This is a genomic window from Pseudomonas sp. TH39(2020) (genome assembly GCF_016650715.1).
In the GTDB taxonomy this organism is placed as follows: domain Bacteria; phylum Pseudomonadota; class Gammaproteobacteria; order Pseudomonadales; family Pseudomonadaceae; genus Aquipseudomonas; species Aquipseudomonas mandelii_C.
In genome coordinates this window covers 1,297,871-1,355,541 of sequence record NZ_JAEKFF010000006.1, presented here as the reverse complement: position 1 = coordinate 1,355,541, position 57,671 = coordinate 1,297,871, and the positions used below count along the sequence as shown (strand labels likewise).

The following is a 57,671-nucleotide window of genomic DNA, read 5'->3' as shown; positions in this document are numbered from 1 at the left end:
GCTCGGTGCCGGCATGGCGCAAACCGCGATAAAACAGGCGGATCGACACTCCGAGCAAGACCAGGCAAACGAGGATGAGCAGCACCGGTTTGAGCATGCCGTGGCCTTCAGTACGCAGAGGGGGAGAGCGCCAACTCACGGCGCAGTTTGTCGCCGGCGGGGTTTACCGCCTCGCGCATGAATCCGAAACCGCTGCGTCGGTCGAGCCGGAACAACGTGTTGGTGACATACACGTCATCACGCAAGCCGATCACCTCCACCACTTCACTGACGCAGCGGCGACCGTCGGGCATGCGCGTCAGCTGGATCACTACATCCAGTGCAGCGCAGATCATTTGCCGCAAGGTCCGTTCGGCGATGGTGCGGCCCGTCAGGCCCACCAATGTCTCCAGGCGCAACAGCGCATCCTGGGCGTTGTTGGCGTGCACGGTACTCATGGAACCGTCGTGGCCGGTGTTCATTGCGGTGAGTACGTCCAGCACTTCGACGCCACGAATCTCGCCGAGGATGATTCGGTCCGGGCGCATCCGCAGGGCGTTGCGAATCAGGTCACTGGCCTTCACTTCGCCGTGGCCTTCGGCATTCGGAGGTCGGGTTTCCAGGCGCACCACGTGAGGGTGGCCCAGTTGCAGTTCGGCGACGTCTTCGATGGTGACGATTCGCTCGTGAGGGTTGATCAACTGGCTGAGAATGTTCAGCAGCGTGGTTTTGCCAGTGCCGGTGCCGCCGCTGATCAGGATGTTGCAACGCTTGCCCACGGCCTCCTGAATAAAGTCGAAGATCGCCTGATCGATGGTTTGCATCGCCATCAGGTCCGAGCTTTTGAGCATGTCCTTGCGAAATTTACGTATCGACAGGCAGGGGCCATCGAGCGCAATCGGTGGAATGATCGCGTTGACCCGGCTACCGTCGGGCAGTCGTGCGTCGACCATTGGCGACGATTCATCCAGCCGTCGACCGAGGGGAGCGAGGATCCGTTGCATGACCCGTTCGACGTGATGCGCATCGATGAAACGCAGGTCGCTTTGATGCAGTACGCCGTCGCGTTCAATGAACACCCGGTGCGGGCCGTTGACCAGAATTTCCGTCACCGCCGGGTCCCGCAGCAGCACTTCCAGGGGGCCGAAACCGGTGAGTTCGTCGACGATTTCTTCGGCCAGACGCTCCATTTCATAGCGGGAAATCGCCAGGTGCAGCCGGGCGATGTACTCGGCAACCTTGTCGATGACGAACTGTGAGAGCACCTGCCGTGAACCCTCCAGCAGGTTTTTGCCGGACTCCTCGATGGCGTCGATTATGTAGCGGTGCAGCACCAGTTTCAGACCTTCGTGATCGGTGTTGCCGCTGGTGGTGCGTACAGAGGCACCGAAGAGTTTTTCACCGCTCATTGCGCACCCCTCAACCGGTTGAACCAGCCAGACTTGGGCTTGGCCAGGCCCTCGGAACGCTTGGCCAACTGATCGCCGAGGGCGCGCAGGCTTTGAGTCAGGCCTTCGCGGGGGGCCAGTGCAAACAGCGTCATACCTTGATTCTTGGCGTTAAGCCGCACTTCCGGGCTGTAGACGAGGGTCGCGATGATCTCCATGCCGAAGCTTTTGCTCAGGGTCTCGGAGTCCGGTGCGACGTTGCGCAGGTAGCGATCCACCAGCAGCCTGGCGTGATCGAGCTTCATGCCTTTTTCACGCCACAGGTTGAGTACCGCCAGGTTTCGGCGGCAGTCGAGTACGTTCTGATCGGTGTACCACAGCAACTTGTCGCAATGGGTGACGAAGGTGCGTAGCGCTTCGCTGTCCGGCTGCCCAGTCAGGTTCACCACGATGTGCTGGAAGTGTTGGCGCAGGGCGCTGAGCAGCATGTACAACTCGGCGGTGCTGGTGTGTTCCAGCGGCTCATCGTGGCTGGCGTAGGCGAGGATCCGCAACCCGGCGGCGCAGTCGGTGAACGCGCTGTCGATCAGCGTCGCGTCGAGGCGCCGCAAGTGCCTGAGTGCATCGCCGAAGTGGAACGAACTCTCCAGCCCGAGCAAGGCCAGGCTGTCACCGCGTGGCAGGCCCAGGTCCAGCAGCAGCGTTTGCTGTCCGCTCTTGTGCACCACTTGCGCAAGGTGCGTGGCGAGCAGCGCGCCGTCGGCGTTGATCTGCACACCGTAGAGTACCGTCAGGCTACCCAGTTGGGTGTTCGGGGCCACGGGCGGCAGGCGTTTGCTCAGCCGTCGCACCAACCCCGCGACTTCACTGGAGCGCGAACCATAGGCCACGAAATCCCGTGCACCGGCGCGCATGGCATTGAGCACGAGTTGGTTGTCCATGCCATCGCCCAGCGCGACGATCGCCAGCATCGGTTTGGCCTCCAGGGCACCTTCGATCAGTGCGCTTTGGGCCACCACATGTTCACGGTCCAGGCCGACGAACACCAGGCTGGCGAAGGTCACGTCCACCAGCGCGAGCAATTCGTCAAGGCTGCCACCGCCGGCGCTGACCACTTGGCCCAACGGGGCGAGGGCGCCTTGCAGCCACTCAAGGTCGGTGCTGTTGCGCGTGATCGCGAGGAAGGTCTGGCTCAGGTTCTGGCTCTGGCTCATTGCGATAATCCGCTGCGTTTATCGAAGTCGCCGTTTTCGAGGAAGTACAGGCGATACCAGTTCGGGTCATAGTTGCGCAGCTTTTCACCCGGCAACGACGGCAGTTGTGCGTTGGCAGCCAACGGTTGGACCAGGTGCGGCGTGACGATCATCAGCAGTTCACGCTCTTCGCGGTTGACCGATGAGTTGCGAAAAAACGCACCGATAATCGGGATGTCGCCCAGGCCTGGAAACTTGCTGACTTGCGAGGTGTTGTGAGTGCTGATCAAACCGCTGATGACGAAACTCTCGCCATCGGCCAGCGAGATGCTGGTATCGGTGCGGCGAATGGTGAACGCCGGGACGGTGGTGCCGCCGATGGTCACGCCATTGGTGTAGTCGAGTTCGCTGACCTCCGGCGCCACTTTGAGGGCGATGCGGTCGTGGCTGACCACGGTCGGTGTGAGCGTCAGGCGGATACCGAATTCCTTGTATTCGATGGAGTAGCTGTTGCTGTTGGCGCTGGGCACCGGGATCGGGATTTCACCACCGGCCAGGAAGCTCGCGCTCTGCCCGCTGAGGGCAACCAGGCTTGGTCGTGCCAGGGTGTAGGCGAATCCGCTGCCTTCCAGGGCGTTGACGATGCCGAGGAATTTGCTGCTGCCGCCGCCCCAGACAATGTTGAAACTGTCGTTGAGCAGCGGAATGCTGGGCACCGCGATCCGCGGATCAATGTTGGGCAGCGGCACCACGCCCGGCGTCACGGCCGTGTTGGGCACCGTACCGGGTGCGCCGAAGAGGAAGTTGTTCGAGCCCTTGCCGAAAATCGACGTGCCGGCCTCTTTCAGTTTGGTCCGGCTGACTTCGACGAAACGAATGTCGGTCTGTACTTGCGACGGTAGCAGTGGGTCATCAGAAGGTAACCGAGTAGCGGTGGTCATCGCCGCGGTGGCCTTGCCCTGAACGAACACCATGCTTTGGCGCGGAGCACTGGCGCAGGCGGTCCAGACCATCAGGCTGGTAGCGCCGGGGGCCATCCCGGTTAGCAAAAACGCTTGATTACCGTTGACTCGCACGTCGGCGATTTTCGGGTCACCCACCGCCACCCGAGTGATTGCCACCGGCGATTGCACCTCCTGCTGCAGCCCTTCACTGACTTCCAGCACCGCAGGCATCGAACCCAATGCGGCGCAATTGCCGGCGGCTGCGAACGTTACGCCAAGCGGCACACCGCTCAGTAAAGAGACCCAGAGCAGGCCTTGAAACAGGGGCATGGAACGACTGCGCATTTATATGCGTCCTTGCTCGACTCAGGGATTTTGTTGGGTGATTTCGTTGCCGCGGATGACTTCCACGCTCGACTTGCGCGGTGCTGTGCCGCCGTGGGTGGCGACAGGTTTGGGTGGGGGCGTCATGGCCAGTTGGCTGAACTGCATCAACTCGCGGTTGGCACTGGCAAGGTTGGCCGATGAATCGCTTTCGCCAGCCCAGTAACGAGCCAGACGTTTTTCATCGGCGCTGCGTACGGCCAGGCGTAACACACCGGCCTGGGCTGCGAGCATCAACCGACTCAGTAGTTGTTCGGGGACGGCAAGCAAGACGCTGCGGGCGCTGGCGCGCAATTGTTCCTGCCTGAGTTTTTCTTCGATGCTGCGGACCGGGCTTGCGGGTTGGCCGTCGTTGGTCAACCCCATCTGTTCGCCTACTCCGAGAACCCGCAAGGCCGGCACCACCAGTTGCGCCGACGGCTGAAGGTTGTTGTTGTCCATGCGCAGAAACAGCAGCACATCGACGTAGTCCCCCGGTGTCAGTTGTCCGCCGGCATTGATCACTTCATCCACCGCGACGGCGAGGGCGCGTTCATCGGGGCGAATCATCCGCGCCAGTCTGCCGCCGGCTTCAAAGCTTTCATCATTGAGCCAGGTGCCGGCGCTGAGGGCGCGCCAGGGGGTTCGGCCAATGGCTTGATCGAGGCGGCTCAGGCTGCCGGCCGGGACGGTATGGAGTTTTTCCAGGGTCACGTCGGCGGCGCTGATCGGCAGGAACGGTGGCACATCATGCAGCAGCACCACCACCGGTTGGCGGGTGGGGTCGTCCACAGGGGCAGGTGCCTGGGCGATGGGCGCAGGCGTGACGATCCCGGGTTGCACGGCAGGCTCGGGAACGGGTTGACGGCTCAGCGTGAGGCCCCAATAACCGGCAATAATGGCGCCCACCAGAAACAAACCGGCCAGGCCCAGCGTGATACGACTGTTCATGACGGCTCTCCCTTTCCTGCTGCTTAAGACTCGTCGCATCCAACGAGACAATTTCGCAATCAGGCAGCTATGAACATGGAACTATTTCGCTATTTGACGGTAGCTCAGCTAGAGCAAAAAGCCATTACGGGCCTGAAAATAACTAGCGAAAGTAAGTAGCTAGCGTGAAAACGTGAGTTTTTTGGCGTCAACGAAGCGATTAATACTTTAGTGATAATTCGTTCTTACAGTTGTGGGTACGGGGAATGCCGACAATGCTGATGCTGGCATAGGGGAATCATGTTGCGACCGTGCAACACCCGTCGTATCCAGGAGAAACGTCATGTCCTTTTCCAAACTTGCTCAGAAGATCAAATCCCACATCGTTTTTTTCAAGGGACTGGCGAAAGATACCGAAGGTGCTTCGGGTATCGAATACGCCATTATTGCGGGCATGGTGGCAGTCGCTCTAGCGGCGTTTGTGACGCCGATCTCCAACGCTGTCACCGCCATGTTTACCACTATTCAGGGCGCACTATAACGGTGAGGCGAGTTCTTGCCGGCAACTTGCGAATGTGCCAAAGGGGTTCTAACGTCAGCGCTTAGTCCATTGCAGGTGTTGCCCATGAACGCTCCCTCACTTCCACGCCAACAGCTTCTTCTGGTCGATGATGAGGAGGATGCCTTACTGGAGTTGGCGGAATTGCTGGAGGGCGAGGGCTTCAATTGCTTTACCGCCACCTCAGTCAAACTCGCGTTGCACCATCTGACGCGCCACCCTGATATTGCGTTGGTGATCACTGATCTGCGGATGCCGGAGGAGAGCGGCATGTCGTTGATCAAGCGATTGCGCGAGCATACGTCCCGCCAGCATTTGCCGGTGATTGTGACGTCGGGGCATGCGGACATGGAGGATGTCAGTGACATGTTGCGGTTGCAGGTGCTCGACCTGTTTCGCAAGCCGATTTATCACGTGCGGTTGTTGGAGACTTTGAATAATTTATTCCCGCAGCCTCGCTTGGATTTAGTGAGTCAGTGATTGATCGTTCCCACGCTCTGCGTCCCAAGAGCCGAACGCAGAGTGTGGGAACGGTCGGGTCAGGCAACCGGCCGCCAATGCCCCGCCATATGCTCCAAATCCCCTGCGCCCACCAACCTTAAATCCCCACTGGACCCTGCCGCACTGGCCAGCAACGTCACCTCACTGGGCAACCGCACCGGTTTGCGGAATTGCACCGCAATCTCGACATTCGCCGCTGGCAGATGATCGGCAAGCGCCGCAAGGGTTCGGGCCTTGATCCACAACCCATGGGCGATGGCCGTCGGGAAACCGAAGAGTTTGGCGCTGACGGCACTCAGGTGAATCGGGTTGTAGTCGCCGGACACTTTGGCGTACTGCCGTCCTATGTCCGACGGCGCTTTCCAGCGGGCCACTTCTGACATTTCCAGCGTCGATGCCAACACTTCATCGACGGGCTCGCCTGCGAGTTTGACCCCGCGGCACAACATCTGGCTTTCAGCTTCCCACAACGTCCCCAACTGATCGTCGAGTGTCGTCACCAGGTCGAACGTCGCGCCTTTTTCATGGGGCTGAAGGTTTTGCACCTGAACGCTGACGCGCACGCGATTCACGCCGCCCATAGGGCGAAAGATGCGAATGCGGTTGCTCAGGTGAATCAACCCCAGCAGCGGGAACGGAAATTCCTTGGCCGTCAGCAATTGCATCTGCAATGCGAACGCGAGGATGTGTGGATAGGTTGGCGGCAACAAACCGTTTTCGGCAAAACCGCAGACCTTGCGATAGTCCGTCAGACGCTTGGGGTCGACATTGATCCAGCAGCGCAGACCCGAATCGGGCAGGGTGGTGCCGGTGATTTTGCGTCGCGTTGCGGCCCGCACGTACAGTCCCGACAGGCTTGGTTCGCGGTTGAGTGTGTGCCAATCGATGATCATGCCTAAGCCCCCAAAACACTTTGTCCGCACACTCGCAGCGCCTGCCCGGTAAACGCGCCGGTGCCCGGTTGAGCCAGCCACGCCACCGCCTCGGCGACGTCTTGCGGCAGGCCGCCCTGGCCCAGCGAACTCATGCGCCGCCCGGCCTCACGCACGCCGAACGGAAGATGCGCGGTCATCTGGGTTTCGATGAAACCGGGTGCTACCGCATTGATGCTGATGCCGCGTTCATTGAGCGTCGGCGCCCAGGCCTGGGCCAGGCCGATCAGCCCGGCCTTGCTCGCGGCGTAATTGGTTTGCCCGCGATTGCCGGCGATGCCGCTGATGGACGCCAGCAGGATCACCCGGCCATTGTCGTGCAGGGTGCCGCTGTCGAGCAGCGCCTTGGTCAGCACTTGCGGCGCATTGAGGTTGACCGCCAGCACCGCGTCCCAGAATTCCGGGGTCATGTTGGCCAGGGTTTTATCCCGGGTGATGCCCGCGTTGTGCACCACGATGTCGATGCCGTCGGGCAGTTGCTCGATCAACTGCGCAGCGGCATCTTCGGCGCAAATGTCCAGGGTGATGCTGCGCCCGCCGAGGCGTGCGGCGAGGGCTTCGAGATCAGTCTTGGCCGGTGCTACGTCGAGCAGGATCACGTCGGCCCCGTCACGGGCCAGGGTTTCGGCGATGGAGGCGCCAATGCCGCGTGCAGCCCCCGTGACCAGTGCCTTGCGGCCGGACAATGGACGAGTCCAGTCCGTCACTTGTGTGTCGCAAGCATTCAAGCGAATCACTTGCCCGGAAACGAACGCACTTTTGGGCGAGAGGAAAAACCTCAGCGGGCCTTCCAGTTGATCCTCCGCCCCTTCTCCAACATAAATCAGCTGCAAGGTGCCGCCGCTGCGCAATTCCTTGGCCAGCGAACGGCTGAAACCTTCCAGTGCTCGCTGGGCGCTGGCGGCGAACGGATCGCTCAAGGTCTCCGGCGCGCGACCCAGAATCACCAGGTGCGCGCTGCTGTCGAGGTTTTTAATCAACGGCTGGAAGAACTCGCGCAACTGTTTGAGTTGATCGGTTTGCACCAGGTCACTGGCGTCAAACACCACGGCTTTGAGTTTGGGGCCGTGACCGGGAATCCACGCGGTGGCCAGCGAAGGCTCGGTGCCGTAGCTGTAAATCGCGTCGGTCAGGCGGTTGGCGAAGGTGCCGATTTTTTCCGTCAAGGGGCCACCGCCTAACAACAGCGCCCCCTCGACAGGCCGCAGCCGGCCGGCTTGCCAGCGCTCCAGCCGAACCGGCGACGGCAGACCCAGGGCCCCGACCAAACGATGGCCGATGGACGAATTGGCGAAGTCGATATAGCGGTCAGACATGTAACGCACTCCAGCTGCTGGGGTTCAAAGTGTGGACCATGAATGGCAATCAGTCGTTCGATCCACGAGATAAGGCCTACGCTTGATCATTGCAGAGTAGTTTGTACCCGGGCTTTCAGGGGAATGCATAACCTGTGGGAGCGAGCCTGCTCGCGAAGGCGGAGTATCAGCCGAAATAGATGTTGAATGTGCTGACCTCTTCGCGAGCAGGTCGCTCCCACAGGGATTGGGTTTAACTTTCAGATATTTCATCAGGAGCTTTTCATGACTCAACTGCGCCGCGTTGCGATTATTGGTGGTAACCGTATCCCCTTTGCCCGGTCCAACGGGCCGTACGCCACTGCCAGTAACCAGGCGATGCTCACCGCCGCGCTCGAAGGCCTGATCGAACGCTACAACCTGCACGGTTTGCGCATGGGCGAGGTGGCGGCGGGGGCGGTGGCCAAGCACGCCCGGGATATGAGCCTGACCCGCGAATGTGTGCTCGGCTCGCGGCTGTCGCCAACCACCCCGGCCTACGACATCCAGCAAGCCTGCGGCACTGGGCTGGAGGCGACGTTGTTGGTGGCGAACAAAATCGCCCTGGGTCAGATCGAATGTGGCATTGCCGGTGGCGTCGACACAGCCTCGGACGTGCCGATCGGTGTCAACGAAAGCCTGCGCAAGATCCTCCTGCAGGCCAACCGCGCCCGAACCACCGCCGACAAACTGAAAACCTTCCTGCAACTGCGTCCCCGCCATTTGATACCCGACTTTCCAAGCATCAGCGAGTCGCGCACCGGTCTGTCGATGGGCGAGTACTGCGAGTTGATGGCCCAGGCCTGGAACATTCCGCGCGACGAACAGGACCAACTGGCGTTGGACAGTCACCAGAAAATGGCCGCGTCCTACACCGAAGGCTGGCACAACGATTTGATGACACCGTTCCTCGGCCTGACCCGCGACAACAACCTGCGCCCGGATCTGACCCTGGAGAAACTCGCCTCACTGAAACCGGCCTTCGAGAAAAGCGCCAAGGGCACCCTGACGGCGGGCAACTCGACGCCGCTCACCGATGGCGCGTCGTTGGTGCTGCTGGGCAGTGAAGAATGGGCCAAGGAACGTGGTCTGCCGATCCTTGCCTATTTGCGCGATGGCGAGGTGGCGGCGGTGGATTTCGTCAGCGGTGCGGAAGGATTGCTGATGGCGCCCGTGTATGCGGTGCCGCGTTTGCTGGCGCGCAATGGCCTGACCTTGCAGGACTTCGATTACTACGAAATCCACGAAGCCTTCGCCGCGCAGGTGCTCTGCACGCTGAAGGCCTGGGAGGATCCGGAATATTGCAAAACCCGCCTCGGTCTCGATGCGCCACTGGGCTCCATCGACCGCAGCCGCCTCAACGTCAAAGGCAGTTCACTGGCGGCGGGGCATCCGTTTGCCGCGACCGGCGCCCGTATCGTCGCCAACCTGGCGAAATTGCTGGATGCGGCGGGCAAGGGTCGAGGCTTGATCTCGATCTGCGCCGCCGGTGGTCAGGGCATTACAGTAATTATTGAGCGCTGAGGACTGGGGCGTTTTGCTGTTGCGCCAGCTGCCGGTTGCGGTTGGCGTAACTCTCGGCCATGACCGAGCAGACGATCAGCTGCAACGGGTGGTAGATCATGATCGGCAGCAGGATCAGCCCAAGCCCCGGGTTGGCGCCGAAGATCAGCGCCGCCATTGGCGCGCCGGCGGCCAGGGATTTCTTGCTGGCGCAAAATACCGCGGCGATTTCATCGGCCGGGCTGAATTTCAATGCGCGAGCGGTGCGGGTGGTCATCCACAGGATGATCGCCAGCAGGATCGCACTGCCGATCAGTGCCGTGAGGATCACGCTGTTGCCCTGCTTTTGCCACATCCCCGAGACCATCGAATTGCAGAACGCCGCGTAGACCAGCAACAGAATCACCAGCTTGTCGGCAATATTGGTGTAGCGCTTGTGGCGGGCGAAGAATTTGCCCAGGAATGGCCGCAACATTTGGCCGAGTACCAGTGGCAACAGCAACATGGCGCAGAGGTCGAGCAGGGTTGAGCCCAGATCGATGCCGCCCGCGCCGCTGCCGACCACGAAACTCACCAGCAACGGCGTCAGGAAAATCCCCAGCACGCTGGAGAGGCTCGCGTTGAGAATCGCCGCCGGTACGTTGCCGCCCGCGCTGCCGGTCAGGGCCACAGACGAGGAGATGGTCGAGGGCAGGGCACAGAGGTACAGGAACCCCAGCATCAGTAGCGACGGAATGTGCGAACCCAACAGCTTGTCACTGAGCAGCCAGATCAGCGGAAACACCGCGAAGGTGAAACCCTGAACCATCACGTGCAGCTTCCAGTTTTTCAGACCGTGAGTGATCTGCTCGCTGGACAGGTTGACGCCGTGCAGGAAGAACACCAGGAACACACCGATGTTGATTACATATTCAGCATGCATTCCGCCGCCGGTGGCACCAAAGGTCGGGAAGAAATACGCCAGCAGCGTGGCGATCAACATGCCGCACAAGAACCAGTCGGTGACCACGCGTTTGAGGTGTTTGAAGGCATGCATAACAGGCACCGAATACATTTGTAAGAATTGGTGACTTAGCCTAACGTCGGCTCCATCCGCCGTCTTGCGACATAAGGCCAATCAATGCCGACTAACGGACAACTTTCCCTCGAGCGGACGATTCCGACGCTGACGGCGCTGCCGCGTCCGCTGTATGCCCGTGCGGAAAGTCTCAACGCCGGTTCATGGACGCCGCCGCATCGGCACGATTGGGTGCAGTTTTCCTACGCGATCAGCGGCGTTCTCGGCGTGCACACCGCCGAAGGCAGTTTCTTTGCGCCGCCGCAGTGGGGAATCTGGATTCCGGCGGATCTCGAACACCAAGTGGTGACTTCGATGCGCGCCGAGATGCGCAGCCTCTATGTGCGCCGCGAGGATTGTGAATGGGCGGACGGGCGCTGCCGAGTGCTGGAAGTGACGCCGTTGGCCCGGGAGCTGATCAAGAGTTTTTGTTTGCTGCCGGTTGAATATCCACAGGGCGACAGTCAGGAGGCGCGGCTGGTGAGTGTGCTGCTGGATCAGTTGGCGCATCTGCCGGAAGTTAGCTTCTCGCTGCCGTTGCCGCGCCATGAACGGTTGCTGGGGTTGTGCAACGAGCTGATCGAAAGCCCTGAGCGCAATGTGACCTTGCAGGCGTGGGCCGAGCGGTTGGGGACGTCGGAGAAGACCTTGATGCGGTTGTTCCAGCGGGAAACCGGGTTGAGCTTTCGGGGGTGGCGCCAGCGGATGCGATTGCTGTCGTCGCTGAGTTTGCTGGAGGAGGGTGACAGCGTGACCAATGCCGCGCTGTCTTGTGGGTATGACTCGACGTCGGCGTTTATTGCGGCGTTCAAAAGCCTGTTCGGGTTTACCCCCGGTGAACTGTTCAAGCAGTGACGGCCTCATCGCGAGCCTGCTCGCGATTGGCCGCGCAGCGGCCATCAGGATTCTGGATCAGGTCCTGAAGCGGCGAACCAAACCATCCAGTTCATTCGACAACCCCGCCAGGCTCTGCGAATCCAGCCGCGCCGAGTTCGCCAGTTCCGCCACCAACTGCGCATCACCATGAATCTGGCTGATGTGCCGATTGATGTCTTCAGCCACCTGATGCTGTTCTTCCGCCGCGGTAGCGATCTGGGTGTTCATGTCGCGGATCACGTCCACCGACTCGCGAATCAGCCCGAAGCTGCTGCGTGCTTCACCGATCCGTGTCACCGATTGCTGGGACACTTCCAGGCTCGCATGCATTTGCTGAGTCACCTGGCTCGTACGTTTGGCGAGGTTGCCCAGCAAACCGTCGATTTCCGCCGTGGAATCGGCAGTCCGCTTGGCCAGCGCCCGAACTTCATCGGCCACCACCGCAAACCCACGACCCTGTTCACCGGCCCGCGCCGCTTCAATGGCCGCGTTCAGCGCCAGCAGGTTGGTCTGTTCGGCAATCGAGCGAATGGTCCCGAGGATTGACTGAATGTCGTTGCTGTCGCGCTCAAGCTGTTGCATCGACTGGGCCGACTGTTCGATTTCCTGGCTCAAGCGATCAACGCTGGTCACGGCCGCATCAATCTGCTGCTGACCTTCACGCGCCTGACGCTGGCCGCTGTCGGCCGATTCCGCTGCCTGGCTGCAAGAGCGCGCGACTTCGTTGGCGGTGGCGACCATTTCGTGGAACGCCGTGGAAACCATGTCCACCGCTTCGCGCTGACGCCCGGCGGCTTCGGCCATGTCGCTGGAGACCTGGGTCGAACTCTTGGAGGTGGCGAGGATCTTGGTCGCAGCGCCGCCAATGCTCTGGATCAGGTTGCGAATCGCCGCCAAAAACTGGTTGAACCAGTTGGCCAGTTGCGCGGTTTCGTCGCTGCCACGGATTTGCAGGTTCTTGGTCAGGTCGCCTTCGCCTTGGGCGATGCCTTCCAGACCGCTGGCCACGCTGCGGATCGGTCGCACGATGAGGCTGGCGAAACTGGCGCCAACGATGGCGAAGAACACGGCCAGCACGGCGGCGATGATCGCGATCAGCCAGGTCAACTGGGTGGCCGAACTCATCACGTCGGTCTGCTTGATCAGGCCGATAAAGGTCCAGCCCAGCTGCTCCGACGGCCAGACGTTGGCCATGTAGCGTTCGCCGTTCAGTTCGACTTCCACCAGCCCTTTGCCGGCCTTGGCCAGTTGCGCGTAGCCGTCGCCGAGGCTGCTCAATGCCTTGAAGTTATGTTCCGGTTGCTTCGGATCGACCAGCACAGTGCCGGTGTTTTCCAGCAGCATCAGGTAGCCGGTTTCACCGAGCTTGATCTGTTTGACGATTTCGGTGAGCTGTTTAAGCGTCACGTCGATGCTGACCACGCCGCCATTGGTGCCCAACTTGTTGTCGATGGTGCGCACGGTACTGACGTACGTCGCATCATCCTGGGCCCAGTAATAGGCCTCAGTGCGCAACGGTTTGCCCGGTTTGGCCTGGGCAGCCTTGTACCAGGGGCGCTGGCGCGGGTCGTAATTGCTCAGCTTGGCATCGTCCGGCCAGGACACATAACCGCCCGCCGCGGTGCCGAGGATGGCATAGGCGTAGGACGGATGACTGTTACCCAGGTCCTGAAGGAGGCCGAAGACCTTCTTGTCCATCTCGCCTTGAGGAATGCTCTCGGCGTTGGCGCTCATGTAGGTCTTGAGGCTGTCGTCGGAATTCTTGATCAGCGGTTGGGTCGCCAGGTAATCCACGTTCTGGCTGATGCCGTCAAAGAACAGTTGCATGGCGTTGCTGACCTGTCGAATCTCGCGGCCACTACCGTCGACGAAACTGTCCTTGGCATCACTGCGCAAGTTCAGCACAACCAGGGTAGCGACCAGCACCACCGGCAAGCAGGCGATGATTGCAAACGCCCAGGTCAACTTCTGTTTGATGTTCATCCGCGCTCCAGATTTTTCTTGTAGGCCCACGCAGTGCAGATGACTCGCGGATTATTGGCAGCCGTAAACGTTTTTGATCGACCCGGTTCCGTGAGTGCGCCATCGTTGTTGTAGTTGAAACGATTGTCGGACAAATCACTTTGTCTCTGATGACTTCGGCTGGCCGAGGCGGAAATTGAGGCCTTTTAAGAAAAATCCTACGAAGGGTATGAATCGAGATGTCAGCTTCTGTCGCAAATACCCGCTTAGCCCTTCAGCAACAAGTGACGCAGGGTCAGCTATGATCTGTGGCGGCCGATGACGACCGGCGGTTGTTGACCGATTAATCCGGCACATTGTGTGCTTGTTGACGGTCACTGAAACGTTCATAGGTCGGCAACCCCTCCCCCGAATGAGTGGATTGCCGTATAACGAATGACTTTCGCGTGTTTGGTAATAAAGGACCCCCAATAAAAGCTGATGAAGACTCCAAAACGCATTGAACCCCTGATCGAGGACGGTCTGGTCGACGAGGTGCTGCGCCCACTCATGAGTGGTAAAGAAGCAGCTGTTTATGTGGTGCGCTGCGGCAACGAGTTACGTTGCGCGAAGGTCTACAAGGAGGCGAATAAACGCAGTTTCCGTCAGGCGGCCGAGTATCAGGAAGGCCGCAAGGTGCGCAACAGCCGTCAGGCTCGAGCGATGGCCAAGGGCTCCAAGTTCGGCAAGAAAGAAACCGAAGACGCCTGGCAGAATGCCGAAGTGGCGGCATTGTTCCGTCTGGCCGGTGCTGGCGTCCGGGTTCCTCAGCCATACGACTTCCTTGAAGGCGTGCTGCTGATGGAACTGGTGGCCGATGAGTACGGTGATGCCGCGCCGCGTCTGAACGACGTGGTGCTGGAACCGGATCAGGCGCGCGAGTATCACGCGTTCCTGATTTCGCAGATCGTGCTGATGTTGTGTACCGGTCTGGTGCACGGTGACCTGTCGGAGTTCAACGTACTGCTGACCCCGACCGGCCCGGTGATCATCGACCTGCCGCAAGCGGTCGACGCGGCGGGCAACAACCACGCGTTCAGCATGCTGGAGCGGGATGTGGGCAACATGGCGTCCTACTTCGGGCGGTTTGCGCCGGAGTTGAAAAAGACCAAGTACGCCAAGGAAATGTGGGCCCTGTTCGAAGCCGGCACCTTGCACCCGGCCAGCATCTTGACCGGCGAGTTCGATGAGCCGGAAGAGTTGGCCGACGTTGGCGGGATCATGCGCGAGATCGAGGCGGCACGCCTTGATGAAGAGCGTAAACAAGCGGTGCGCGCGGCAGATGATGCGCCACCGGGCAAAACCGAAGAGCCGCCTCCGCCTTGGATGCAGTGATTGGTTAAAAAAAACCCGGCTTCGGCCGGGTTTTTTGTGTTTGCTGGACTTTGGTGGTGTGTCATGTGGATCGACCCCTCACCCCAGCCCTCCCGAAACGTCGGACCGCCCCAGAGGGGAGAGGGGGAAAGGGAGCAGATCTTCATGTTTTTCAAAGCCTGAGTTCGACTCGGAACCTCAGGTCGATGTAGCTCCAAGAGCACCTCGGTCAGTCCCCTCTACCCTCTGGGGAGAGGGTTAGGGTGAGGGGTGGCTTCCAGATCCACACAAAATCACGTCTACTGCCCACCGGCCGAACCCACACTCAAGGATTGAATGTGAACACCGCATCCCCCCGCAACGCCCAACTGATCATCACCGCCCGTCTTGTCTCGGACTTTGGCGCCTTCCTCAACATGGTCGCCCTGGCCACCTACGTCTACCTGCTCAGCAACAGCGCCATGAACGTCGGGGTCTTTCTCGCCAGCCGCGTGGCGGGTGGGATCTTCGCCAGCCTCATCGGCACGACGTTTTATCGTCGCTGGGCCGGGCGCCTGCCGCTGATTGCCTTTGATCTGTTACGCGCGGGGCTGCTGGGCCTGTTGCTGGTGCTGCCAGTCACCCAGCAGATGTTGTTGTTACCGGCGATCGCTTTCGGTCTGGGATTCGGCAATTCGATGTTCGCGATCGGCCTCAACAGTCAGTTACCGCACTTGATCGAAAGCGAACATCTGCTCAAGACCAACGCCTGGATCACCTCGGCGTCGTCGGCAGCCATGGTCGGCGGAAGTCTGGTGTCAGGGCTATTGGTGGCAGCATTCGGCTTTGAAACGGTGTTTGCATTGAATGTGGTCACTTATCTGCTGGCCGCGTTGTTCATCTTGCCGCTGCGTTTTTCACACCCTGCGCCCAGTGACGAACCCACTCACGAACGTGGTGAAGGGGCGGCCCTGCTGCAGGGGCTGCGCAGTACACCGGTGGTGGCGGCGATGCTCGCCGTGGCGATGGCTGACACCCTTGGCAGCGCCGCGCACAACGTGGGTTTTCCGATCATTTCCAGACTGCTGACGCCCGAGTCGGCCAGCACCACGCTTGGCCTGATGCTGGCCGTCTGGGCCAGCGGCAAACTGATCGGCGCGCGCATCGCCAGCCGGCTGAAAGGCTCGGACAACGTGAACCTGGAGCGGCGATTCTTCTTTGGTGTGTTGTTGATGTCCTGCGGCTTCATCCTGATGTTTCAGCAGCAAACGCTCTACGGTTTGCTGTTGTTCTCGTTGCCGGCTGGCCTCGGCGACGGTTTCTCGGAAGTCGGCCTGATGTCGCGGCTGCAACGTGAACCGGACAGCCTGCGCCTGCCGATTTTCAGCTTCCTGACACTGCTGCAAATGACCGGGTTCGGCGTCGGCATGCTGATCGCCGCGCCGTTCTATTCGTGGTGGACGCCGGGTGCCGTGGTGCTGTTGTTCCACGGGATTCCCCTCACCACTTTGTTGGTGGTGAAGGGGCTGGCAATCAGGGGCGAACGGGTTGTGCGCAACAGCCCGACTCCAGGTTCTTGAGGATCGGGCAGTCGGGACGGTGATCACCGTGGCAGTGTTCGACCAGGTCCTGCAGGGTGTCGCGCAGCTGGCCGAGTTCGCGGATTTTCTGGTTCAGTTCGTCGATGTGCTGACGGGCCAGGGCCTTCACGTCGGCGCTGGCTCTTTGGCGGTCCTGCCAGAGGGTCAGCAGCTTGCCGACCTCTTCCAGTGAGAACCCCAGGTCCCGGGAACGCTTGATGAATGCCAGGGTGTGCAGGTCGTCGGCGCCGTAAATCCGGTAACCGCTGTCGGTACGATGGGCGGCCTTGAGCAAACCGATGGATTCGTAATAACGGATCATCTTCGCGCTCAGGCCGCTTTGGCGGGCCGCTTGACCGATGTTCATCGGTTGTCCTCCAGATCCTTGGGTTTCCAGGTTTTCAACAGCAACGCATTGCTCACCACACTGACGCTCGACAACGCCATGGCCGCACCGGCCAGCACCGGGTTGAGGAAGCCGAACGCTGCCAGCGGAATACCAATCAAGTTGTAGACGAAGGCCCAGAACAGGTTCTGACGAATCTTCGCGTAGGTCTTGCGGCTGATCTCCAGCGCTGCCGGCACCAGCCGTGGGTCGCCGCGCATCAAGGTGATCCCGGCCGCGTGCATCGCAACGTCGGTGCCACCGCCCATGGCGATGCCGATGTCGGCGGCGGCCAAGGCAGGGGCGTCGTTGATGCCGTCGCCGACCATCGCTACCACGCCGGTTTTTTTCAGTTCGGCGACGGTGGCGGCTTTATCGGCCGGCAGTACTTCGGCGTGGACATCCTTGATGCCCAGCGCCTCGGCAACCACTTTGGCACTGCCGCGATTGTCGCCGGTCAGCAGGTGGCTGCTGATGTTGCGTGCACTGAGTTGTTGCACGGCTTGCAGCGCGCCGGGTTTGAGGGTGTCGCCGAAAGCGAAGAGGCCCAATACTCGCGGCTCGGGGCTTTGCTCGATCAGCCAGGACAGGGTCCGGCCTTCGGTCTCCCACGCGGTGGCGGAGGCCGCCCATTCACCTGCGCTCAAGCCGTTCTCTTCCAGGAGACGACGATTGCCCAACGCCAATCGACGACCTCCGAGAGAGCCCGCGATGCCACGGCCGGTCAGGGACTGGCTGTCGGTAACATCGGCCACGGTCAAACCGCGCTCGGCGCAAGCGTCCAGCACCGCTTTGGCCAGTGGGTGTTCGCTGCCGCGTTGCAGGGCGCCGGCCATTTGCAGCAGGGCTGCTTCGTCACTATTGATGGCGCTCAAATGGGCGATGCGCGGAGTCCCCGACGTCAGCGTGCCAGTCTTGTCGAATACCACCGCACTGACTTCATGGGCACGCTCCAAAGCCTCGGCGTCCTTGATCAGAATCCCGTGGCGCGCCGCCACGCCGGTGCCGGCCATGATCGCCGTTGGTGTGGCCAACCCGAGTGCACAAGGGCAGGCGATCACCAATACCGCCACGGCATTGATCAGCGCCGTTTCTATCGGAGCGCCGTACAACCACCACCCGATCAAGGTCGCCAACGCAATCAGCAGCACCGTTGGCACGAACACCTGGCTGACTTTATCCACCAACTTCTGGATCGGTGCCTTCGCCGCTTGAGCATCTTCGACCAGGCGGATGATGCGGGCGAGCACGGTTTCCGCGCCCAAGGCCAGGGTGCGAACGAGCAATCGGCCTTCGCCGTTGATTGCGCCACCGGTGACCTTGTCGCCGGGTTGTTTGGGCACCGGCAGGCTTTCGCCGCTGATCAGCGCTTCGTCGGCGTGGCTCTGGCCTTCGACCACTTCACCGTCCACCGGGAAGCGTTCACCGGGTTTGACCATGACCAGATCATTGAGGCGTAACGCACTGATGGCGACATCCTGTTCGCGGCCGTCGATCACCTGAATCGCCCGCTCCGGACGCAAGGCTTCGAGGGCGCGAATGGCACTGGCGGTCTGGCGTTTGGCGCGGCTTTCCAGGTATTTGCCCAGCAGCACCAGGGCGATCACCACCGCCGAGGCCTCAAAATACAGGTGCGGCATGCGCCCGGCAGCGGTGGCCCATTCATAGAGACTCAAGCCATAACCGGCGCTGGTGCCCAACGCGACCAGCAAATCCATGTTGCCGGCACCGGCGCGCACGGCTTTCCAGGCCGCGACATAAAACCGCGCACCGAAGATGAATTGCACCGGCGTGGCCAACGCAAATTGCACCCAGGCCGGGAGCATCCAGTGCACGCCGAACGGTTGCAGCAGCATCGGTAGCACCAATGGCAAGGCGAGGATGATCGCCATGATCAAGGCCCAACGCTCGCGGTGCAGGCGCTGTTGTTGATTGTCGGTCTGCGGGTGTTCTACCTCCCAGACGCTGGCGCTATAGCCGGCCTTGGTCACAGCCGCGATCAGGGTTTGCGGATCGATCTGGCCGAGCAACTCAAGGTGGGCGCGTTCGTTGGCCAGATTGACGCTGACGCTTTTGACCCCCGGCACCTTGGCCAGCGCTCGTTCGACCCGGCCGACGCAGGAGGCGCAGGTCATGCCGTCGATGCTCAATTCCAGGGTCTGCTGCGGCACGCTGTAACCCGCCTGCTGCACCGCCTCCATCAAGGCCGGCAGGCTGTCGCTGGGCGCTTGAACACGGGCCTGTTCGGTGGCCAGGTTGACGCTGACGGCAGAGGCGCCGATGACTTTGCTCAAGGCACGCTCGACACGCCCGGCGCAACTGGCGCAGGTCATGCCGGCAATCGGCAGATCGAAAGTGGTGGATTCGGACATCGGTCACGCTCCCTGTAGAAGATACCTACAGGATCAACCTTGCCATGCGGGCAAGGTCAAGCGCCATGTCTCAGATCAAAAGACCGGCACCTGATCGTTCCCACGCTCTGCGTGGGAATGCCTCACCGGACGCTCCGCGTCCGCTTTTGCTGGGACGCGGAGCGTCCCGGGCTGCATTCCCACGCAGAGCGTGGGAACGATCATCAATAGTCCAGGGCCGTGGGTTTCAGGTACATCCCTTCCTGCGTCATCGCAATCCGGAATTTGAGCACGTCACCGGCCTTGAGCGTGATGTTCTGCGAGCCTGGGGCGAGCATGCCCGGGTTGCAACCCGGCGCCTGGCCCGGCAGCAGTTTCAGGCGCAAGGACACGTTGCCTGGCGGCAGGTTGAATGAGGTGCTTTGTTCCTGGAACAACCGCGCCGACAGCTGATCCTGGATATACACGCCAATCTCGCAGGAGGTCGCGACTTCCAGGCGCTCGCGGGAAATGATCAGCACGCCGTAGTCCTCCCCGGCAGCATTGACCGAGGGCACGGCGGCGAAAAGGCTGAGAAAGCCAAACAGGCTGAGAGCTGACCAGCGCATGGCTGAATCTCCTGATGTCGAGTCATTGATGGACGCAGCTTGGCCGAGCGCGACGTCGATTGCCAGCCCGGCAGTTCACGTCAGAACTTGACCTTGCCATGGTGGCAAGCTCGAGACTGCACACAACTTCACGAAAGGAGTCATCCCATGCAAGTGTTCAACGTTCAAGGCATGTCCTGCGGTCACTGCGTCAAAGCCATCACTGAGGCGCTGCAAGCCAAGGATCCTGCGGCCAGCGTGCGTGTCGATCTGGCTGCGAAAGAAGTCGGTGTCGAGAGTGCGCTGTCGGTGGACCAAGTGATAGCCGTGATTACCGATGAAGGCTACGAGGCGAAAATCGCCTGAGTCCAAACACAATTCCATGTGGGAGCGAGCCTGCTCGCTCCCACATGGAATTGCATTCATTCAGTGGTTTTTAATAGTTAGCGACCTAACGGAATGTTCAAGGCGCCCCTGCGCGGCTAGACTGTCGGCCTGCCGACTCATGCCCAACTGGATGCCTGATGAACTTCCGTACCATTCTGATTCTCGGCGCCTTGAGCGCTTTCGGTCCGCTGGCAATCGATTTCTATCTGCCGGCCTTCCCGACGATGGCGCTCGCCTTCGGCACCGATGAAAAACACGTTCAACTGACCCTGGCAGCGTATTTCCTTGGCTTGTCCATCGGTCAGTTGGCTTATGGCCCGGTAGCGGATCGTTTCGGGCGACGCATTCCCTTGCTGACTGGCGTTGGCTTGTTCACCGCGGCCTCCCTGGCCTGCGCTTTTGCGCCGAATCTGGAATGGTTGATCGGCGCGCGGTTCATCCAGGCGCTGGGTGGTTGCGCAGGGATGGTGATCTCCCGCGCGGTGGTCAGCGATAAATGCGATGCGGTGGGTTCGGCGAAGGTCTTTTCGCAGCTGATGCTGGTGATGGGACTGGCGCCGATTCTTGCGCCGATGCTGGGCGGGCTGTTGGTCAACACCACGGGCTGGCAGTCGATCTTTCTCGTGTTGACCGGTTTCAGTGCACTGGCGGGTTTGGCCGTGGCGCTTGGGCTGCCGGAAAGTCTGCCGGCCCATGTGCCGCGTCAACCGTTATCCGGCGCATTGCGTCAGTACGGTCGACTGTTGTCGGATCCGGTGTTCCTCGGCCACGCCTTGACCGGTGGCATCGCCATCGCCGGGATGTTTGCCTACATCGCCGGTTCACCGTTCGTCTTCATCAAGCTGTATGGCGTACCGGCCGAGCATTTCGGCTGGCTGTTCGGTACCAACGCGGCGGGTTTCATTCTGGTGGCTCAGCTCAACGCGCGATTGCTGGCCAAGCGCGGCCCGGCATTTCTGCTGGCGCGCACCGTGTGGATCTACGTCGGCGCGGGTCTGGCGCTACTGGCCGTCAGTTCGCTGCACACTGCGCAGCTATGGCCGTTGCTGATTCCGCTGTTTGTCTGCATCGCCAGCCTCGGTTGCATCCTCCCCAACGCCTCAGCCTGCGCCATGAACGGGCAGGGCGCGCGGGCCGGCAGTGCGTCGGCGATGCTCGGTTGCCTGCAATTCAGCGTTGCCGCCGGGGCCGCAGCATTGGTGGGTGTTTTACACGACGGCAGCGCCATGCCGATGGCCATGGTCATCAGCTTGTGCGGAATTATGGTGGTGAGCGTGGCGATGCTCACCCGGCGTTTGCAAAATGCCCGGGCGCTGGCGCAAGCCCAGGTCTGAGGGCGGACTCAGCCAGCGGCACGCTGCTGGCGGTCAATAATTTGATGAGGTGCTTGTAGTCGCGCTTCAAGGGTGCGGGTGAAGGCGCGGGCTTCGGCTTCGCTGCGGAATGTCACGGCGTGTTGGTCCAGACGGACTTGCCACTGGGATTTTGCCAATTCTTTTATCAGGATCTTCATTGCTGATCTCTCCTCTCGTAAAAGACGTTACGTAAAAGATTGTGCCGCAGAGACCTCGATTGTAGACCCGAATACGATCGCAATTGTGACAACGGTCAACTCTCGGACTGACGGTGTCGCCCATCTGGGCGACAACTGTGTCAGTTTGTTTCAGAACCCTTCGAGCACAATCTTGCCCTTGGACTTGCCGCTTTCCAGCAGTTCATGAGCACGGCGCAGGTTCGCCGCGTTGATGGTCCCGAAGTGCTCGCCGATCGTGGTCTTCAGCGTCCCGGCGTCGATCAGCTCAGCCACGCGGTTGAGCAATTTGTGCTGCTCGATCATGTCCGCGGTTTCGAACAGTGAGCGGGTGTACATGAACTCCCAGTGCAGCGACAGGCTCTTGCGCTTGAGCTTGGTCACGTCCAGCGCTTTCGGATCATCGATCAGGGCCAGTTTGCCTTGCGGCGCCAAAGCCTCGACCAACTGATCCAGGTGGTGATCGGTCTGGGTCAGGCTGGCGACATGGGTCACATGGTCGAGACCGACGCGTTTGAGTTCTTCGCTCAACGGCTGGCTGTGATCGATCACCAGGTCGGCACCCAACTCACGAACCCAGCTCTGGGTTTGCGGACGGGAAGCGGTGCCGATGACTTTCAGCCCGGTGAGTTGGCTGGCCAGTTGCGTGAGGATCGAGCCCACTCCACCAGCGGCACCGACGATCAAAAGGCTCTGGCCTTCATCGGTTTTGCCTTCACGCACTTGCAGGCGCTCGAAGAGCAATTCCCACGCGGTGATAGCGGTCAGCGGCAGCGCGGCGGCTTCGGCGAAACCAAGGGTTTTCGGCATATGGCCGACGATCCGCTCATCGACCACGTGCAGTTCGCTGTTGCCGCCTGCACGGGCGATGGAGCCGGCGTAGAACACTTTGTCGCCGGCCTTGAATAGCGTGACTTCACTGCCGACGGCCTTGACCACACCGGCCACGTCCCAGCCCAGCACTTTCGGCGTGCCCGCTTCAGGCTGGACGTTTTGGCGGACCTTGGTGTCCACCGGGTTGACCGAGATGGCTTTGACTTCCACCAACAGGTCGCGCGGGCCGGCAACCGGTTCTGGCAGTTCGATGTCTTGCAGAGATTTTACGTCGCTGATTGGCAACGAGGCGTAGTAAGCAATGGCTTTCATTGGAGCTCCTGAAAGTAATAAAGAAGGAAGAGATCAGACAATGGAGCGCAGGCGCTTGAGGTCGAAGTGTTCGAGAAAGTCGCCAGCCTTGGCGCGGAAGTTCTGGATATGCGCGCTGGCGTCATGGGCCTGCAGGGCTTCGTCACTGCTCCATTTTTCGATCATGTAGAAGGCATGAGGATTGGCGAGGTCCTGGTGCAAGTCGTATTGACCGCAACCGGCCTCGGCGCGGGTCGGTTCCAGCAGCGCACGCAGGTGCTGTTCGAGGGCATCCTGCTGGCCGGCTTTGGCGATGAGGGTGGCGATAGCGGTAAAAGGCTGGGACATGTTCGGCTCCGGGAACGGGATGAATTCGATGGGACGGATAATTGGCTATTTCTCTGCAAGATAAAACCCGCTAAAAGAGCAGTCTCTTTCAATGTTTTTTTGATAATCGAGGCTGAAATGCTGCGTTTCGATGACTTGCAGTTGTTTGTCCGGGCGGCGGACCTGGGCAGTCTGTCAGCAGCGGCGCGGGGGATGGACATGTCGGCCGCGGTAGCCAGTGCGGCGTTGAAGCGCATCGAACAGCAGCTCGGCGCCCGGTTGCTTGCCCGTTCTACCCGTAGCCTGCGGCTGACCGCTGAGGGCGAGGGATTTCTCGAATACGCTCGGGCTGCCTTGAGCAATCTCGATGAGGGTCGTCGTTTATTGGCCAGTGGTCAGGACCAGGTCAGCGGTATTTTGCAGCTCTCGGCGCCTTCGGACTTTGGCCGCAATCTGCTGCTGCCCTGGCTGGACGAGTTTCAGCGTGAGCATCCGAAGCTTACGGTGCGTTTGCTGTTGGGCGACCGCATCGCCGATCTGTTCCGCCAACCGGTGGACATCGCCCTGCGGTACGGCGAGCCGGAAGACTCAAGCCTGGTGGCGCTGCCCATCGCCCCGCAGAACCGCCGCGTCCTTTGTGCCGCCCCGAGTTACCTGGCCCGGCATGGCGAGCCACGGCAACTGGAGCAACTGGCTCAGCACAACTGCCTGCTGTTCATGCTGGGCAGCCGGGTCCACGATCATTGGAGTTTTCACGACGGCAAACGCGAGGTCAGCCTGACCGTCAGCGGCGATCGTTTCAGCGATGATGCCGATGTCGTGCGTCTGTGGGCCGTGGCAGGTGCCGGGATCGCCTACAAATCCTGGCTCGATGTCGCGGCCGATGTGTTGGCCGGTCGGTTGAAAGTGCTCATGCCGGAACTGCTCTGTGAGCGCGCACCGCTGAATTTGTTGTGCGCCCATCGCGCACAATTGAGTAAACCGGTGAACCTTTTGCGGGAAATGCTCGCCAGCCGATGCGCCCGGTTGAGTAGCCAATTTCCGACGTTATCGGGCCCCAATCATTAGTCGCAGGCAAATAGCGAAATTTCACTCAGGAACTATCACCACCAACGGTTTCCCAAGGGCAGGAACCGGCGGTTAACCCGCATATACTAGCGCTCGCCTCATGTACGCACCGTCGATCTCGCAATGGCGAGTCCACATCCGAGTCAGCCAGGCCCCATGGTCAATCGCCGCGGCTTTGCGAAACCTGCGAGCAATGGCCTGTGCGATTGGCCGGCTTTGCCCGGTTTATGGCGGTTTCCACGCCTTGGCCGACGACACATTACTGGTCAAGATGTCTCTGAGCAGTAGACGAAACGATTCAACAGGGAGTGAATACATGGAACATGCACCTTGCATCAGCCAGATCGCCACGTTGCTGGCTGACCCAAAGCGCAGCGCAATGATGTGGGCCTTGATGGACGGCTCGTCGCGACAATCCGAAGAGCTGGCCTTGTTGGCCGGCCTGTCACCGTCTTCGGCCAGTGCACATCTGGGGCGTTTGTCCGCCGGAGGTCTGTTGAAAGTCGAAATCCGCGGCCGCAAGCGGTTCTTTCGTCTTGCCGCACCTGAAGTGGGTGCCGCGATAGAGGCACTGGCCAGCGCCACCCTCGCCAGCGCTCCTCGGGAAATCCCGGACATTTTCAAGCGCACGACACCCATCGCCAAACCTCAGGCGGCGCCTTCGTCACTCTTGCGCGCCAGGCTTTGCGACGACCATTTGGGCGGCACCCTTGCCGCCGATCTTTACCAGCGTCTGCTGGATGCGGGCTGGATCGAACAGTTCGATCAGCGGGTCGCGATCACTCACAAGGGCGCCACGCAATTGGCGACACGAGGTGTGTTCATCCAGGCGCTGGCTCATCGCAACAGCCGAGTCGCCTGCGCATGTCCGGACTGGAGCGAAAGACGTCCGCACATGGGCGGGTCACTGGGGGCGGCGTTGCTGCAATTGTTCATGCAGTCAGGTTGGTTGAGCCTGCCCAACGATTCGCGAGCCTTGCAGGTCACCGCCGCGGGGCAGCGTGAAATCCATCGATTCGCCAAGGAAACCGAGCTGGAAATGGCGTTGTAGACGCATCGCGATCGACGTCCGAAGCTTCGGGCGTCGTTCAGGGCTGCGAACAGGTCGCATCCAGCAGTAACCCCCAGCAGCTATCGCGCACACTCGTCCGGGGACTTTCGGATTGAGGGGATGTGGTATGGAAACACGAGGCTTCAGCGCGGCAGAACGACTGGAACGGCTGCCCATCAGCGGTTATCACCGGATCATTTTCGTCATCATTGCCCTGGCGTTTTTCTTCGACTCCATGGACCTGGCGATGATGACTTTCCTGCTCGGTTCGATCAAAACCGAGTTCGGCCTGAGCACGGCACAGGCCGGGTTGCTGGCCAGTTCGAGCTTTTTCGGCATGGTTGTGGGGGCGTCACTGTCCGGCATGCTGGCCGACCGTTTTGGCCGCAAACCGGTGTTCCAGTGGAGCATCGTGTTGTGGGGGATCGCCAGCTACCTGTGCTCTACGGCGCAGAACGTCGAAACGCTGACGTTGTTCCGAATCCTGTTGGGGATTGGCATGGGCATGGAGTTTCCCATCGCTCAGTCGATGCTCTCGGAGCTGATTCCGGCCAAGAAGCGTGGGCGCTATATCGCGTTAATGGACGGTTTCTGGCCGCTGGGCTTCGTCGCCGCCGGCGTACTGTCGTACTTCCTGCTGCCGGTGATTGGCTGGCGGGACATCTTCCTGGTGTTAGCGGTGCCGGCGGTGTTTGTCCTGGCGATTCGCTTTTTCATTCCCGAATCACCGCGCTGGCTGGAACAGGCCGGACATCATGACGTGGCGGATAAGGTCTTGCTGCGCATCGAGGATCGGGTCCGGACATCTCTGGGGCGTTCGCAGCTGCCTGAGCCGATCCGCCTGCCGAGAGTGGCGAGTACGCCGGGCCATTTCTTTTCCGCGTTGCGGCAGATCTGGTCGCCGCTGTACCGCCAGCGCACGATGATGATCTGGAGCGTCTGGTTCTTCGCCTTGCTGGGGTTCTATGGCCTGACGTCCTGGCTCAGTGCCTTGCTGCAGCAGTCGGGTTTTGCCGTGACCCAGTCGGTGTATTACACGGTGTTGATTTCCCTTGGCGGGATTCCCGGTTTCCTGATGGCCGCCTGGCTGGTGGAGCGTTGGGGACGTAAACCGGTGTGTGTGGTGACGTTACTCGGCGGCGGGGTGATGGCGTTTCTTTATGGTCAGAGCGCGGTGTTTGGCGGCAACGTCAGCCTGTTGATTGCGTCGGGGCTGCTGATGCAGTTCTTCCTGTTCGGCATGTGGGCAGTGCTTTACACCTACACACCGGAGTTGTACCCGACATCGGCGCGGGCCACGGGCTCAGGGTTTGCTTCGGCGATTGGTCGCGTGGGTTCGTTGCTTGGGCCAATGGTGACCGGGCTGGTGTTCCCGATGACCGGGCAGGGCGGGGTGTTTGCGCTGGGGGCGATGTGTTTTGCGATTGCGGCAGGGGTGGTGTGGGTGTTCGGGATGGAGACCCGGGGCAAGACGCTGGAAGAATTGAGCGAAGCCACACCAATCTAAATGTGGGAGCGAGCCTGCTCGCGAAGCGGTGTGTCAGCTGCATCAACATCGACTGACACTCCCTTTCGCGAGCAGGGTCGCTCCCACAGTGGTTATGTGGTGAGGTTTACGGCTTGACCAACCGTGCATCCAGGCTGTTTTGCGCCAATCGCTTGGCCTGATCCTGCGTCATGCCCAGATCGGTATACAGCGCATGGAAGTTCTCGGTGACATAACCGCCGAAGTACGCCGGGTCGTCCGAGTTTACGGTCACTTTCACGCCACGCTCGAGCATGTCGAGGATGTTGTGCTGGGACATGTGATCGAACACGCAGAGCTTGGTATTCGACAACGGGCACACGGTCAGCGGGATTTGCTCGTCGATGATCCGCTGCATCAAACGCTCGTCTTCGATGGCGCGCACGCCATGGTCGATGCGCTGGACTTTCAGCAAGTCGAGGGCTTCCCAGATGTACTCGGGCGGGCCTTCTTCACCGGCGTGGGCGACGGTCAGGAAGCCTTCGTGACGAGCGCGATCAAACACGCGCTGGAACTTGCTCGGCGGGTGACCCATTTCCGAACTGTCCAGACCGACCGCCACAAACGCATCACGGAACGGCAGCGCCTGGTCGAGGGTTTTCTGGGCTTCGTCTTCGCTCAAGTGGCGCAGGAAGCTCAGGATCAAACCGCTGGTGATGCCCAGTTGCTGCTCGCCATCCTTCAACGCGGCGGCGATGCCGTTGAGCACCACTTCGAACGGCACGCCACGGTCGGTGTGGGTCTGCGGGTCGAAGAACGGTTCGGTGTGAATCACGTTCTGCGCCTTGCAACGCAACAGGTAGGCCCAGGTCAGGTCGTAGAAATCCTGAGAGGTGCGCAACACGTCGGCACCCTGGTAATACAGGTCGAGAAACTCTTGCAGGTTGTTGAAGGCATAGGCCTTGCGCAGGGTTTCGACGTCGCTCCACGGCAGGGAAATCTTGTTGCGTTCGGCCAGGGCGAACAGCAGTTCAGGCTCCAGCGAACCCTCAAGGTGCAGGTGCAGTTCTGCCTTGGGCAGGGCGTTCAGCCAGTCGTACATAGTCTTTTCTCATCAGGTGCAGATGGCGAGCATTCTACAGATGCCCGTAGAAACAATTAGCAAAACCTGACCAGCCGGTTCATCACACCGCTTCCTGTTCCCGTCGATAGGCGTAAGTATCGGCGAAGCGCGAGAGCAGGAATTGTGCGCAGGTGGTGGCCGGATACTTTGCCGGGTGCCATTCATCCTGACAGCCGGGCAGGCATTCGATGGCCGTGTCGGGGTGCGGCTCGGCGAAGAAGGGCATCGAGTAACGGTCCACGCCCAGCGGGCTGATCACCCGGTGCGGCGTCGACAGGTAACGGTCGTTGCTCCAGCGCGCCATCATGTCGCCGAGGTTGACCACGAACGTGCCGTCGATCGGCGGTGCATCGATCCACTCGCCTTGAACGTTTCGCACTTGCAGGCCGCCGGCGGCATCCTGATACAGCAGGGTGATGCAACCATAATCGGTGTGGGCCCCGGCGCCTTGTTGCTCTTCGGAACTGGCGGTGTGGCGCGGTGGGTAATGAATCATCCGCAGCACGCTGACCGGCTCAACGAAGCGGGTGTCGAAAAAGTCGCGCTCGATGCCCAGCGCCACGGTTATGGCCCGTAACAGGGTTAGGGCCAAGGCCTGCATGTCGACGTAGTGCTGCTCCATCAGCGATTCCCAGCCGGGCGTCGACGGATGGCGGTTGGGGCCGCGCAGCGGTTTTTCCGCCAGCACTTGCGGGTGATCGGCCGGCAGATGCAGGCCCATGTCGAAGGTTTCTTTCAGGTCGCTGGGTTTGCTCGGGTCGAGTTGTTCAGTGGCGATGGCGCCATAACCGCGATGGTGTCGGGATTGGGTTATGTCGATCTTGAGTTTTTCGGCGGCGGGCAGGGCGAAGAAACGTTGGGCGCTGTCGAGTACGGCGTTAATGCGCGCGGCGCTGATCGGGTGACCCTTGATGTAGAAGAAGCCCCACTCGCGGCAGGCGCGGTCGATTTGTGTGGCGATGGATTGCCAGGCGGATGCGTCATCGGTGTAGAGCGGGGCGATGTCGATGATCGGGAGCTGGTTCATTTTGCAGTCTCTATAACGATCGTTCCCACGCTCTGCGTGGGAACGATCGTGGAGGTAGGTTACTTCGGAATATCGGCCTTCATGCCTTCAACGTAGTAGTTCATCGATGCCAGCTCCGCATTGCTCGCCGTCGCGCCCGCCGCAATCTTTTCGACGCCTGCCTGATCCTTGATCGGTCCGGTGAACGGGTGGAAAGCACCGCTTTTGATGTCGGCAATGATCTGCTCTGCCTCGGCTTTCACCGGTGCTGGCACCAGATCGCTGATCGGCAACTCAACCGTACCTTCCTTCAACCCGCCCCAGTAATCCTGCGACTTCCACGTGTGGTCGAGCACGCTTTGGGTCGCCTGAATGTAGTGCGGCCCCCAGTCGTTGACGATGGACGTCAGCACCGCTTTCGGCCCGAAGTGCGCCATGTCCGAAGCGTAGCCCACGGCATACACGCCGCGGCGTTCAGCCGCCTGGATCGGCGCCGGGCTGTCGGTGTGCTGGAACACCACGTCCACGCCCTGATCGATCAACGCATTGGCGGCATCGGCTTCTTTGCCCGGATCGAACCAGGAGTTGACCCACACCACTTTGATCTCGGTGCCGGGGTTGTACTTATTCAGGGCCAGTTGAATGGCGTTGATGTCGCGGATCACTTCCGGGATCGGGAAGGACGCGACGTAACCGATCTTCTTGGTCTTGGTCATCTTCGCCGCGAGGAAACCGCCGACGTAGCGGCCTTCATACGTGCGCGCCAGGTAGGTGCCGAGGTTCTTGTCCTGTTTGTAGCCGGTGGCGTGCTCGAAGGTCACCTTGGGAAATTGTTTGGCGACTTTCAGGGTCGGGTTCATGTAGCCGAAGGATGTGGTGAAGATCAGGTCGTACTTGTCCTTGGCCATGTTGCGGATCACCCGCTCGGCGTCGGCGCCTTCAGCGACGTTTTCCACATAGTTGGTGGTGATCTGGTTACCGAATTTTTCGGCCAGCGCCTTGCGCCCTTGTTCATGCTGATACGTCCAGCCGTGATCGCCAATCGGACCGATGTAGACGAAGCCGACTTTCAGCGGGTCGGCGGCAGTGGCGGTCAGGCTTACGCTTAGACCGATGGCTGCGGCGACGGCGCAAAGCAGCTTCTTCAACGGACGTTTGTGCATGAATTCGAACTCCATGGTGTTGTTAGGTTGGCAAGGCCAATGCAAGTTGCTGACCAACAAGACAACAAATGCCGAAACCGCGTAACGGCCTTCGCGAGCAGGCTCGCTCCCACAGGAGAACGCATTCCAATGTGGGAGCGAGCCTGCTCGCGAAGAGGCCCTTGAGGCCGATAAAAGTGCATGACTTGGCATAGCTGCCATCCACTGGTGCGCTAAGGTGTAACGAAACGTTAGCGCCGCCCCGCAGTCACTAGCTCATCACCCTGGTTTCGCTTCACACGGCAAAAAGGCCCGCAATGCTCACACTCCTCAAGCAAGAAAAGTTTCTGCTGCTGGCCGTGATTGCCGCCGTCGTCGCCTATCCACTGGAACACTGGATGCTGCACAGCGGCCAGCCCATCGCGTTGACCGCCGGCCTGGTGCTGATCGCCTTCATCGTCGTTGCCTCCATGCGCGTCGCCCATCACGCCGAACTGCTGGCCGAAAAAGTCGGTGACCCTTACGGCACGATGATCCTGACCCTGGCCGCGGTGCTGGTAGAAGTGGTGATTCTGGCGATCATGATGAGCAACGAGGCCTCCGCGACCCTGGTGCGCGACACGATTTATTCGGCGGTGATGCTCGACATCAACGGCATTCTCGGCCTGGCCGCGTTGATGGGCGGGATCAAGCACGGCGAACAGTCTTACAACGACGACTCGGCGCGCAGTTACAGCGTGATGATCCTCACCGCCATGGGCGTTTCCATGGTGGTGCCGGAGTTTATTCCCGAGGCCAACTGGAAGATTTATTCGGCGTTCACCATCGGCGCGATGATCGTGCTCTACACCCTGTTCCTGCGCATGCAGGTCGGGCCGCACAGCTATTTTTTCAGTTACAGCTACCCGGAAAAACGTCGCAAGAAAGTCCCGGAGGAGGAACCTGAACCGGTCAATCTGGTGCTGAGTATTGGGACATTGGTGTTTGGCGTGGTGGTGATCGGCGCATTGGCCGAGGTGATGTCCAAGACCCTCGATCTGGGCCTGGAAGGGACGGGCGCACCGCCGGTGATCACGGCGATCCTGGTGGCGGCAATCTCGGCGGCGCCGGAGATTCTGACCGCGTTACGGGCGGCACTGGCCAACCGCATGCAGTCGGTGGTCAACATCGCCATGGGCGCATCGCTGTCGACGGTCATCCTGACGGTGCCGGTGATGGAAGCGATGGCGCTCTACACCGGCCAGCCGTTCCAGATGGCGATGACCCCGGTGCAGACCGTGATGGTCTTCCTCACCCTGATCGTCAGCGCAATCAACCTCAACGATGGCGAAACCAATGCCATCGAAGGCATGACCCACTTTGTGCTGTTTGCGACATTCATCATGCTGTCGCTGCTGGGCCTCTAAACACACCACAAAACCAATTGTGGGAGCGAGCCTGCTCGCGATAGCGGTGTGTCAGACACCATTGATGTCGACTGACACTCCGTCATCGCGAGCAGGCTCGCTCCCACAGTTGATGGGTGTTGTGTCAGGTACCGGCGATGAGTTGCCGAGCCGCCTGGCTGTGATCCGCAATCAATCCCTTCAAATCCAGCCCTTCAACCTGCCCATCAATCACCCGCCACTTGCCCCCAACCATCACCCGATCCGCCCGATCAGCGCCGCACAGCAGCAACGCCGACACCGGATCATGACTGCCGGAGAAACGCAGCTCATCGAGCTTGAACAGCGCCAGATCCGCCTGCTTGCCTACCGCCAGCTCGCCGATATCGGTACGCCCGAGCAAACTCGCCGAGCCCTTGGTCGCCCACCCCAAAACCAGTTCCGGCGTGATCTTCTCGGCGCCGTAACGCAGCCGCTGAATGTAAAGCGCCTGACGGGTTTCCAGCATCATGTTCGACGCATCGTTGGACGCCGAACCATCCACGCCCAAGCCCAGTAACGCACCCGCAGCCGTCAGGTCCAGCGTCGGGCAGATGCCGGAAGCCAGACGCATGTTCGAACTCGGGCAATGGCAAATGCCGGTGCCAGCGGCGCCGAGGCGAGCGATTTCGTCCGGGTTGAAGTGGATGCCGTGAGCCAGCCAGGTGCGCGGACCGAGCCAGCCGACGCTGTCGAGGTAATCCACAGTGCGCAGGCCGAAGCGTTGCAGACAGAAGTCTTCTTCGTCGAGGGTTTCGGCCAGATGGGTGTGCAGACGCACGTCGAGTTTGTTCGCCAGTTCGGCGCTGGCGGACATGATTTCCGGGGTTACCGAGAACGGCGAGCACGGCGCCAGGGCGATCTGGATTTGCGCACCGTCGCCACGCTCGTGGTACTCGGCGATCAAGCGTTGGCTGTCGGCGAGGATCACTTCGCCTTCCTGCACGGTCTGCTGCGGCGGCAGGCCGCCGTCCTTTTCGCCGAGGCTCATGGAGCCGCGCGTCAACATGGCGCGCATGCCCAGTTTGCGGACGCTCTCGACCTGCACGTCGATCGCATTTTCCAGGCCTTGCGGAAACAGGTAATGGTGATCGGCCGCAGTGGTGCAGCCGGACAGCAGCAACTCGGCCAGCGCGACTTTGCTGGCGAGGGCGAGTTTTTCGGGTGTGAGGCGGGCCCAGACCGGGTACAGGGTTTTCAGCCACGGGAACAACGGCTGATTGACCACCGGAGCCCAGGCGCGGGTCAGGGTTTGATAGAAGTGGTGATGGGTGTTGATCAGTCCCGGCAGGATCACATGCTCGCGGGCATCGAACACTTGTCCACAGGGCGCGGACGGTTGCTGGCCGACGGCGAGCACTTCGACGATCAAACCGTCTTGCAGGACTAAGCCGCCACGGGCATCGAGGCCATTGGCAGTGAAGATCGCGAGGGGGTTTTTTAACCAGGTACGGGTCGCAGGCATGTTGGCCGGCTCCTCTGAAAGTGGGGTTCAGGTTAGCCAGCTCAGTGATTACCCTGTCTGCTGATCCAGGGTCGCCGCGGGGACGAGGTGCGGAGTTTCGAACAAAACCGCTCGGCGGGCAAGCCCGGGCCGACCAGGCGACGCAAACCCCGATGTGGAATGAGTCCCTGTGGGAGCGAGCCTGCTCGCGAAAACGGTGTGTCAGCCAACAACAATGTTGAATGTACTGCCGCCTTCGCGAGCAGGCTCGCTCCCACCGGAGGGCGGCGGTGTTTACCAGGGAATGGTTTCGCCTCTGTAGTTCACGAAGTGATGCCCGCCCTTGCCGGTATATGCATTCACCTGATCGACTAACCCACGCGTACTGGTGTCCACATCGATGTCGGCACCTTCACCGCCCATGTCGGTCTTCACCCAACCTGGATGCAGCGACAGCACGGTGAGTTTCTGCTCGCCCAACTGAGTGACGAAGCTGTTGGTCATCGAGTTCAGCGCGGCTTTGCTGGCTTTGTACAACGCCAGCTCCGGCGCATCCGGCATGGTCACGCTACCGAGCACCGAACTCATGAACGCCAGCACGCCGGTATCCGGACGAATCTGCCCGACAAAACGCTGGGCCAGATTGATCGGTGCCACCGCATTGGTGAAGAACAGTTGGCCGACTTCGGCCAGGGTCGCGCCGCCCGGCGTTTGAACTTCCGGGCCTTTGACTCCGGCATTCACGAACAGCAGGTCAAACACTTCACCCTTGAGTTGTTGGCTGAGGGCGATGACCGCCTGCTGATCGTCCATGTCGAGTTTTTCGATCCGCACCTTGCCCAAGGCCTGCAAGGCTTCGGCGTTCTGCGGGTTGCGCACGGTGGCGGTGACCTGCCAGCCTTCAGCCAACAGGGTTTTCACCAGACCGAGGCCCAGGCCTCGGGAGGCGCCGATGATGAGTGCGGTTTTTGCCGTAGACATAAGTGGCTTCCTTGATAAATGAGGATCACGGATTCAATGGACAACGTTGACCGAGCCGTTGCTGCAACTCCTGACGCAGCGCGCCGAGTTCGTCGATTCGGGTTTCGATCAGTTTGAGTTTGTCTTGCAGCAATTGCGTGACGGCGCTGTCCGGGTCGGGCGACTGCCATATCGCGGTGACGCTGTTGCCGATCTCGCCGAGGGTAAAGCCCAGACGTTGCGCGGTCTTGATGTACAGCACCAGTTGCACCATGTCCGCCGGATAGTCGCGATAACCGTTGGCGCTGCGTTGCGCTGCAATCAACCCGCGCTGCTCGTAGAAGCGCAGCGTGTCGCGGCTGACGGCGCTGGCCTGGGCTAATTCACCGATGCGCATCATGACATCTCGAGAGGGCTTGACCCTGGAGCATACTCCAGGCTTTAGCCTTGTTGCTCCCCGATTTTCTGGAGCAAGACGGATGTGGACTTCAACGCAATATCGCCGGTTGGTGAAGGGTAGCGCCTGGTATGACTTGATCGTGACGGCAGCGTTTGTCACGCCGTGGAGTTTTGCGGCGTTGCATGGCGTTTTGTTGAGTGTGAGTCAGGCGTTCAACTTGCCTGGCGAGTTGCCGCCGTTTGAGCCTATGCACATGCTGATGGCCAATCTGTTGGGGTCGATTGTCTGCGTGTGGGCGGTGCTGCGGATTCGGGATCCGCAGCAGGTTTATGGCCGGTATGACGCAGTCGGTAGATTTCTGTTTTCGGCTTGGCAGCTGTATGCCTTGGCCCACGGGGCGAGTTCGTTATTGGTGGTTTTTTTGGTCTTTGAATTGGCATGGGGCGTTGTTCAGGTGTTGCCTGTTCGGGCGCCTTCGCGAGCAGGCTCGCTCCCACAGGGGATCCGTGTCGGCCCGCAATCCTGAGTTAAACCCGGACTACTGTGGGAGCGAGCCTGCTCGCGAAGAGGCCGGTGCAGACAACCACTAATGCCCAGCCTGCCAAGGCTGCCCCAACGACACCGGCGCATACAACCGTGTACGCACCGCATCTCGCGACAGCAGCACCAACACCACAATGGTCGCGACATACGGCAGCATCGCCAGCAGACTCGACGGAATCGCCAGCCCCAACCCCTGCGCCACCAGGTGCAGGATGCTGGCGAGCCCGAACAGATACGCCCCCAGCAGCAATCGCCACACCCGCCAACTGGCAAACACCACCAGTGCCAGGGCAATCCAGCCCCGGCCGGCGCTCATGTTTTCCGCCCACATCGGCGTGTAAGCCAGAGACAGATACGCCCCGGCCAATCCAGCCATCGCCCCACCAAACAGCACAGCCAACGTGCGCACGCCCAATACCGGCAAGCCCATGGCGCTGGCCGCATCCGGATTTTCCCCGACCGCCTGAATGATCAGCCCGACACGACTTTTCACAATCACCCACGCCACCAGCGCAAACAACGCGAACGACACATACACCAGCAGATCCTGCGCAAACAGCATCCTCCCGATCAGCGGGATTTCACTCAAATAAGGAATCGCCACCGGCTCGAAACCTGCCAGCGGTTTACCGACCCACGCCGCGCCGACAAAGGTCGACAGGCCCACACCGAAGATCGTCAGCGCCAACCCGGTGGCCACCTGATTGGCGTTGAACACCAGCGCCACCAGCGCAAACAGCGACGACAACAGCATCCCGGCAAGCATCGCCAGCAACACGCCGAGCCACAGATTGCCGCTGTTCAGGGCGACGATAAAACCGATCACCGCGCCAAACAGCATCATGCCTTCCTGACCCAGGTTGAGGACGCCGCTCTTCTCGCAGATCAGTTCGCCCAGCGCCACCAACAGCAGCGGCGTACCGCAACGGACCATGGCGTAGAAAATATTGCTCAGCAGATCGATATCCATCACAGCACTCCTGCGGTTACGGCGGTGGCTGGCGCGCGACGGGCCCAGCGCAGGTTCAAGCGCGGTCGGTAGAGAATCAGCACGTCACTGGCCAGCAGGAAAAACAGCATCATTCCCTGGAACAATTGGGTGATTGCTTGCGGCAGATTCATGCTCATCTGCGCGCTCTCGCCGCCGATGTACAGCAACGCCATCAGCAGGCTGGAAAACAGAATGCCGATGGGATTGAGTCGCCCGAGAAACGCCACGGTGATCGCGGCATAGCCGTAACCGGGAGAGACTTGCGGCACTAGTTGGCCGATCGGCCCAGTGACTTCACACACCCCGGCCAGCCCCGCCAACCCTCCGCTGATCAACAACGCCAGCCAGATCAGCCGCTTCTCGCGAAAGCCGACGAACCCCGCTGCGCGCTTGTCCAGCCCGAGGACTTTGATCTGGAACCCGATAAAGCTTTTCTGCAGCAACACCCACACCGCCACCAACGCGAGCAAGGCGAAATACACGCCCACGTGAACCCGACCATCCTCCATCAGCAGCGGCAAACGGCTGGCATCACCGAACATCGCCGACTCCGGAAAGTTGAACCCCGCCGGATCCTTCAGCGGCCCATGCACACAGAACAGCAACAGGTTCAGGGCGATGTAATTGAGCATGATGCTGGTGAGGATTTCATTGGCATTGAAACGCGTGCGCAACCACGCCGTCAGCCCGGCCCACGCGGCACCGGCCAGGGTGCCGACGAGCAGGATCAGCACCAGCGCCCAGCGGCTTTGCATCCCGATGATGTTCACCGCCAGCGCACTGCCGGCCAGCGCGCCAAGCAGCAACTGACCCTCGGCGCCGATGTTCCAGATTCGTGCTTGGTACGCCACCGCCAGCCCCAACGCGCAGAGCAAAATCGGCAGTGCTTTGACCAGCAACTCGGAGACGCCATACAAATCGCTGACCGGCGCGATCAGCAAGGTGTGGAGCGTGAGCAGCGGATCATGCCCCAGCGCGATAAACAGCAGCGAGCCACAGCCCAACGTCAGGACCGCCGCCAGCAATGGCGAGCACCACAGCATCAGGCGCGATTGCTGGCCACGGGGTTCGAGAGAAAGCAGCATGTGAAACTCCGTTAAACCGTTGCGGGTGCAGGTGATTGAGGGGTGTCGAACTGGCCGGCCATCCAGCCGCCGACATCGGTCAGGCGCGTGTCGACCGTGGCCTTGAGCGGCGATAATCGACCGCTGCACAAAGCGCCGAGGCGGTCGCTGATCTGGAACAGTTCGTCGAGGTCTTCGGAGATCACCAGGATCGCCGCGCCGGCATCGCGCAAGGCAATCAGCGCCCGGTGAATGGTCGCGGCGGCGCCGACGTCCACGCCCCAGGTCGGGTGTGCGGCCACCAGCAGTTTCGGTTGCTGCAGGATTTCCCGGCCGAGGATGAATTTCTGCAAGTTGCCGCCGGACAGGCTGCGGGCCGGTGTCTGGGTGTCGGGTGTCTTGACCCCGAAGCGGCGGATGATTTCTTCGGCCAGCGCTTCGACTTTGTTGCGCTGGATCAGGCCGTTGCTGACCAGCCCTCGTTGAAAGGCCGTGAGCAGGGCGTTGTCCGCCAGGCTCAGGTCCGGCACCGCGCCATGGCCCAGACGTTCAGCGGGGACGAAGCCCAGGCCCAGTTTGCGCCGTGCATCCGGCCGCAAGTGCGCCACCGGTTGCCCGCCGAAACTGATCGTTGCGCCGTCGTTGCGGCTTAGAGGTTCTTCGCCACTGAGCAGGGCCAGCAACTCATCCTGACCATTGCCCGCGACCCCGGCTATGCCGACGATTTCACCGCTGCGCACTTGCAGGTCAATATCATTCAGCGAGCAGCCGAATGGGTCCGGGTTGTGCCAGGACAATCCGCTCACACTCAAGAAAACATCACTGCCGATCACCTTCGGATAATCGGTAATCAACTCGGCCGCTTCACCCACCATCAACCGCGCCAGTTGCTGATCCGAGCACTCCACCGGCACGCAATGGCCGGCCACCCGACCGCCGCGTAACACCGTGGCGCTGTGGCACAGCGCGCGGACTTCACCGAGCTTGTGGCTGATAAACAGAATGCTGCAGCCCTCGGCAGCCAGCCGACGCAAGGTAACGAACAATTCGTCGGCTTCCTGGGGCGTCAGCACTGAAGTCGGCTCATCGAGAATCAGCAGACGGATGTCTTGCATCAGGCAGCGAATAATTTCTACCCGTTGCCGTTCGCCGATCGACAGGCTGTGGACAAGTCGTTCCGGTTCCAGCGCCATGCCGTAGCGCCGGGACACTTCACGAATCTTTGGCTCAAGCTGTTTCGGTGTCCCCGCCGCCGCGCCCATGGCTAGGGCAATGTTCTGCGCCACGCTCAGGGTTTCGAACAGCGAGAAATGCTGGAACACCATGCCGATTCCCAGACTGCGAGCCTGAGCCGGGTTGCGCATCGTCACGCGTTGCCCTTGCCAGATCATCTCTCCCGAGTCGGCATGGGTAACGCCATAGATGATCTTCATCAGCGTACTTTTGCCTGCGCCGTTTTCGCCAAGCAGGGCATGGATTTCGCCGGGTGCAATGCTCAAGTCGATGGCGTCGTTGGCCAGGCAGCCGGGGTAGCGCTTGCTGATTCTGCGCAGTTGCAGGCGAGGTGTTGGATCGGAGATCGGCACGGGGTTGGGCATGACAGGCTCGGGTCGATTGAAGTGATGCCTGTGGATAAAGCAATTTCCTGGCCATTGAGTCAGGAAAAATCAAAAGCGTTACAGATAAAGGCTTTGAAGGGGGTGCCTTGCCCTATGTCGATTCCGAACCAGGCACCACTTGAGGGCAAAGCCGTTGATCAGGCTCCGGTTTTGCTCAGGGTGTTTGGTCAAAAAACGAGCAACTTGCGGCAAGCCATGCCGGACATGGGACGGCGACAGCCATGAACGGGTTATCCACAGATTGCTCCACAGTATTTGTGCGCAAGCCCGAAGCTCGGGCATAAGCACTGCGTGGCTTTCTTCTAAAGGTGATAAACCGCTCTAACTGATTGTTTTTGCATGGATTTAGCTTTTTTGATGGCGGATTGGTCGAAAAGTGAGCAACGCCCGCAAAGCCGCATGACAGAAGGGTTACAGCCGGGTGTGCTCAGGTTATCCACAGCCGGGTGCACAGCAGATGTGGGCAAATGCACCGGTTCGACGAAAGGGCTGTGAACGTTGTTGGTGCGATTAGTGCTGCAACAAAATGCGCCCGCGGCTCAAATCCGCCAGCTGCGTTTGCAGGGTATCGATCTGGCTTTCGCCGATCGCCAATTGCAGCTCTACGCCGTTGGCCGTGAACGTTTCTTCCACAACCAATCCTCCCAGTTCCGCCACCCGAAGCTTCACCAGCGGCAACTCTGCAAAAGCACAGGCACAACTCACCGGCACCCGACTGATCAGTTCAACCTTTGCCGCGGCTTGCAGGCACTTGTTGGCGCCGCCGCCATACGCGCGGGCGAGGCCACCGGTGCCGAGTTGAATGCCGCCATACCAACGAATCACCAGCACCGCGACCTGATCGCAATCCTGCGCTTCGATTGCCGCCAGAATCGGCCGGCCAGCGGTGCCGCCGGGCTCGCCATCGTCAGTGCTGCGGTATTGGTCGCCAAGCTTCCAGGCCCAGCAATTGTGCGAGGCATTCAAATCGCTGTGCTGTTCGATGAACGCCTGGGCTTCAGCAGGGCTGCTGATCGGCGCGGCGAAAGTGATGAAGCGGCTTTTGCGAATCTCTTCGCGGTACTCGCAAAAACCGCTGAGGGTAAAAGGCATAAGTGTCTTAGATCGTAGGCGTCAGGCCGCAGCCCTTGAGAATGATGCGGATCAGGTTGTTGCCGGCGTCTTCCATGTCTTGCTTGGTCAACTTGGTGCGTCCGCTGACACGGCAGATCTGTGTGGCGAAATCGGCGTAATGCTGAGTGCTGCCCCACAACAGGAAGATCAGGTTCACCGGGTCGACCGGGTCCATTTTTCCGGCGTCGATCCAGGCTTGGAACACGCCCGCCCGGCCCTGGAACCAGGCGCGATAATCCTGGTTGAAGTACTCGGTCAGGCATTCGCCGCCGCTGATCACTTCCATCGCGAAGATCCGCGAGGCTTGCGGCTGACGACGGGAGAACTCCATCTTGGCGCGGATGTAACGCGTCAGCGCTTCGGCCGGATCATCCTCGGCTGTCAGGGTGTTGAAGGTGCTGTCCCACAACTGGAGGATGTTGCTCAACACCGCCACGTACAAACCGAGTTTGTTGGTGAAGTAGTAATGCAGATTCGCCTTGGGCAATCCGGCATTCAGGGCGATGGTGTTCATGCTGGTGCCTTTGAACCCGTGACGGGCGAACTCGTCTTCGGCGGCTTTGATAATGGTCTCTTCGTTCTTCTGACGAATGCGGCTGGCAGGTTTGCCGCCGTGAGCGGGGACTTCAAAGGTCATAGGCACTTCCGAACAGGTGGGTGGGTGCAACCAATGCGTTGATAGCGCACCCACAGGCATCAGACAAGTCCTGACGCAATAAAACTGTGGGAGCGAGCCTGCTCGCGAAGGCGGCGGGTCAGCTGTAGAAGTATCAACTGATATGCCTTCTTCGCGAGCAGGCTCGCTCCCACATGTTTCAACGCGTCGCGGCCAGGCTTTCGAGGAAGCTTTCCAGCACCAAATGCGGGCGACGGCCCTTGCGCGTGACCGATGCGAGGCTCAGGTCATAAAAACGCACCTTTGGTTTCAGCGCACGCAACCGGCCTTGCTGCACCCAGAGGCTGGCGTAGTGGTCCGGCAGGTAGCCGATAAAGCGTCCGGTCAGGATCAGGAACGCCATGCCTTCCCGGTCCGAAGCACTGGCGGTGCAATTGAGCGCCTGGTAATGGGCCTGGATTTCCGCGGGCAAACGGAAGGTCGGCGCAATGGCGTCCTGGCTATTGAGGCGCTCGTCATTCAGTTGTTTATCGTCGACATAAAACAACGGATGACCGACCGCGCAATACAGTAGCGAGCGTTCGCTATAGAGCGGCTGATATTCGAGCCCCGACAGCGCGCTGGCCTGCGGCACCACGCCGACATGCAATCGACCGTCGAGCACACCTTGTTCGACTTCATTGGGCGCAATCATGCGGATCTGGATCTGCACGTCCGGCCCGCGTTCCTTCAATTGCGCCAAGGCGTGGGTGATGCGCATGTGGGGCAGGGTGACCAGATTGTCGGTCAGGCCGATGGTCAATTCGCCACGCAAGTGTTGGTGCAGGCCGTTGACCTCAGTGCGGAAACTTTCCAGCGCACTTAATAGCTGCAACGCCGATTGGTAAACCTCGCGACCTTCTTCGGTCAGGGAAAACCCGGCGCGACCGCGTTGGCACAAACGCAAGCCGAGGCGCTGTTCCAGATCGCTCATTTGCTGGCTGATGGCCGAACGGCCGATCCCCAGTACCGATTCCGCCGCGGAGAAGCCACCGCATTCCACGACGCTGCGGAAGATCCTCAATAAGCGGATATCAAAGTCACTGACTTGCGCCAGCGGATCGGGGCGGCGGCTGCTCATAGTTTAGTGGTGACCTGACTGAACGTTAGAAGAGTTGGATTTCACCGACTTTATCCCCGTGGCAATTTAGCTGCAAGAACGCTTTTGATCTCTATGCCGCTTATTGCCCTGCGAGGTTTTGCCCATGAACGTGCCTGAAAACGCCCCGACTTCCCTGGCTAGCCAGCTCAAGCTTGATGCTCACTGGATGCCCTACACCGCCAACCGTAATTTCCAGCGCGATCCGCGACTGATCGTGGCGGCTGAAGGCAGTTGGCTGATCGATGACAAGGGCCGCAAGGTTTACGACTCGCTCTCCGGTTTGTGGACCTGCGGTGCCGGGCATACCCGCAAGGAAATTCAGGAAGCGGTCGCCAAGCAATTGGGCACCCTCGATTACTCGCCAGGTTTCCAGTACGGCCATCCGCTGTCGTTCCAGCTGGCTGAGAAAATCACCGACCTGACCCCGGGCAATCTGAATCACGTGTTCTTCACTGACTCGGGTTCCGAGTGCGCTGACACGGCGGTGAAAATGGTTCGTGCTTACTGGCGTCTGAAAGGCCAGGCGACCAAGACCAAAATGATCGGCCGTGCACGCGGTTATCACGGCGTAAACATCGCCGGCACCAGCCTCGGTGGCGTGAACGGCAACCGCAAAATGTTCGGTCAGGCGATGATGGACGTCGATCACCTGCCGCACACTTTGCTGGCGAGCAATGCTTATTCCCGTGGCATGCCGAAAGAGGGCGGAATCGCCCTGGCGGATGAACTGCTCAAGCTGATCGAACTGCACGACGCTTCGAACATCGCCGCGGTATTTGTTGAGCCAATGGCCGGTTCTGCTGGCGTACTGGTTCCACCACAGGGTTACCTCAAGCGTCTGCGCGAAATCTGCGATCAGCACAACATCCTGCTGGTGTTCGACGAAGTGATCACTGGTTTCGGCCGTACCGGTTCGATGTTCGGTGCCGACAGCTTCGGCGTCACCCCGGACCTGATGTGCATCGCCAAGCAAGTCACCAACGGCGCGATCCCGATGGGCGCGGTGATTGCCAGCTCCGAGATCTACCAGACCTTCATGAACCAGGCGACGCCTGAGTACGCGGTGGAATTCCCGCACGGCTACACCTATTCCGCGCACCCGGTGGCTTGCGCCGCGGGCCTGGCAGCACTCGACCTGCTGCAAAAGGAAAACCTGGTGCAGAGCGTGGCCGAAGTTGCACCGCATTTCGAAAATGCGCTGCACGGTCTGAAGGGCTCGAAAAACATCATCGATATTCGTAACTACGGTTTGGCTGGTGCGATCCAGATCGCGCCGCGTGACGGCGACGCCATTGTGCGTCCGTTCGAAGCCGGCATGGCCCTGTGGAAAGCCGGGTTCTACGTGCGCTTTGGCGGCGACACCCTGCAGTTCGGCCCAACCTTCAACAGCAAGCCGCAAGACCTTGATCGTCTGTTCGACGCGGTCGGCGAAGTGCTGAACAAAATCGACTGATTTTCCCTTCTATATAGAGGCGCCCTTCAAAGGGCGCCTGTGGACAACTTTTCAGGAGCCCTGCATGAGCCTCATCCCGCATTTGATCAATGGCGAACTGGTAACCGAAGACGGTCGCACAGCTGACGTGTTCAACCCGTCCACGGGCCAGGCAATCCACAAGCTGCCGTTGGCCAGCCGCGAAACCATTCAAAAAGCCATCGACTCGGCTAAAGCTGCGTTCCCGGCCTGGCGTAACACGCCGCCAGCCAAGCGTGCGCAAGTAATGTTCCGCTTTAAGCAATTGCTGGAGCAGAACGAAGCACGTATTGCTCAGCTGATCAGCGAAGAGCACGGCAAGACGCTGGAAGATGCTGCCGGCGAATTGAAGCGCGGCATCGAAAACGTTGAGTTCGCTTGTGCTGCGCCGGAAATCCTCAAGGGCGAGTACAGCCGTAACGTCGGCCCGAACATTGATGCCTGGTCGGACTTCCAGCCGCTGGGCGTGGTGGCTGGTATTACGCCGTTCAACTTCCCGGCCATGGTGCCGCTGTGGATGTATCCGCTGGCGATCGTCTGCGGCAACTGCTTCATTCTCAAGCCTTCCGAGCGTGATCCAAGCTCCACACTGTTGATCGCTCAACTGTTGCTGGAAGCCGGTCTGCCTAAAGGTGTGCTGAGCGTCGTGCATGGCGACAAGGCTGCGGTAGACGCGTTGATCGAAGCGCCGGAAGTCAAAGCGTTGAGCTTCGTTGGTTCGACGCCGATTGCCGAATACATTTACGCCGAAGGCACCAAGCGCGGCAAACGCGTTCAGGCATTGGGTGGCGCGAAGAACCATGCGGTGTTGATGCCGGATGCGGATCTGGATAATGCGGTCAGCGCATTGATGGGCGCGGCGTATGGTTCTTGCGGTGAACGTTGCATGGCGATCTCGGTGGCTGTGTGCGTCGGTGACCAGGTGGCGGATGCGTTGGTGGCCAAACTGACGCCGCAGATCAAGGCGCTGAAGATCGGTGCGGGTACGACCTGTGGTCTGGACATGGGACCGCTGGTTTCCGGTCAGGCTCGCGACAAAGTCAGTGGCTATATAGAAGACGGTGTTTCTTCTGGTGCGACCTTGGTGGTCGATGGTCGTGGTCTGAGCGTGGCGGGTCATGAGGAAGGTTTCTTCCTGGGTGGCTGCCTGTTTGATAACGTCACGCCAGAAATGCGCATCTATAAAGAAGAGATCTTCGGGCCGGTGCTGTGTGTTGTCCGGGTTAACAGCCTGGAAGAGGCGATGCAGCTGATCAACGATCACGAGTATGGCAACGGCACCTGCATCTTTACCCGTGATGGGGAAGCTGCTCGGTTGTTCTGTGACGAGATCGAAGTCGGTATGGTTGGCGTCAACGTGCCATTGCCGGTGCCAGTGGCTTATCACAGCTTTGGTGGCTGGAAGCGTTCTCTGTTCGGCGATCTGCATGCGTATGGTCCGGATGGTGTGCGTTTCTACACCCGCCGCAAGGCCATTACCCAGCGCTGGCCGCAACGGGCGAGCCATGAAGCTTCGCAGTTCGCATTCCCTAGCTTGTAAGTAGAAGGGGAAAAGGCCGGCCCCTTGGGGCCGGCCTTTGCGTTTCTGGGGCTTTTTTCACCTATATGACAGAATTGTGAAAATAGGTGTTGACGGCAGATTCTGGAAGTCTATAATTCGCCCCACTTCCGGCGCAGTCGAAACGGAAAACTCCTTGGTAAACAATGAGTTACGCAGTTTTCGACAGCGAGTTGCTTCAGGTCATCGAAGCCCAGAAGGAGTTGAAAGAGTGAGGTTGTTTGGCTCTTTTAACGATTCGATCTTCTCGGTCGAAAGCGGTGTAAAAGAGGTGTTGACAGCAGCGAGTAACGCTGTAGAATTCGCCTCCCGCTAACGAGAGATCGGAAGCGCAAGTGGTTGAAGTTGCAAAGGAAACTTTGAAAGCTTCGAAAAATAACCGCTTGACAGCAACAGAGGCTGCTGTAGAATGCGCGCCTCGGTTGAGACGAAAGATCTTAACCAACCGCTCTTTAACAACTGAATCAAGCAATTCGTGTGGGTGCTTGTGGAGTCAGACTGATAGTCAACAAGATTATCAGCATCACAAGTTACTCCGCGAGAAATCAAAGATGTAACCAACGATTGCTGAGCCAAGTTTAGGGTTTCTTAAAAACCCAAAGATGTTTGAACTGAAGAGTTTGATCATGGCTCAGATTGAACGCTGGCGGCAGGCCTAACACATGCAAGTCGAGCGGTAGAGAGAAGCTTGCTTCTCTTGAGAGCGGCGGACGGGTGAGTAATGCCTAGGAATCTGCCTGGTAGTGGGGGATAACGCTCGGAAACGGACGCTAATACCGCATACGTCCTACGGGAGAAAGCAGGGGACCTTCGGGCCTTGCGCTATCAGATGAGCCTAGGTCGGATTAGCTAGTTGGTGAGGTAATGGCTCACCAAGGCAACGATCCGTAACTGGTCTGAGAGGATGATCAGTCACACTGGAACTGAGACACGGTCCAGACTCCTACGGGAGGCAGCAGTGGGGAATATTGGACAATGGGCGAAAGCCTGATCCAGCCATGCCGCGTGTGTGAAGAAGGTCTTCGGATTGTAAAGCACTTTAAGTTGGGAGGAAGGGCATTAACCTAATACGTTGGTGTCTTGACGTTACCGACAGAATAAGCACCGGCTAACTCTGTGCCAGCAGCCGCGGTAATACAGAGGGTGCAAGCGTTAATCGGAATTACTGGGCGTAAAGCGCGCGTAGGTGGTTTGTTAAGTTGGATGTGAAATCCCCGGGCTCAACCTGGGAACTGCATTCAAAACTGACAAGCTAGAGTATGGTAGAGGGTGGTGGAATTTCCTGTGTAGCGGTGAAATGCGTAGATATAGGAAGGAACACCAGTGGCGAAGGCGACCACCTGGACTGATACTGACACTGAGGTGCGAAAGCGTGGGGAGCAAACAGGATTAGATACCCTGGTAGTCCACGCCGTAAACGATGTCAACTAGCCGTTGGGAGCCTTGAGCTCTTAGTGGCGCAGCTAACGCATTAAGTTGACCGCCTGGGGAGTACGGCCGCAAGGTTAAAACTCAAATGAATTGACGGGGGCCCGCACAAGCGGTGGAGCATGTGGTTTAATTCGAAGCAACGCGAAGAACCTTACCAGGCCTTGACATCCAATGAACTTTCCAGAGATGGATTGGTGCCTTCGGGAACATTGAGACAGGTGCTGCATGGCTGTCGTCAGCTCGTGTCGTGAGATGTTGGGTTAAGTCCCGTAACGAGCGCAACCCTTGTCCTTAGTTACCAGCACGTAATGGTGGGCACTCTAAGGAGACTGCCGGTGACAAACCGGAGGAAGGTGGGGATGACGTCAAGTCATCATGGCCCTTACGGCCTGGGCTACACACGTGCTACAATGGTCGGTACAGAGGGTTGCCAAGCCGCGAGGTGGAGCTAATCCCAGAAAACCGATCGTAGTCCGGATCGCAGTCTGCAACTCGACTGCGTGAAGTCGGAATCGCTAGTAATCGCGAATCAGAATGTCGCGGTGAATACGTTCCCGGGCCTTGTACACACCGCCCGTCACACCATGGGAGTGGGTTGCACCAGAAGTAGCTAGTCTAACCTTCGGGAGGACGGTTACCACGGTGTGATTCATGACTGGGGTGAAGTCGTAACAAGGTAGCCGTAGGGGAACCTGCGGCTGGATCACCTCCTTAATCGACGACATCAGCTGCTCCATAAGCTCCCACACGAATTGCTTGATTCATTGAAGAAGACGATAGAAGCAGCTTTAAGCTCCAAGCTGATAGCTCAACGCTAACAGTTACGCGCTCGAAATTGGGTCTGTAGCTCAGTTGGTTAGAGCGCACCCCTGATAAGGGTGAGGTCGGCAGTTCGAATCTGCCCAGACCCACCAATTTTGTATGGGGCCATAGCTCAGCTGGGAGAGCGCCTGCCTTGCACGCAGGAGGTCAACGGTTCGATCCCGTTTGGCTCCACCATTAACTGCTTCTGCTGTTAGAGTTTAGAAATGAATATTCCGCTGTGAATATTGATTTCTAGTCTTTGATTAGATCGTTCTTTAAAAATTTGGGTATGTGATAGAAAGATAGACTGGACGTTACTTTCACTGGTAACGGATCAGGCTAAGGTAAAATTTGTGAGTTGCTCTTTGTGAGCAAGAATCGAATTTTCGGCGAATGTCGTCTTCACAGTATAACCAGATTGCTTGGGGTTATATGGTCAAGTGAAGAAGCGCATACGGTGGATGCCTTGGCAGTCAGAGGCGATGAAAGACGTGGTAGCCTGCGAAAAGCTTCGGGGAGTCGGCAAACAGACTTTGATCCGGAGATGTCTGAATGGGGGAACCCAGCCATCATAAGATGGTTATCTTAAGCTGAATACATAGGCTTAAGAGGCGAACCAGGGGAACTGAAACATCTAAGTACCCTGAGGAAAAGAAATCAACCGAGATTCCCTTAGTAGTGGCGAGCGAACGGGGACTAGCCCTTAAGTGGCTTTGAGATTAGCGGAACGTTCTGGAAAGTACGGCCATAGTGGGTGATAGCCCTGTACGCGAAAATCTCTTAGTCATGAAATCGAGTAGGACGGAGCACGAGAAACTTTGTCTGAATATGGGGGGACCATCCTCCAAGGCTAAATACTACTGACTGACCGATAGTGAACTAGTACCGTGAGGGAAAGGCGAAAAGAACCCCGGAGAGGGGAGTGAAATAGATCCTGAAACCGTATGCGTACAAGCAGTGGGAGCCCACTTTGTTGGGTGACTGCGTACCTTTTGTATAATGGGTCAGCGACTTATTTTCAGTGGCGAGCTTAACCGAATAGGGGAGGCGTAGCGAAAGCGAGTCTTAATAGGGCGTCTAGTCGCTGGGAATAGACCCGAAACCGGGCGATCTATCCATGGGCAGGTTGAAGGTTGGGTAACACTAACTGGAGGACCGAACCGACTACCGTTGAAAAGTTAGCGGATGACCTGTGGATCGGAGTGAAAGGCTAATCAAGCTCGGAGATAGCTGGTTCTCCTCGAAAGCTATTTAGGTAGCGCCTCATGTATCACTGTAGGGGGTAGAGCACTGTTTCGGCTAGGGGGTCATCCCGACTTACCAAACCGATGCAAACTCCGAATACCTACAAGTGCCGAGCATGGGAGACACACGGCGGGTGCTAACGTCCGTCGTGAAAAGGGAAACAACCCAGACCGTCAGCTAAGGTCCCAAAGTTATGGTTAAGTGGGAAACGATGTGGGAAGGCTTAGACAGCTAGGAGGTTGGCTTAGAAGCAGCCACCCTTTAAAGAAAGCGTAATAGCTCACTAGTCGAGTCGGCCTGCGCGGAAGATGTAACGGGGCTCAAACCATACACCGAAGCTACGGGTATCACTTAGGTGATGCGGTAGAGGAGCGTTCTGTAAGCCTGTGAAGGTGAGTTGAGAAGCTTGCTGGAGGTATCAGAAGTGCGAATGCTGACATGAGTAACGACAATGGGTGTGAAAAACACCCACGCCGAAAGACCAAGGTTTCCTGCGCAACGTTAATCGACGCAGGGTTAGTCGGTCCCTAAGGCGAGGCTGAAAAGCGTAGTCGATGGAAAACAGGTTAATATTCCTGTACTTCTGGTTATTGCGATGGAGGGACGGAGAAGGCTAGGCCAGCTTGGCGTTGGTTGTCCAAGTTTAAGGTGGTAGGCTGGAATCTTAGGTAAATCCGGGATTCTAAGGCCGAGAGCTGATGACGAGTGTTCTTTTAGAACACGAAGTGGTTGATGCCATGCTTCCAAGAAAAGCTTCTAAGCTTCAGGTAACCAGGAACCGTACCCCAAACCGACACAGGTGGTTGGGTAGAGAATACCAAGGCGCTTGAGAGAACTCGGGTGAAGGAACTAGGCAAAATGGCACCGTAACTTCGGGAGAAGGTGCGCCGGTGAGGGTGAAGCATTTACTGCGTAAGCCCATGCCGGTCGAAGATACCAGGCCGCTGCGACTGTTTATTAAAAACACAGCACTCTGCAAACACGAAAGTGGACGTATAGGGTGTGACGCCTGCCCGGTGCCGGAAGGTTAATTGATGGGGTTAGCTAACGCGAAGCTCTTGATCGAAGCCCCGGTAAACGGCGGCCGTAACTATAACGGTCCTAAGGTAGCGAAATTCCTTGTCGGGTAAGTTCCGACCTGCACGAATGGCGTAACGATGGCGGCGCTGTCTCCACCCGAGACTCAGTGAAATTGAAATCGCTGTGAAGATGCAGTGTATCCGCGGCTAGACGGAAAGACCCCGTGAACCTTTACTATAGCTTTGCACTGGACTTTGAATTTGCTTGTGTAGGATAGGTGGGAGGCTTTGAAGCGTGGACGCCAGTTCGCGTGGAGCCAACCTTGAAATACCACCCTGGCAACTTTGAGGTTCTAACTCAGGTCCGTTATCCGGATCGAGGACAGTGTATGGTGGGTAGTTTGACTGGGGCGGTCTCCTCCTAAAGAGTAACGGAGGAGTACGAAGGTGCGCTCAGACCGGTCGGAAATCGGTCGTAGAGTATAAAGGCAAAAGCGCGCTTGACTGCGAGACAGACACGTCGAGCAGGTACGAAAGTAGGTCTTAGTGATCCGGTGGTTCTGTATGGAAGGGCCATCGCTCAACGGATAAAAGGTACTCCGGGGATAACAGGCTGATACCGCCCAAGAGTTCATATCGACGGCGGTGTTTGGCACCTCGATGTCGGCTCATCACATCCTGGGGCTGAAGCCGGTCCCAAGGGTATGGCTGTTCGCCATTTAAAGTGGTACGCGAGCTGGGTTTAGAACGTCGTGAGACAGTTCGGTCCCTATCTGCCGTGGACGTTTGAGATTTGAGAGGGGCTGCTCCTAGTACGAGAGGACCGGAGTGGACGAACCTCTGGTGTTCCGGTTGTCACGCCAGTGGCATTGCCGGGTAGCTATGTTCGGAATAGATAACCGCTGAAAGCATCTAAGCGGGAAACTAGCCTCAAGATGAGATCTCACTGGGACCTTGAGTCCCCTGAAGGGCCGTCGAAGACTACGACGTTGATAGGTTGGGTGTGTAAGCGCTGTGAGGCGTTGAGCTAACCAATACTAATTGCCCGTGAGGCTTGACCATATAACACCCAAGCAATTTGCTGACCTGAGAAGGCACCAGATTGCGGTGTGTGAAGACGACACAAGTCGAAAATTCGAAACGAAACACACAAATCTATCGCATACCCATTCGCTGGAGCGTGAACCTGAAAAGGCCCACGACCTGGCTACCGAATTTCTTGACGACCATAGAGCATTGGAACCACCTGATCCCATCCCGAACTCAGTAGTGAAACGATGCATCGCCGATGGTAGTGTGGGGTTTCCCCATGTGAGAGTAGGTCATCGTCAAGATTAAATTCCGAAACCCCTATCTGCTTATGCAGGTAGGGGTTTTGTTTTGTCCGCAGGAAAGTTCGTACAGCAATACCGGACGGCTTCCGGCTGTCACAGTCTCCTGTAGTGGTCAACTAATCCCGGACACGACGTTAAGTTTTTCCTCGGCCCGAGCTGGCGCCAGCCCACCGTTGAATTGGTGAGGCCGAATCCGGTTGTACCGATGCATCAAAAAATGGCTGATGTCGCGCTGTGCTTCCTGCGCAGTTCTGTAGCCTAAGGTCGGTATCCATTCAGTTTTCAAACTCCGGAACACTCGCTCCATCGGTGCATTGTCCCAGCAATTTCCCCGGCGACTCATGCTCTGGCGTATGCGGTATCGCCACAACCGCTGGCGAAACAACCGGCTTGCATATTGGGACCCTTGATCCGAGTGGAACAGCAGATCCGAAGGCCTGCCACGCTGCTCGTAGGCCATATCCAGGGCTCGGATCACGAGTTCGGCGTCCGGTTTTTCCGACAGTGCCCAGCCCACTATCCGGCGCGTGCAGAGATCCAGAACGACAGCCAAGTAATGCCACTTTCCTTGTGCCCAAATATAGGTGATGTCACCGCACCAGACCTGATTGGGGGCTGGCACATCAAACTCACGGTTCAAGGTATTCGGGATATCAAGTCTTTCTACTGTCGCTCGTTTATAGGCATGTGAGCCGGGTTGTTTACTGACTAAATCAAGCTCACGCATCAAACTGCGCACTTTGAATCGACCGAGTTGCTCACCATCTTCACGCATCAGTGACAGGATGCTGCGACTGCCCGCAGCGCTGCGACTTTGCGAGAACAGCTCACTGACCCGGCTACGCAACCGAAGCCGTTCAACATCGGGAGTGCGGCGCCGCAGGCGCTGGGCGTAGTAGCACGAGCGGGTGACTTCAAACACCTTACACAGCCAATCAACCGGCTCATGGGCACTCAACTGATCAATCAGCGCAAACGCTCGTGATCTTCCGACATCAAGAGCGCGGTAGCCTTTTTTAGTATGGATTTTTCTCGCTCAAGCCGAGCGATCCGGGCTTCCAGTTCCTGAATTTTCTGCTGCTCTGGGGTCAGCGCCTTGCTCTGCGGAGTGACGCCTTGGTGCTCTTTCTGAACCTGGTCAACCCAGCGGCGCAGCGCTGACTCACCAATGCCGAGTGAGCGGCTGGCTTCGATGTAGCTGTAGTTTTGCTTGAGCACGAGGTCAGCAGCCTCGCGTTTGAATTCAGCAGTAAAGGAGCGGCGTTGTTTGGTCATCTGACACCTCGATCTGGCGAGTATTCTCGCCTAAATGGGTGTCCGGTTTCATTAGACCACTACACTCCCGACAATGCTAAGGTTCGGCCCTAGCTTTTGTATTTTCCCAAGGAAGCCTTTATGCCGGACGCGACGTCCCTCAGTGCTGGTTTTATGGTGGTTCACGGCAACCGCCTGGACGAGTTGCGCAGCCTGGTGGTCAGCTGGATGCGGCGTTACCCGTTGGCTCCCTTGGAAAATGAAATTGCCCTGGTTCAGAGCAACGGCATCGCCCAATGGCTGAAGCTGGCACTGGCAGAAGACCCTGAAGACGATGACATGGGCGGCTGCGGAATCGCAGCAGCCATCGACGTGCAGTTACCAGGTAGCTTCATGTGGCAGCTCTATCGCATGGTGCTTGGACGTGACGAAATCCCGGCCAAATCCCTGCTCGATAAAGCTCCCTTGACCTGGCGTCTTATGCGTCTGCTTCCGCAGTTGATCAATCAACCGCACTTCGAACCGCTGCAGCGCTTCCTTACCCATGACACCGATCTACGCAAACGCTATCAGTTGGCTGAGCGGCTGGCGGATTTGTTTGACCAATACCAGGTGTATCGGGCCGACTGGCTTGAAGACTGGGCAGAAGGTCGCCATCAATTACGAAATGGCAGAGGCGAATCCAAACCTCTGACCCCGGCTAACTGCTGGCAGGCAGAGTTGTGGCGAGCGCTGTTGCTGGATGTGGGTGAACAAGGCATGGCGCAAAGCCGAGCCGGCGTCCATCAACGGTTTATCGAGCGCATCAACAGCCTCGACGTAGCCCCAAGCGGATTGCCTTCACGGGTGATCGTTTTCGGGATTTCTTCACTGCCCGCACAAGCCCTGGAAGCACTGGCGGGTCTGGCCCGCTTCAGCCAGGTTCTGCTCTGCGTGCACAACCCGTGTCGTCACCATTGGGCAGACATCGTCGCCGATAAAGACCTGTTGCGGCATCAATACAAGCGTCAGGCTCGCAAGAGCGGAATGCCGGTTGTGCTCGACCCGCAAACCCTTCACCAGCATGCCCATCCACTACTGGCGGCATGGGGCAAGCAGGGGCGGGACTATATCAATCTGCTCGACAGCTACGACGATCCCAACAGCTATCGCTCGGCATTCCGCGATGGCCGTATCGACCTGTTCAGCGATAGCCAGCCACAGAACATGCTCAATCAATTGCAGGACGACATTCTTGAGTTGCGTCCCTTGAACGAGACTCGCGAGCGCTGGCCAGCTGTCGATCCGGCGATGGACGAGTCGATCCGTTTTCACATTGCCCATAGCGCCCAGCGCGAAGTGGAGATCCTCCACGACCAGTTGCTTGCACGCTTCAGTGCTGATCCAGACTTAAGGCCTCGCGATGTGATCGTGATGGTCCCGGACATCGACAGCTACGCACCGCATATTCGTGCGGTATTTGCGCAGCTTGAACGCCACGATCCGCGTTTCATTCCCTTCACGCTCGCAGATCAAGGCCAGCGTGGTCGCGACCCGTTACTGATTGCTATCGAACATCTGCTCAAACTGCCCGACAGCCGTTTCCCCGTGAGCGAGATCCTCGATCTGCTGGATGTTCCTGCACTACGCGCTCGCTTCGGTGTAGAGGAACGTGATCTGCCGACCCTGCACCGTTGGATCGAAGGCGCAGGCATCCGCTGGGGCATGAATGCCGAGCAGCGCGCGGGTCTCGGTCTGCCGCAGGAGCTGGAACAAAACAGTTGGCGTTTCGGCCTGCGACGGATGCTGCTCGGTTATGCCGTGGGCAGTGCCAGTGCTTGCGAGGGTATCGAACCCTACGACGAGATCGGTGGTCTGGATGCCGCGCTCATTGGGCCTTTGGTCGCGCTGCTGGACGCATTGGAGATTGCCCATCAGGAGCTCTCTCTACCCGCAGCTCCCAAACAATGGGGCTTTCGATTGCACGCACTGGTTCAGTTGTTTTTCCTGGCCAGTAACGAGCATGACGACTACGTGTTGGCCCAACTCGAAGAGCTGCGTGAAACCTGGCTTGAGACCTGCGAGTCAGTTGGTTTGTATGATGAGCTGCCGTTGACCGTGGTCCGTGAAGCCTGGCTCGCCGGTCTCGACCAAGGCCGCCTGTCCCAGCGTTTTCTGGCCGGCGCGGTTAACTTTTGCACCTTGATGCCCATGCGAGCGATCCCGTTCAAACTGGTCTGTCTGCTGGGCATGAATGACGGGGACTACCCGCGTGCACAACCGCCACTGGACTTCGACCTCATGGGCAGTGACTACCGCCCTGGCGATCGCTCCCGACGTGAAGATGACCGCTATCTGCTGTTGGAAGCCCTGTTGTCGGCACGTGATCAACTCTATATCAGCTGGGTCGGTCGCAGCATTCGCGATAACAGTGAACGCCCTGCGTCGGTACTGATTGGCCAATTGCGAGATCATCTGGCCAGCGGTTGGCGACTGCATGATGTCGACGAAGATCTGCTTGAGGCCATCACTCAGGAACATCCACTGCAACCGTTCAGCGCCCGCTACTTCCATGAAGGCGATGATTTGTTTAGTTACGCGAATGAATGGCAGGTGCTGCATCAAACCAGTGAGGCGTCGACTGATATCGAGGTCCTTGATCCCTATGTTCAGGAGGAGCCGCTAAGTCTCGGTCAACTGCAGGACTTCCTGCGTAATCCTGTGCGACATTTCTTCAGTCAGCGTCTGAAAGTGTATTTCGAAGCGGCTGAAGTGCCCTTGGCTGATGAAGAGCCATTTGTACTCGACGCGTTGCAACGTTACAGCCTCAGCGACAGCTTGCTCGAAGCGGCGCTGGGACATCTGGACAGCACCGACCAGGTACTGGAAGCACAGGCAAAACGTTTGCAAAACAGTGGGCTTCTGCCCATGGCCGGGTTCGGCGAATGCCTTCAGCGAGAGTTGATCGAACCGTTGCCGGATCTGCTGCAGCGTTACCAACAGCTTTTGGCGCTATGGCCAACGCCGCTCACCAACGCTCTGCCAGTGAGTCTGGAATTGCTGGGTCTGCGCCTGGAAGGTTGGCTCAGCGGCCTGCATCAACGTGCGGACGATGGTTTGCTATCAGTCACTACAATCCCCAACAGCATCGGCTCAATCAAATCGCGCAAATGGCATCGGCTGACACGGCCATGGGTCAATCATCTGGTTGCCTGCGCCAGTGGTATGGCGATGACCACCGCGTTGGTGGCCAGCGACGACAGTCTGCTGCTCGGTCCTATGCCGGAGGATGCAGCCTTGCGGATTCTGGGCGACCTGTTAATGGCTTGGCAAACGGGCATGCGTCAACCACTGCCGATTGCGGTGAAGACCGGCTTCGCATGGCTTGGTCAAACTGATCCGGTCAAAGCCCAGGCTGCAGCCCGCAAGGCCTATGAAGGCGATGGCTTGACTACCGACGGCGAGCGTCGCGAAAGCCCGGCACTCGCCCGACAGTTTGCCGACTTCGACTCGCTTGCCGCAGACGAAACGTTCCCGGATTGGTGCAACGCGTTGTACCGGTCGCTGCTTGAAGCGCCTTGGCGCTCATTGAACAGCGAGGAGGCGCGCTGATGATCACGAAACCTCTGGCCTTGGCATTTCCTCTGCGTGGTAGCCAACTGATCGAAGCGAGCGCCGGGACCGGCAAGACCTTCACCATTTCCGCGCTTTATCTGCGTCTGGTCCTTGGCCTCGGCGCAGAGTCGAGCGGCTTCGGACGTGAACTGTTGCCGCCGCAAATCCTCGTTGTGACGTTCACCGATGCGGCGACCAAAGAATTGCGCGAACGTATCCGTACGCGTCTTGCTGAAGCTGCACGGTTTTTCCGTGATGAAACACCGGCGCCCGATAGCCTTATCGCGGAACTTCGTAACGAATATCTACCCGAGCAATGGTCCGGGTGCGCGAACCGTCTGGACATCGCCGCGCAGTGGATGGACGAGGCGGCAGTTTCGACTATCCACAGTTGGTGCCAGCGCATGTTGCGCGAACATGCGTTCGACAGTGGCAGCCTGTTTACACAAACCCTGGAAACCGATCACAGCGATTTGCTGGGCGAAGTCCTGCGCGATTACTGGCGCCTGTTTTGCTACCCGATGCAAGGTGATGCGCTGAGCTGGGTGCGGGGGAATTGGGGTGGTCCGGCGGCATTGCTGCCGCGAGTACGTGGTTTGTTCGCCAGTGAGCGAGACAGTGTTGAAGGTAAAGAGCCTGCCGAGCTGATCACGGCGTGTCTGCAAGAGCGACGGGCAGCCTTGCTCGAACTCAAGATGCCCTGGCGCCAGTGGGCAGACGAATTGCTTGCCATCTGTCACCAGGGGGTTGCAAGCAAAAGTGTCGATGGTCGAAAAATGCAGGCGCGCTATTTCGAACCCTGGTTTGAAAAGATCAGGGCCTGGGCCGAAGACGAATCCCTTGAGCAACTGGATATCGGCACCGGCTTCACGCGCCTGACTCCCGAGGGTATGGCCGAAGCCTGGAAGGGCGAAGTACCCAGTCATCCCGGGCTGGACGCCATGCCCGGCCTCAAGGCCAGTCTCGATGGATTGCCGACACCTGATGCCGCTGTGCTGCAACACGCCGCCCAGTGGGTCGGTACACGGTTCGAGGAAGAAAAGCGTCGCCGTGCGGAGATGGGCTTCGATGACATGCTGCTGCGCCTCGATGCTGCGTTGCAGTCCGATGGCGGTGAGCGGCTGGCGACCCTGATTCGCGAGCAGTTCCCGGTGGCGCTGATCGATGAGTTCCAGGACACCGACCCTGTGCAGTACCGGATCTTCGAGAGCATCTATCGCATCGAAGACAACAATCCCGAATGCGGTCTGTTTCTGATCGGCGACCCCAAGCAAGCGATCTACGCATTCCGCGGTGCCGACATCTACACCTACCTGCGCGCTCGCCAGGCCACCGCTGGCCGGCTGCATACCCTGGGTACGAATTTCCGTTCCAGCCATGGCATGGTCAGTGCGGTCAACCATGTGTTCGAGCGCGCCGAGTCTCGTGAGCTGGGACGCGGCGCGTTCCTGTTTCGTAAAAAGAACGGTGAGAACCCGGTACCGTTCCTGCCCGTCGAGTCCCAGGGACGCAAAGAAGTTCTGCACGCTCATGACCAGGTCGTGCCTGCCCTGAACATCTGGCACCTGTCCGCCGATCAGCCGCTGTCCGGCGCGACGTACCGACAACAACTCGCCGCCGCCTGCGCCAGTGAAATCACCGCATTGCTCAACGGCGGGCAACAAGGTCGCGCGGGTTTCATACAGGACGGCAAAGACTTCAGAGGTCTGCTGCCAGCGGATATCGCGATCCTGGTCCGCGACGGTAAAGAGGCCCAGGCTGTGCGCGGCGAACTCTCCGCTCGTGGCGTGCGCAGCGTCTATCTGTCGGACAAGGACTCAGTGTTCGCTGCCCAGGAAGCCCACGACGTACTGACCTGGCTCAAGGCCTGTGCCGAGCCGGATGTCGAGCGTCCACTGCGGGCCGCGTTAGCCTGCATCACGTTGAACCTGTCGCTGGCTGAACTGGAGCGGCTGAATCAGGACGAACTGGCCTGGGAAGCGCGGGTCATGCAGTTCCGCCATTATCGCGAGCTCTGGCGCAAGCAGGGCGTCTTGCCAATGCTGCGGCGATTGCTGCATGACTTCCAGCTGCCTCAGACATTGATCATGCGCAGTGACGGCGAGCGGGTGCTGACCAATTTGCTGCACTTGTCCGAATTGCTGCAACAAGCGGCCGCCGAGCTCGATGGTGAGCAAGCGCTGATCCGTCATTTGTCCGAGCATCTGGCACTGTCCGGTCAGGCCGGCGAAGAGCAAATCCTGCGCCTGGAGAGCGACGAACAACTGGTCAAAGTCGTGACCATTCACAAGTCCAAGGGGCTTGAGTATCCCTTGGTGTTCCTGCCGTTCATTTGCTCGGCGAAGCCGGTGGATGGCAGCCGTCTGCCGCTGCATTACCACGACGCCACGGGCAAGGCCCAAGTGACCTTGAAACCGACAGCCGAGTTGATTGTTCAGGCGGATGATGAGCGTCTTGCCGAGGATCTGCGCTTGCTTTACGTAGCCCTGACCCGGGCGCAACACGCCTGCTGGCTCGGAGTGACGGATCTCAAGCGCGGCAATAACAACAGCTCGATGCTGCACCTGTCAGCATTGGGCTATCTGATGGGCGGCGGAGCGCCATTGGCCGAGTCGGCAGGCTTGAAGCGTTGGCTGGAAGACCTGCAGCAGGATTGTGCAGCGCT

General features: G+C 59.2%; 46 protein-coding genes, 2 tRNA genes, 3 rRNA genes and 1 pseudogene (2 of these 52 running past the window's edge). 23 read left to right on the top strand and 29 right to left on the bottom strand.

The annotated features are described in order from the left end of the window. The 5 genes in view from JFU47_RS14135 to cpaB are tightly spaced (at most 21 nt apart) and all read right to left on the bottom strand, a layout consistent with a single transcriptional unit that may run on beyond the window. Positions 1-97 carry the beginning of a type II secretion system F family protein gene (locus JFU47_RS14135; protein WP_201183636.1) on the bottom strand. It extends 788 nt beyond the left edge of the window, so the window shows 97 of its 885 coding nt (coding positions 1-97); the start codon lies at positions 95-97; the stop codon falls past the left edge of the window. A gap of 10 nt (positions 98-107) precedes the next feature. Then, positions 108-1,388 (bottom strand): CpaF family protein, encoded by a 1,281-nt coding sequence (locus JFU47_RS14130; RefSeq protein WP_201183634.1) that lies wholly within the window; start codon positions 1,386-1,388, stop codon positions 108-110. Next, the gene (locus JFU47_RS14125) at positions 1,385-2,581 is read right to left on the bottom strand and encodes an AAA family ATPase (protein ID WP_201183633.1); all 1,197 of its coding nucleotides are present in this window, start codon (positions 2,579-2,581) and stop codon (positions 1,385-1,387) included. The genes JFU47_RS14130 and JFU47_RS14125 overlap by 4 nt, the downstream gene beginning before the upstream one ends. Beyond that, entirely contained in the window at positions 2,578-3,849 is a 1,272-nt protein-coding gene (locus JFU47_RS14120) for a type II and III secretion system protein family protein (RefSeq protein ID WP_201183631.1), read from the bottom strand. Before JFU47_RS14120 ends, JFU47_RS14125 begins: the two co-directional genes overlap by 4 nt. A gap of 21 nt (positions 3,850-3,870) precedes the next feature. After that, the gene (gene cpaB / locus JFU47_RS14115) at positions 3,871-4,818 is read right to left on the bottom strand and encodes a Flp pilus assembly protein CpaB (protein ID WP_201183630.1); all 948 of its coding nucleotides are present in this window, start codon (positions 4,816-4,818) and stop codon (positions 3,871-3,873) included. Between the two features lie 322 nt (positions 4,819-5,140). On the opposite strand from cpaB, the gene JFU47_RS14110 reads away from it, so the two are divergent. Further along, entirely contained in the window at positions 5,141-5,338 is a 198-nt protein-coding gene (locus JFU47_RS14110; RefSeq protein ID WP_201183628.1) for a Flp family type IVb pilin, read from the top strand. 84 nt (positions 5,339-5,422) lie between these two features. After that, on the top strand, positions 5,423-5,836 hold the full coding sequence (locus JFU47_RS14105; RefSeq protein WP_201183626.1) for a response regulator: 414 nt from the start codon (positions 5,423-5,425) through the stop codon (positions 5,834-5,836). 59 nt (positions 5,837-5,895) lie between these two features. Here JFU47_RS14105 and JFU47_RS14100 read toward each other — a convergent pair whose 3' ends face one another. Both JFU47_RS14100 and JFU47_RS14095 read right to left on the bottom strand, forming a co-directional pair. Continuing rightward, positions 5,896-6,750 (bottom strand): MaoC family dehydratase, encoded by an 855-nt coding sequence (locus JFU47_RS14100; RefSeq protein WP_201183624.1) that lies wholly within the window; start codon positions 6,748-6,750, stop codon positions 5,896-5,898. Positions 6,751-6,752: 2 nt separating this feature from the next. Further along, positions 6,753-8,105 (bottom strand): 3-oxoacyl-ACP reductase, encoded by a 1,353-nt coding sequence (locus JFU47_RS14095; RefSeq protein WP_201183622.1) that lies wholly within the window; start codon positions 8,103-8,105, stop codon positions 6,753-6,755. 264 nt (positions 8,106-8,369) lie between these two features. On the opposite strand from JFU47_RS14095, the gene JFU47_RS14090 reads away from it, so the two are divergent. Continuing rightward, a complete protein-coding gene (locus JFU47_RS14090) occupies positions 8,370-9,647 on the top strand; it encodes an acetyl-CoA C-acetyltransferase (protein WP_201183621.1) in 1,278 nt (425 codons plus the stop codon). Here the strand turns inward: JFU47_RS14090 and JFU47_RS14085 are convergent. Beyond that, complete coding sequence (locus JFU47_RS14085; RefSeq protein WP_242485120.1) at positions 9,634-10,662, bottom strand: bile acid:sodium symporter family protein; 1,029 nt, start codon at positions 10,660-10,662, stop codon at positions 9,634-9,636. The genes JFU47_RS14090 and JFU47_RS14085 overlap by 14 nt on opposite strands. A gap of 84 nt (positions 10,663-10,746) precedes the next feature. Here JFU47_RS14085 and JFU47_RS14080 point away from each other — a divergent pair, with 84 nt between their 5' ends. Then, positions 10,747-11,538: an AraC family transcriptional regulator gene (locus JFU47_RS14080; RefSeq protein WP_201183617.1), complete on the top strand. Its 792-nt coding sequence runs from the start codon at positions 10,747-10,749 to the stop codon at positions 11,536-11,538. Positions 11,539-11,595: 57 nt separating this feature from the next. On the opposite strand, the gene JFU47_RS33610 is transcribed toward JFU47_RS14080, so the two are convergent. Both JFU47_RS33610 and JFU47_RS33605 read right to left on the bottom strand, forming a co-directional pair. Further along, positions 11,596-12,324: a methyl-accepting chemotaxis protein gene (locus tag JFU47_RS33610; RefSeq protein ID WP_371917828.1), complete on the bottom strand. Its 729-nt coding sequence runs from the start codon at positions 12,322-12,324 to the stop codon at positions 11,596-11,598. Between the two features lie 129 nt (positions 12,325-12,453). After that, positions 12,454-13,542 (bottom strand): annotated as a pseudogene (locus JFU47_RS33605) (cache domain-containing protein); the annotation flags it as partial. A 459-nt stretch (positions 13,543-14,001) separates the two neighbouring features. Here JFU47_RS33605 and JFU47_RS14070 point away from each other — a divergent pair. Then, entirely contained in the window at positions 14,002-14,895 is an 894-nt protein-coding gene (locus JFU47_RS14070) for a PA4780 family RIO1-like protein kinase (RefSeq protein WP_129438758.1), read from the top strand. A 317-nt stretch (positions 14,896-15,212) separates the two neighbouring features. Then, a complete protein-coding gene (locus JFU47_RS14065) occupies positions 15,213-16,433 on the top strand; it encodes an MFS transporter (RefSeq protein ID WP_201183615.1) in 1,221 nt (406 codons plus the stop codon). Here the strand turns inward: JFU47_RS14065 and cueR are convergent. From cueR to JFU47_RS14050, 3 genes are all read right to left on the bottom strand, one after another. Next, on the bottom strand, positions 16,387-16,800 hold the full coding sequence (gene cueR, locus JFU47_RS14060) for a Cu(I)-responsive transcriptional regulator (RefSeq protein ID WP_201183613.1): 414 nt from the start codon (positions 16,798-16,800) through the stop codon (positions 16,387-16,389). The two genes, JFU47_RS14065 and cueR, sit on opposite strands and share 47 nt — an antisense overlap. Beyond that, on the bottom strand, positions 16,797-19,190 hold the full coding sequence (locus JFU47_RS14055; protein WP_201183611.1) for a heavy metal translocating P-type ATPase: 2,394 nt from the start codon (positions 19,188-19,190) through the stop codon (positions 16,797-16,799). The genes cueR and JFU47_RS14055 overlap by 4 nt, the downstream gene beginning before the upstream one ends. Before the next feature lie 203 nt (positions 19,191-19,393). Further along, positions 19,394-19,777, bottom strand: a complete 384-nt coding sequence (locus JFU47_RS14050) for a hypothetical protein (protein WP_123369238.1) — start codon at positions 19,775-19,777, stop codon at positions 19,394-19,396. Positions 19,778-19,924: 147 nt separating this feature from the next. On the opposite strand from JFU47_RS14050, the gene JFU47_RS14045 reads away from it, so the two are divergent. Both JFU47_RS14045 and JFU47_RS14040 read left to right on the top strand, forming a co-directional pair. After that, positions 19,925-20,122, top strand: coding sequence for a heavy-metal-associated domain-containing protein (locus JFU47_RS14045; protein ID WP_201183609.1), 198 nt, complete (start codon positions 19,925-19,927; stop codon positions 20,120-20,122). Positions 20,123-20,280: 158 nt separating this feature from the next. Then, positions 20,281-21,477: a multidrug effflux MFS transporter gene (locus JFU47_RS14040; RefSeq protein WP_140683245.1), complete on the top strand. Its 1,197-nt coding sequence runs from the start codon at positions 20,281-20,283 to the stop codon at positions 21,475-21,477. Between the two features lie 8 nt (positions 21,478-21,485). Here JFU47_RS14040 and JFU47_RS14035 read toward each other — a convergent pair whose 3' ends face one another. The 3 genes from JFU47_RS14035 to JFU47_RS14025 form a co-directional block, all read right to left on the bottom strand. Continuing rightward, complete coding sequence (locus tag JFU47_RS14035) at positions 21,486-21,656, bottom strand: hypothetical protein (protein ID WP_165353242.1); 171 nt, start codon at positions 21,654-21,656, stop codon at positions 21,486-21,488. Between the two features lie 150 nt (positions 21,657-21,806). Continuing rightward, the gene (locus tag JFU47_RS14030) at positions 21,807-22,820 is read right to left on the bottom strand and encodes a zinc-binding alcohol dehydrogenase family protein (RefSeq protein WP_201183607.1); all 1,014 of its coding nucleotides are present in this window, start codon (positions 22,818-22,820) and stop codon (positions 21,807-21,809) included. Between the two features lie 33 nt (positions 22,821-22,853). After that, on the bottom strand, positions 22,854-23,147 hold the full coding sequence (locus JFU47_RS14025) for a putative quinol monooxygenase (protein ID WP_134421269.1): 294 nt from the start codon (positions 23,145-23,147) through the stop codon (positions 22,854-22,856). 117 nt (positions 23,148-23,264) lie between these two features. Here JFU47_RS14025 and JFU47_RS14020 point away from each other — a divergent pair, with 117 nt between their 5' ends. The 3 genes from JFU47_RS14020 to JFU47_RS14010 all read left to right on the top strand — a co-directional run bounded on the left by JFU47_RS14020 (position 23,265) and on the right by JFU47_RS14010 (position 26,752). Then, positions 23,265-24,194 carry a LysR family transcriptional regulator gene (locus JFU47_RS14020; protein ID WP_123369243.1) on the top strand — a complete coding sequence of 310 codons (930 nt, stop codon included), beginning with the start codon at positions 23,265-23,267 and terminating at the stop codon, positions 24,192-24,194. A gap of 316 nt (positions 24,195-24,510) precedes the next feature. After that, positions 24,511-25,245, top strand: a complete 735-nt coding sequence (locus tag JFU47_RS14015) for an ArsR/SmtB family transcription factor (RefSeq protein ID WP_201183605.1) — start codon at positions 24,511-24,513, stop codon at positions 25,243-25,245. 127 nt (positions 25,246-25,372) lie between these two features. Further along, positions 25,373-26,752 (top strand): MFS transporter, encoded by a 1,380-nt coding sequence (locus tag JFU47_RS14010; protein WP_201183604.1) that lies wholly within the window; start codon positions 25,373-25,375, stop codon positions 26,750-26,752. A gap of 106 nt (positions 26,753-26,858) precedes the next feature. On the opposite strand, the gene JFU47_RS14005 is transcribed toward JFU47_RS14010, so the two are convergent. The 3 genes from JFU47_RS14005 to JFU47_RS13995 form a co-directional block, all read right to left on the bottom strand. Next, complete coding sequence (locus tag JFU47_RS14005; protein ID WP_140683256.1) at positions 26,859-27,812, bottom strand: adenosine deaminase; 954 nt, start codon at positions 27,810-27,812, stop codon at positions 26,859-26,861. An 82-nt stretch (positions 27,813-27,894) separates the two neighbouring features. Next, positions 27,895-28,860 (bottom strand): 2-oxoglutarate and iron-dependent oxygenase domain-containing protein, encoded by a 966-nt coding sequence (locus tag JFU47_RS14000; protein ID WP_201183602.1) that lies wholly within the window; start codon positions 28,858-28,860, stop codon positions 27,895-27,897. A 59-nt stretch (positions 28,861-28,919) separates the two neighbouring features. Beyond that, positions 28,920-30,002 carry a BMP family ABC transporter substrate-binding protein gene (locus JFU47_RS13995; protein ID WP_140683262.1) on the bottom strand — a complete coding sequence of 361 codons (1,083 nt, stop codon included), beginning with the start codon at positions 30,000-30,002 and terminating at the stop codon, positions 28,920-28,922. A gap of 296 nt (positions 30,003-30,298) precedes the next feature. Here JFU47_RS13995 and JFU47_RS13990 point away from each other — a divergent pair, with 296 nt between their 5' ends. Continuing rightward, positions 30,299-31,387: a calcium:proton antiporter gene (locus tag JFU47_RS13990; protein ID WP_201183599.1), complete on the top strand. Its 1,089-nt coding sequence runs from the start codon at positions 30,299-30,301 to the stop codon at positions 31,385-31,387. Between the two features lie 124 nt (positions 31,388-31,511). Here the strand turns inward: JFU47_RS13990 and JFU47_RS13985 are convergent, their stop codons facing one another. The 3 genes from JFU47_RS13985 to JFU47_RS13975 all read right to left on the bottom strand — a co-directional run bounded on the left by JFU47_RS13985 (position 31,512) and on the right by JFU47_RS13975 (position 34,206). Further along, entirely contained in the window at positions 31,512-32,870 is a 1,359-nt protein-coding gene (locus JFU47_RS13985; RefSeq protein WP_201183597.1) for an 8-oxoguanine deaminase, read from the bottom strand. A gap of 273 nt (positions 32,871-33,143) precedes the next feature. Next, positions 33,144-33,830 (bottom strand): SDR family oxidoreductase, encoded by a 687-nt coding sequence (locus tag JFU47_RS13980; RefSeq protein WP_201183595.1) that lies wholly within the window; start codon positions 33,828-33,830, stop codon positions 33,144-33,146. Between the two features lie 25 nt (positions 33,831-33,855). Then, a complete protein-coding gene (locus JFU47_RS13975; RefSeq protein ID WP_201185235.1) occupies positions 33,856-34,206 on the bottom strand; it encodes a MerR family transcriptional regulator in 351 nt (116 codons plus the stop codon). Positions 34,207-34,288: 82 nt separating this feature from the next. Between JFU47_RS13975 and JFU47_RS13970 the strand changes: the two genes are divergently transcribed. Then, entirely contained in the window at positions 34,289-34,735 is a 447-nt protein-coding gene (locus JFU47_RS13970) for a hypothetical protein (RefSeq protein WP_201183593.1), read from the top strand. Between the two features lie 60 nt (positions 34,736-34,795). Here JFU47_RS13970 and JFU47_RS13965 read toward each other — a convergent pair whose 3' ends face one another. Genes JFU47_RS13965 through JFU47_RS13955 form a run of 3 tightly spaced genes read right to left on the bottom strand, consistent with a single transcriptional unit; the run spans position 34,796 to position 38,405 of the window. Beyond that, a complete protein-coding gene (locus tag JFU47_RS13965) occupies positions 34,796-35,722 on the bottom strand; it encodes an ABC transporter permease (protein WP_140683271.1) in 927 nt (308 codons plus the stop codon). Next, a complete protein-coding gene (locus JFU47_RS13960; RefSeq protein WP_201183592.1) occupies positions 35,722-36,828 on the bottom strand; it encodes an ABC transporter permease in 1,107 nt (368 codons plus the stop codon). The genes JFU47_RS13965 and JFU47_RS13960 overlap by 1 nt, the downstream gene beginning before the upstream one ends. An 11-nt stretch (positions 36,829-36,839) precedes the next feature. Next, entirely contained in the window at positions 36,840-38,405 is a 1,566-nt protein-coding gene (locus tag JFU47_RS13955; protein WP_201183590.1) for an ABC transporter ATP-binding protein, read from the bottom strand. A 30-nt stretch (positions 38,406-38,435) separates the two neighbouring features. Between JFU47_RS13955 and JFU47_RS13950 the strand changes: the two genes are divergently transcribed. Next, positions 38,436-38,651, top strand: a complete 216-nt coding sequence (locus JFU47_RS13950; protein ID WP_201183588.1) for a hypothetical protein — start codon at positions 38,436-38,438, stop codon at positions 38,649-38,651. A gap of 285 nt (positions 38,652-38,936) precedes the next feature. Here the strand turns inward: JFU47_RS13950 and JFU47_RS13945 are convergent, their stop codons facing one another. The 3 genes from JFU47_RS13945 to JFU47_RS13935 all read right to left on the bottom strand — a co-directional run bounded on the left by JFU47_RS13945 (position 38,937) and on the right by JFU47_RS13935 (position 41,275). Next, complete coding sequence (locus JFU47_RS13945) at positions 38,937-39,518, bottom strand: IMPACT family protein (protein WP_201183586.1); 582 nt, start codon at positions 39,516-39,518, stop codon at positions 38,937-38,939. A 7-nt stretch (positions 39,519-39,525) separates the two neighbouring features. Beyond that, positions 39,526-40,176 carry a TetR/AcrR family transcriptional regulator gene (locus JFU47_RS13940; RefSeq protein ID WP_046044703.1) on the bottom strand — a complete coding sequence of 217 codons (651 nt, stop codon included), beginning with the start codon at positions 40,174-40,176 and terminating at the stop codon, positions 39,526-39,528. Positions 40,177-40,354: 178 nt separating this feature from the next. After that, complete coding sequence (locus JFU47_RS13935) at positions 40,355-41,275, bottom strand: LysR family transcriptional regulator (RefSeq protein WP_123369257.1); 921 nt, start codon at positions 41,273-41,275, stop codon at positions 40,355-40,357. Positions 41,276-41,399: 124 nt separating this feature from the next. Here JFU47_RS13935 and JFU47_RS13930 point away from each other — a divergent pair, with 124 nt between their 5' ends. The 7 genes from JFU47_RS13930 (at position 41,400) to rrf (ending at position 50,158) form a co-directional block, all read left to right on the top strand. After that, complete coding sequence (locus JFU47_RS13930) at positions 41,400-42,749, top strand: aspartate aminotransferase family protein (protein WP_123369258.1); 1,350 nt, start codon at positions 41,400-41,402, stop codon at positions 42,747-42,749. 64 nt (positions 42,750-42,813) lie between these two features. After that, positions 42,814-44,307 carry a CoA-acylating methylmalonate-semialdehyde dehydrogenase gene (locus JFU47_RS13925; RefSeq protein ID WP_201183584.1) on the top strand — a complete coding sequence of 498 codons (1,494 nt, stop codon included), beginning with the start codon at positions 42,814-42,816 and terminating at the stop codon, positions 44,305-44,307. Positions 44,308-44,933: 626 nt separating this feature from the next. Beyond that, positions 44,934-46,470: ribosomal RNA gene (locus JFU47_RS13920) — 16S ribosomal RNA — on the top strand. A gap of 123 nt (positions 46,471-46,593) precedes the next feature. After that, a tRNA-Ile gene (locus JFU47_RS13915) sits at positions 46,594-46,670 on the top strand. Positions 46,671-46,679: 9 nt separating this feature from the next. Continuing rightward, positions 46,680-46,755: transfer RNA gene (locus JFU47_RS13910), tRNA-Ala, on the top strand. 239 nt (positions 46,756-46,994) lie between these two features. Further along, positions 46,995-49,886, top strand: a 23S ribosomal RNA gene (locus tag JFU47_RS13905). A 156-nt stretch (positions 49,887-50,042) separates the two neighbouring features. After that, positions 50,043-50,158: ribosomal RNA gene (gene rrf, locus JFU47_RS13900) — 5S ribosomal RNA — on the top strand. Together the 16S, 23S and 5S rRNA genes with 2 tRNA genes alongside form the textbook arrangement of a ribosomal RNA operon. 112 nt (positions 50,159-50,270) lie before the next feature. Here the strand turns inward: rrf and JFU47_RS13895 are convergent. After that, a protein-coding gene (locus tag JFU47_RS13895) for an IS3 family transposase (protein WP_201181195.1) occupies positions 50,271-51,433 on the bottom strand; the annotation gives its coding sequence in 2 pieces (ribosomal slippage) (positions 50,271-51,178 and positions 51,178-51,433; 1,164 coding nt in all). A 120-nt stretch (positions 51,434-51,553) separates the two neighbouring features. On the opposite strand from JFU47_RS13895, the gene recC reads away from it, so the two are divergent. Both recC and recB read left to right on the top strand, forming a co-directional pair. Then, on the top strand, positions 51,554-55,003 hold the full coding sequence (gene recC, locus JFU47_RS13890) for an exodeoxyribonuclease V subunit gamma (RefSeq protein WP_201183582.1): 3,450 nt from the start codon (positions 51,554-51,556) through the stop codon (positions 55,001-55,003). Beyond that, positions 55,003-57,671, top strand: partial view of an exodeoxyribonuclease V subunit beta gene (recB, locus tag JFU47_RS13885; protein WP_201183581.1) — the 5' portion only. Its footprint extends 1,018 nt past the window's final position; only the first 2,669 of its 3,687 coding nucleotides appear in the window; its start codon is at positions 55,003-55,005; the stop codon falls past the right edge of the window. Before recC ends, recB begins: the two co-directional genes overlap by 1 nt.

Bases quoted from the DNA above. Each gene is read 5' to 3' on its own strand.
- JFU47_RS14130 (WP_201183634.1), bottom strand. From the start codon at position 1,388: ATGAGCGGTGAAAAACTCTTCGGTGCCTCTGTACGCACCACCAGCGGC.
- JFU47_RS14125 (WP_201183633.1), bottom strand. From the start codon at position 2,581: ATGAGCCAGAGCCAGAACCTGAGCCAGACCTTCCTCGCGATCACGCGC.
- JFU47_RS14120 (WP_201183631.1), bottom strand. From the start codon at position 3,849: ATGCGCAGTCGTTCCATGCCCCTGTTTCAAGGCCTGCTCTGGGTCTCT.
- cpaB (WP_201183630.1), bottom strand. From the start codon at position 4,818: ATGAACAGTCGTATCACGCTGGGCCTGGCCGGTTTGTTTCTGGTGGGC.
- JFU47_RS14110 (WP_201183628.1), top strand. From the start codon at position 5,141: ATGTCCTTTTCCAAACTTGCTCAGAAGATCAAATCCCACATCGTTTTT.
- JFU47_RS14105 (WP_201183626.1), top strand. From the start codon at position 5,423: ATGAACGCTCCCTCACTTCCACGCCAACAGCTTCTTCTGGTCGATGAT.
- JFU47_RS14100 (WP_201183624.1), bottom strand. From the start codon at position 6,750: ATGATCATCGATTGGCACACACTCAACCGCGAACCAAGCCTGTCGGGA.
- JFU47_RS14095 (WP_201183622.1), bottom strand. From the start codon at position 8,105: ATGTCTGACCGCTATATCGACTTCGCCAATTCGTCCATCGGCCATCGT.
- JFU47_RS14090 (WP_201183621.1), top strand. From the start codon at position 8,370: ATGACTCAACTGCGCCGCGTTGCGATTATTGGTGGTAACCGTATCCCC.
- JFU47_RS14085 (WP_242485120.1), bottom strand. From the start codon at position 10,662: ATGCATGCCTTCAAACACCTCAAACGCGTGGTCACCGACTGGTTCTTG.
- JFU47_RS14080 (WP_201183617.1), top strand. From the start codon at position 10,747: ATGCCGACTAACGGACAACTTTCCCTCGAGCGGACGATTCCGACGCTG.
- JFU47_RS33610 (WP_371917828.1), bottom strand. From the start codon at position 12,324: ATGGTTTCCACGGCGTTCCACGAAATGGTCGCCACCGCCAACGAAGTC.
- JFU47_RS14070 (WP_129438758.1), top strand. From the start codon at position 14,002: ATGAAGACTCCAAAACGCATTGAACCCCTGATCGAGGACGGTCTGGTC.
- cueR (WP_201183613.1), bottom strand. From the start codon at position 16,800: ATGAACATCGGTCAAGCGGCCCGCCAAAGCGGCCTGAGCGCGAAGATG.
- JFU47_RS14055 (WP_201183611.1), bottom strand. From the start codon at position 19,190: ATGTCCGAATCCACCACTTTCGATCTGCCGATTGCCGGCATGACCTGC.
- JFU47_RS14050 (WP_123369238.1), bottom strand. From the start codon at position 19,777: ATGCGCTGGTCAGCTCTCAGCCTGTTTGGCTTTCTCAGCCTTTTCGCC.
- JFU47_RS14045 (WP_201183609.1), top strand. From the start codon at position 19,925: ATGCAAGTGTTCAACGTTCAAGGCATGTCCTGCGGTCACTGCGTCAAA.
- JFU47_RS14040 (WP_140683245.1), top strand. From the start codon at position 20,281: ATGAACTTCCGTACCATTCTGATTCTCGGCGCCTTGAGCGCTTTCGGT.
- JFU47_RS14035 (WP_165353242.1), bottom strand. From the start codon at position 21,656: ATGAAGATCCTGATAAAAGAATTGGCAAAATCCCAGTGGCAAGTCCGT.
- JFU47_RS14030 (WP_201183607.1), bottom strand. From the start codon at position 22,820: ATGAAAGCCATTGCTTACTACGCCTCGTTGCCAATCAGCGACGTAAAA.
- JFU47_RS14025 (WP_134421269.1), bottom strand. From the start codon at position 23,147: ATGTCCCAGCCTTTTACCGCTATCGCCACCCTCATCGCCAAAGCCGGC.
- JFU47_RS14020 (WP_123369243.1), top strand. From the start codon at position 23,265: ATGCTGCGTTTCGATGACTTGCAGTTGTTTGTCCGGGCGGCGGACCTG.
- JFU47_RS14015 (WP_201183605.1), top strand. From the start codon at position 24,511: ATGGAACATGCACCTTGCATCAGCCAGATCGCCACGTTGCTGGCTGAC.
- JFU47_RS14010 (WP_201183604.1), top strand. From the start codon at position 25,373: ATGGAAACACGAGGCTTCAGCGCGGCAGAACGACTGGAACGGCTGCCC.
- JFU47_RS14005 (WP_140683256.1), bottom strand. From the start codon at position 27,812: ATGTACGACTGGCTGAACGCCCTGCCCAAGGCAGAACTGCACCTGCAC.
- JFU47_RS14000 (WP_201183602.1), bottom strand. From the start codon at position 28,860: ATGAACCAGCTCCCGATCATCGACATCGCCCCGCTCTACACCGATGAC.
- JFU47_RS13995 (WP_140683262.1), bottom strand. From the start codon at position 30,002: ATGCACAAACGTCCGTTGAAGAAGCTGCTTTGCGCCGTCGCCGCAGCC.
- JFU47_RS13990 (WP_201183599.1), top strand. From the start codon at position 30,299: ATGCTCACACTCCTCAAGCAAGAAAAGTTTCTGCTGCTGGCCGTGATT.
- JFU47_RS13985 (WP_201183597.1), bottom strand. From the start codon at position 32,870: ATGCCTGCGACCCGTACCTGGTTAAAAAACCCCCTCGCGATCTTCACT.
- JFU47_RS13980 (WP_201183595.1), bottom strand. From the start codon at position 33,830: ATGTCTACGGCAAAAACCGCACTCATCATCGGCGCCTCCCGAGGCCTG.
- JFU47_RS13975 (WP_201185235.1), bottom strand. From the start codon at position 34,206: ATGCGCATCGGTGAATTAGCCCAGGCCAGCGCCGTCAGCCGCGACACG.
- JFU47_RS13970 (WP_201183593.1), top strand. From the start codon at position 34,289: ATGTGGACTTCAACGCAATATCGCCGGTTGGTGAAGGGTAGCGCCTGG.
- JFU47_RS13965 (WP_140683271.1), bottom strand. From the start codon at position 35,722: ATGGATATCGATCTGCTGAGCAATATTTTCTACGCCATGGTCCGTTGC.
- JFU47_RS13960 (WP_201183592.1), bottom strand. From the start codon at position 36,828: ATGCTGCTTTCTCTCGAACCCCGTGGCCAGCAATCGCGCCTGATGCTG.
- JFU47_RS13955 (WP_201183590.1), bottom strand. From the start codon at position 38,405: ATGCCCAACCCCGTGCCGATCTCCGATCCAACACCTCGCCTGCAACTG.
- JFU47_RS13945 (WP_201183586.1), bottom strand. From the start codon at position 39,518: ATGCCTTTTACCCTCAGCGGTTTTTGCGAGTACCGCGAAGAGATTCGC.
- JFU47_RS13940 (WP_046044703.1), bottom strand. From the start codon at position 40,176: ATGACCTTTGAAGTCCCCGCTCACGGCGGCAAACCTGCCAGCCGCATT.
- JFU47_RS13935 (WP_123369257.1), bottom strand. From the start codon at position 41,275: ATGAGCAGCCGCCGCCCCGATCCGCTGGCGCAAGTCAGTGACTTTGAT.
- JFU47_RS13930 (WP_123369258.1), top strand. From the start codon at position 41,400: ATGAACGTGCCTGAAAACGCCCCGACTTCCCTGGCTAGCCAGCTCAAG.
- JFU47_RS13925 (WP_201183584.1), top strand. From the start codon at position 42,814: ATGAGCCTCATCCCGCATTTGATCAATGGCGAACTGGTAACCGAAGAC.
- recC (WP_201183582.1), top strand. From the start codon at position 51,554: ATGCCGGACGCGACGTCCCTCAGTGCTGGTTTTATGGTGGTTCACGGC.